40 protein-coding genes (2 of these 40 cut by a window edge) are annotated in these 57,671 nt (G+C 67.0%); 18 read left to right on the forward strand and 22 right to left on the reverse strand.

Annotated features, from left to right (window positions below; genetic code table 11):
• Positions 1-40 carry the start of a tetratricopeptide repeat protein gene (locus DAT35_RS49740; RefSeq protein WP_108076414.1) on the reverse strand. 3,845 nt of this gene lie to the left of the window's left edge, so the window shows 40 of its 3,885 coding nt (coding positions 1-40); the start codon lies at positions 38-40; the stop codon falls past the left edge of the window.
• A 310-nt stretch (positions 41-350) separates the two neighbouring features.
• Between DAT35_RS49740 and DAT35_RS49745 the strand changes: the two genes are divergently transcribed.
• The 11 genes from DAT35_RS49745 (at position 351) to DAT35_RS49795 (ending at position 11,652) form a co-directional block, all read left to right on the forward strand.
• Positions 351-2,219 carry a RiPP maturation radical SAM C-methyltransferase gene (locus DAT35_RS49745; RefSeq protein ID WP_158502208.1) on the forward strand — a complete coding sequence of 623 codons (1,869 nt, stop codon included), beginning with the start codon at positions 351-353 and terminating at the stop codon, positions 2,217-2,219.
• 19 nt (positions 2,220-2,238) lie between these two features.
• On the forward strand, positions 2,239-2,712 hold the full coding sequence (locus tag DAT35_RS60280) for a hypothetical protein (RefSeq protein WP_199243247.1): 474 nt from the start codon (positions 2,239-2,241) through the stop codon (positions 2,710-2,712).
• A gap of 378 nt (positions 2,713-3,090) precedes the next feature.
• Positions 3,091-4,239: a response regulator gene (locus DAT35_RS49755; RefSeq protein WP_108076416.1), complete on the forward strand. Its 1,149-nt coding sequence runs from the start codon at positions 3,091-3,093 to the stop codon at positions 4,237-4,239.
• A 24-nt stretch (positions 4,240-4,263) separates the two neighbouring features.
• Positions 4,264-4,641: a response regulator gene (locus DAT35_RS49760; RefSeq protein WP_108076417.1), complete on the forward strand. Its 378-nt coding sequence runs from the start codon at positions 4,264-4,266 to the stop codon at positions 4,639-4,641.
• A gap of 32 nt (positions 4,642-4,673) precedes the next feature.
• Positions 4,674-5,267, forward strand: coding sequence for a GAF domain-containing protein (locus tag DAT35_RS49765; protein WP_108076418.1), 594 nt, complete (start codon positions 4,674-4,676; stop codon positions 5,265-5,267).
• Positions 5,251-6,915: a chemotaxis protein CheA gene (locus DAT35_RS49770; RefSeq protein WP_108076419.1), complete on the forward strand. Its 1,665-nt coding sequence runs from the start codon at positions 5,251-5,253 to the stop codon at positions 6,913-6,915. The genes DAT35_RS49765 and DAT35_RS49770 overlap by 17 nt, the downstream gene beginning before the upstream one ends.
• Positions 6,916-6,967: 52 nt before the next feature.
• On the forward strand, positions 6,968-8,740 hold the full coding sequence (locus DAT35_RS49775) for a methyl-accepting chemotaxis protein (protein WP_108076421.1): 1,773 nt from the start codon (positions 6,968-6,970) through the stop codon (positions 8,738-8,740).
• A gap of 12 nt (positions 8,741-8,752) precedes the next feature.
• Positions 8,753-9,265, forward strand: a complete 513-nt coding sequence (locus DAT35_RS49780; RefSeq protein WP_108076422.1) for a chemotaxis protein CheW — start codon at positions 8,753-8,755, stop codon at positions 9,263-9,265.
• A 4-nt stretch (positions 9,266-9,269) separates the two neighbouring features.
• Positions 9,270-10,157: a protein-glutamate O-methyltransferase CheR gene (locus DAT35_RS49785; protein WP_108076425.1), complete on the forward strand. Its 888-nt coding sequence runs from the start codon at positions 9,270-9,272 to the stop codon at positions 10,155-10,157.
• A gap of 15 nt (positions 10,158-10,172) precedes the next feature.
• The gene (locus DAT35_RS49790; RefSeq protein WP_108076427.1) at positions 10,173-11,231 is read left to right on the forward strand and encodes a chemotaxis response regulator protein-glutamate methylesterase; all 1,059 of its coding nucleotides are present in this window, start codon (positions 10,173-10,175) and stop codon (positions 11,229-11,231) included.
• Positions 11,232-11,394: 163 nt separating this feature from the next.
• A complete protein-coding gene (locus tag DAT35_RS49795; RefSeq protein WP_146210206.1) occupies positions 11,395-11,652 on the forward strand; it encodes a hypothetical protein in 258 nt (85 codons plus the stop codon).
• Between the two features lie 195 nt (positions 11,653-11,847).
• On the opposite strand, the gene DAT35_RS49800 is transcribed toward DAT35_RS49795, so the two are convergent.
• The 4 genes from DAT35_RS49800 to DAT35_RS49815 all read right to left on the reverse strand — a co-directional run bounded on the left by DAT35_RS49800 (position 11,848) and on the right by DAT35_RS49815 (position 19,453).
• Positions 11,848-14,994, reverse strand: a complete 3,147-nt coding sequence (locus DAT35_RS49800; protein WP_108076430.1) for an efflux RND transporter permease subunit — start codon at positions 14,992-14,994, stop codon at positions 11,848-11,850.
• A gap of 18 nt (positions 14,995-15,012) precedes the next feature.
• Positions 15,013-16,182 carry an efflux RND transporter periplasmic adaptor subunit gene (locus tag DAT35_RS49805; RefSeq protein WP_108076432.1) on the reverse strand — a complete coding sequence of 390 codons (1,170 nt, stop codon included), beginning with the start codon at positions 16,180-16,182 and terminating at the stop codon, positions 15,013-15,015.
• A gap of 29 nt (positions 16,183-16,211) precedes the next feature.
• Complete coding sequence (locus DAT35_RS49810) at positions 16,212-17,567, reverse strand: TolC family protein (RefSeq protein WP_108076434.1); 1,356 nt, start codon at positions 17,565-17,567, stop codon at positions 16,212-16,214.
• Positions 17,568-18,532: 965 nt separating this feature from the next.
• Positions 18,533-19,453, reverse strand: a complete 921-nt coding sequence (locus tag DAT35_RS49815; RefSeq protein ID WP_146210207.1) for a hypothetical protein — start codon at positions 19,451-19,453, stop codon at positions 18,533-18,535.
• Positions 19,454-19,946: 493 nt separating this feature from the next.
• On the opposite strand from DAT35_RS49815, the gene DAT35_RS49820 reads away from it, so the two are divergent.
• Together DAT35_RS49820 and DAT35_RS49825 are read left to right on the forward strand one after the other, a co-directional pair.
• The gene (locus tag DAT35_RS49820) at positions 19,947-20,972 is read left to right on the forward strand and encodes a zinc-dependent alcohol dehydrogenase (RefSeq protein ID WP_108076530.1); all 1,026 of its coding nucleotides are present in this window, start codon (positions 19,947-19,949) and stop codon (positions 20,970-20,972) included.
• A 170-nt stretch (positions 20,973-21,142) separates the two neighbouring features.
• On the forward strand, positions 21,143-25,096 hold the full coding sequence (locus DAT35_RS49825; RefSeq protein WP_108076438.1) for a TIR domain-containing protein: 3,954 nt from the start codon (positions 21,143-21,145) through the stop codon (positions 25,094-25,096).
• A gap of 212 nt (positions 25,097-25,308) precedes the next feature.
• Here DAT35_RS49825 and DAT35_RS49830 read toward each other — a convergent pair whose 3' ends face one another.
• Complete coding sequence (locus DAT35_RS49830; RefSeq protein WP_108076440.1) at positions 25,309-25,884, reverse strand: cysteine hydrolase family protein; 576 nt, start codon at positions 25,882-25,884, stop codon at positions 25,309-25,311.
• A 116-nt stretch (positions 25,885-26,000) separates the two neighbouring features.
• On the opposite strand from DAT35_RS49830, the gene DAT35_RS49835 reads away from it, so the two are divergent.
• The gene (locus DAT35_RS49835; RefSeq protein ID WP_108076442.1) at positions 26,001-27,008 is read left to right on the forward strand and encodes a GlxA family transcriptional regulator; all 1,008 of its coding nucleotides are present in this window, start codon (positions 26,001-26,003) and stop codon (positions 27,006-27,008) included.
• 37 nt (positions 27,009-27,045) lie between these two features.
• On the opposite strand, the gene DAT35_RS49840 is transcribed toward DAT35_RS49835, so the two are convergent.
• Positions 27,046-28,416 carry an NAD(P)/FAD-dependent oxidoreductase gene (locus DAT35_RS49840; protein ID WP_108076444.1) on the reverse strand — a complete coding sequence of 457 codons (1,371 nt, stop codon included), beginning with the start codon at positions 28,414-28,416 and terminating at the stop codon, positions 27,046-27,048.
• 118 nt (positions 28,417-28,534) lie between these two features.
• On the opposite strand from DAT35_RS49840, the gene DAT35_RS49845 reads away from it, so the two are divergent.
• Positions 28,535-29,728 carry an LLM class flavin-dependent oxidoreductase gene (locus DAT35_RS49845; protein ID WP_108076446.1) on the forward strand — a complete coding sequence of 398 codons (1,194 nt, stop codon included), beginning with the start codon at positions 28,535-28,537 and terminating at the stop codon, positions 29,726-29,728.
• A 22-nt stretch (positions 29,729-29,750) separates the two neighbouring features.
• Here the strand turns inward: DAT35_RS49845 and DAT35_RS49850 are convergent, their stop codons facing one another.
• From DAT35_RS49850 to DAT35_RS49860, 3 genes are all read right to left on the reverse strand, one after another.
• The gene (locus tag DAT35_RS49850; RefSeq protein ID WP_108076447.1) at positions 29,751-30,785 is read right to left on the reverse strand and encodes a hypothetical protein; all 1,035 of its coding nucleotides are present in this window, start codon (positions 30,783-30,785) and stop codon (positions 29,751-29,753) included.
• A gap of 151 nt (positions 30,786-30,936) precedes the next feature.
• Positions 30,937-31,566: an ankyrin repeat domain-containing protein gene (locus DAT35_RS49855; RefSeq protein ID WP_108076448.1), complete on the reverse strand. Its 630-nt coding sequence runs from the start codon at positions 31,564-31,566 to the stop codon at positions 30,937-30,939.
• Between the two features lie 3 nt (positions 31,567-31,569).
• Positions 31,570-32,463, reverse strand: coding sequence for a hypothetical protein (locus DAT35_RS49860; protein WP_146210208.1), 894 nt, complete (start codon positions 32,461-32,463; stop codon positions 31,570-31,572).
• Between the two features lie 649 nt (positions 32,464-33,112).
• Between DAT35_RS49860 and DAT35_RS49865 the strand changes: the two genes are divergently transcribed.
• Positions 33,113-33,589 carry a hypothetical protein gene (locus tag DAT35_RS49865; protein WP_108076452.1) on the forward strand — a complete coding sequence of 159 codons (477 nt, stop codon included), beginning with the start codon at positions 33,113-33,115 and terminating at the stop codon, positions 33,587-33,589.
• Between the two features lie 68 nt (positions 33,590-33,657).
• Here the strand turns inward: DAT35_RS49865 and DAT35_RS49870 are convergent, their stop codons facing one another.
• From DAT35_RS49870 to DAT35_RS49880, 3 genes are read right to left on the reverse strand one after another with little or no spacing between them, the layout of a single operon-like run.
• Entirely contained in the window at positions 33,658-34,590 is a 933-nt protein-coding gene (locus tag DAT35_RS49870; protein ID WP_108076454.1) for a hypothetical protein, read from the reverse strand.
• 12 nt (positions 34,591-34,602) lie between these two features.
• The gene (locus DAT35_RS49875) at positions 34,603-35,637 is read right to left on the reverse strand and encodes a M48 family metallopeptidase (protein ID WP_108076456.1); all 1,035 of its coding nucleotides are present in this window, start codon (positions 35,635-35,637) and stop codon (positions 34,603-34,605) included.
• The gene (locus DAT35_RS49880) at positions 35,634-36,443 is read right to left on the reverse strand and encodes a hypothetical protein (protein WP_158502210.1); all 810 of its coding nucleotides are present in this window, start codon (positions 36,441-36,443) and stop codon (positions 35,634-35,636) included. The genes DAT35_RS49875 and DAT35_RS49880 overlap by 4 nt, the downstream gene beginning before the upstream one ends.
• Positions 36,444-36,752: 309 nt before the next feature.
• On the opposite strand from DAT35_RS49880, the gene DAT35_RS49885 reads away from it, so the two are divergent.
• Positions 36,753-37,679 (forward strand): NmrA family NAD(P)-binding protein, encoded by a 927-nt coding sequence (locus DAT35_RS49885; RefSeq protein WP_158502211.1) that lies wholly within the window; start codon positions 36,753-36,755, stop codon positions 37,677-37,679.
• A 73-nt stretch (positions 37,680-37,752) separates the two neighbouring features.
• Here DAT35_RS49885 and DAT35_RS49890 read toward each other — a convergent pair whose 3' ends face one another.
• From DAT35_RS49890 to purF, 4 genes are all read right to left on the reverse strand, one after another.
• Positions 37,753-40,752 (reverse strand): metallophosphoesterase, encoded by a 3,000-nt coding sequence (locus DAT35_RS49890; protein WP_108076460.1) that lies wholly within the window; start codon positions 40,750-40,752, stop codon positions 37,753-37,755.
• Between the two features lie 233 nt (positions 40,753-40,985).
• On the reverse strand, positions 40,986-42,344 hold the full coding sequence (locus DAT35_RS49895) for a sigma-54 dependent transcriptional regulator (RefSeq protein ID WP_108076462.1): 1,359 nt from the start codon (positions 42,342-42,344) through the stop codon (positions 40,986-40,988).
• Complete coding sequence (locus tag DAT35_RS49900) at positions 42,341-43,990, reverse strand: sensor histidine kinase (RefSeq protein ID WP_108076463.1); 1,650 nt, start codon at positions 43,988-43,990, stop codon at positions 42,341-42,343. Before DAT35_RS49900 ends, DAT35_RS49895 begins: the two co-directional genes overlap by 4 nt.
• A gap of 16 nt (positions 43,991-44,006) precedes the next feature.
• Entirely contained in the window at positions 44,007-45,401 is a 1,395-nt protein-coding gene (gene purF / locus DAT35_RS49905; protein WP_108076465.1) for an amidophosphoribosyltransferase, read from the reverse strand.
• A gap of 148 nt (positions 45,402-45,549) precedes the next feature.
• Here purF and DAT35_RS49910 point away from each other — a divergent pair, with 148 nt between their 5' ends.
• Entirely contained in the window at positions 45,550-46,854 is a 1,305-nt protein-coding gene (locus DAT35_RS49910; protein ID WP_108076468.1) for a neutral/alkaline non-lysosomal ceramidase N-terminal domain-containing protein, read from the forward strand.
• On the opposite strand, the gene DAT35_RS49915 is transcribed toward DAT35_RS49910, so the two are convergent.
• The 5 genes from DAT35_RS49915 to DAT35_RS49935 form a co-directional block, all read right to left on the reverse strand.
• Positions 46,844-47,470 (reverse strand): hypothetical protein, encoded by a 627-nt coding sequence (locus DAT35_RS49915; RefSeq protein WP_108076470.1) that lies wholly within the window; start codon positions 47,468-47,470, stop codon positions 46,844-46,846. The two genes, DAT35_RS49910 and DAT35_RS49915, sit on opposite strands and share 11 nt — an antisense overlap.
• Entirely contained in the window at positions 47,467-52,827 is a 5,361-nt protein-coding gene (locus DAT35_RS49920) for an RHS repeat-associated core domain-containing protein (protein ID WP_108076472.1), read from the reverse strand. The genes DAT35_RS49915 and DAT35_RS49920 overlap by 4 nt, the downstream gene beginning before the upstream one ends.
• Positions 52,828-53,238: 411 nt before the next feature.
• Positions 53,239-54,942 (reverse strand): O-antigen ligase family protein, encoded by a 1,704-nt coding sequence (locus DAT35_RS49925; RefSeq protein ID WP_158502212.1) that lies wholly within the window; start codon positions 54,940-54,942, stop codon positions 53,239-53,241.
• 131 nt (positions 54,943-55,073) lie between these two features.
• Positions 55,074-55,364 (reverse strand): ribosome assembly RNA-binding protein YhbY, encoded by a 291-nt coding sequence (gene yhbY / locus DAT35_RS49930; protein ID WP_108076476.1) that lies wholly within the window; start codon positions 55,362-55,364, stop codon positions 55,074-55,076.
• Positions 55,365-55,417: 53 nt separating this feature from the next.
• On the reverse strand, positions 55,418-57,671 hold the 3' portion of the coding sequence (locus tag DAT35_RS49935) for a DnaJ domain-containing protein (RefSeq protein ID WP_108076478.1). 464 nt of this gene lie beyond the right edge of the window; the window shows 2,254 of its 2,718 coding nt (coding positions 465-2,718); its start codon lies off the right edge, out of view; its stop codon occupies positions 55,418-55,420.

Raw genomic sequence — 57,671 nt, forward strand, 5'->3', positions numbered from 1 at the left:
AGCGGCCCACGAAGAGCCGCTCGCTGCCAGATTGGGTCATCGGAACCCTTCCGGACGCCGAGTCGCGGCGGATTGTGCCACACGCGCCATCCAGAGGAGTCCGCCAGGTCACTTCGGAGATGGGGAGCCAAATCCCTACACGGGGCGGGAACGGTCTGGGTGGAATTCCACTGCGGATGGACTGGAGAGGACTGGCCTCAACAGGTCATGCGCACGCGGAGTACGCACGCCCGCGCCCGTGCGCATCGAGTCGGTGGGGCCCCGGGCGTGAGCAGATGCTTGGGAGGAGATGCCATACGTATCGCCACGCATTGGCCGGCCCAGAAAGGCGCCCCTATGCTTCGCGGTCCATGAAGGTCGCCCTGGTCGTGATGCCACTAGCGGCGGTCCACCGCCCGAGCCTCGCCGCGGGGCTGCTGCAGGCCTCGCTGAAGGCGCGGGGCCTCGAGTGCCACACCAAATACTTCAACGTCACCCTCTGGAAGATGCTGGGGGCTGGCTCCTATCGCTTCTTCTGCCATGAGGCGCCCATGACGGCGCTGGCAGGGGAGTGGGCCTTCGCGCAGGCCTTCCACGGACGCCGCGAGGGCGCACGCGAGGCCTACGCGCGCGAGGTGCTGGATCACCCGGTGTGGGGAATGCCGCTCGCCCAGCGCGAGCACGTGTGGGCGCTGGAGGAGGTGGCGCCGGCGTTCCTGCGCGTCGCCTTCGAGTCCTGCGATTGGGGCCAGTACGACCTGGTGGGCTTCACCAGCACCTTCGAGCAGACGATGCCCTCGCTGTGCCTCGCGCGGATGATTCGCGAGCGCTACCCCCGGGTGAAGCTGGTGGCAGGCGGCGCCAACTTCGAGGCGGCCATGGGCCGGCAGTACATGGAGCGCTTCGGGTTCCTCGACTACGTGGCCACGGGCGAGGCGGATGTCTCCTTCCCCCAGCTCTGCGAGCACCTGCGGGATGGCCGTGAGGAGGTGCCCCCGGGCTTCCTCTACCGGGAGGGCGGGGCGGTGCGCGAGTCTCCCCGGCGCAAGGAGCCGGGCTACGCCAACCTCGACGGCCTGCCCACGCCGGACTACGAGGACTTCTTCCGCCTGGTGCGCACGAGCGCGCCCGAGCTGATGGCCGGGATGTGGCTGCCCCTGGAGGCCTCGCGGGGCTGCTGGTGGGGCGAGCACTCCCACTGCACCTTCTGCGGCCTCAATGGCGAGGCGATGACCTTCCGCCGCAAGAGCTGGCGGCGCGTGGTGGACGAGCTGGAGGAGGTGGGCCAGCGCCACGGAGCCGCGCCGGTGCAGTACGCCGACAACATCCTGGCGATGGACTACTTCAAGGAACTGCTCCCCCACTGGGCGGGCCAGCCCGAGCGCACGGAGAAGTTCTTCGAGATCAAATCCAATCTCAAACGCCGCCAGGTGCGTCTGCTGCGTGAGGCGGGCATCACCCGCGTGCAGGCCGGTGTGGAGACGCTGGCGGACGGGACGCTCAAGGTGATGCGCAAGGGTGTGTCGGGCGCGCAGAACGTGGCGCTGCTGCGCTGGTGCCAGGAGTTGGGCGTGGACTCGCTCTGGAACGTCATCTACGGCTTCCCCCGCGAGGACCCGGACGACTACGCGCGGACGCTCTCCCTGCTCCAGAAGCTGGCGCACCTGCGGCCACCGGACATCTGCTCGCCCATCCGCATGGACCGCTTCAGTCCCAACCACTCGGGCTGGCGGGAGCAGGGCTTCACCCGCATCTCGCCCATGCCCGCCTACCGGCACGTCTTCCCCTTCCCGGAGGAGACGCTCCACGAGCTGGCCTACTACTTCGACTACGAGCACCCGCGCTTCGACGAGGTGCTCACGCGGGGTGCGACGCTCCAGTCCTTCATCCTCCAGTGGCAGGAGCGCCACCGGCGGCGCGAGAACGGCGAGCTCTGCGTGAAGCCACATTGGCAGGGAGGCTTCGTCCTCGTCGACAGCCGCTTCAACGTCACACCCTCCAGCGAGCGTCTGGCCCAGGCCACGGTGTCGCTGCTGCTGGCGTGTGACGCACCCACCTCGCGCGAGCAGGCGCTGCGGATGGCGGCCGAGGACACCGGGGCTCCGGCTCCCGAGGCACTGGAGCGGGAGCTGGCCCGGCTGCTCGAACGGGGCATCATCGCCCACCTGGGCTCGCTGCTGGTGACACTGGCGATGCTTCCGGAAGGACTGAGGACCGAGCGGCTCGCGAGAGCCCACTGACAACGAAGAAGGAGGGGTGATGTCGAAGCAGATGAGATACCTGCTGACGGTCGACCCGGCGACGGGGGCGGCCGTGAAGTTGGAGCGCCTGGGTGAAGCGGGAGACCTGACCGAGGTGCCCCTGAGCACACTCGCGATAGCGCCCACGGCCGCGCAGGCCGCACCGCCCGCGCCCCAGTCGCTGGTCATCAACATCTACATGGGGGGCCCTCAGCAGGCGGCGCCGCTCTCCATTTCTCTACCGGGGCTCATCGGGCCTGGGGGACCCGGAGGACCCGCGCCGAATGTAATGCTCGCCGGACCCGGTGGACCCGGTGGACCTGCGCCGAGTGTGACGCTCGCTGGGCCCGGTGGACCCGGAGTGCCCGGAGGACCCGCGCCGAGTGTGACGCTCGCTGGACCTGGAGGGCCCGGAGGACCCGCGCCGGCTACGACACTCGCCGGACCCGGTGGCCCGGGGGGGCCTGGTGGTGGCGAGGGGAGCTCGCGGTAGGCTGTCCGTGTAGACCCAGACCCCACCACCGCGACCCGGAGGCTGCAGACGCTCCGCTCCTTGGTGTCCGGTCATACCGACCACATCGAGGAGCGGCCGCCCGGGCGAGCGCGTGCAGCGCCCACCTGGAGAACAGGGGCGGGCTCTTGCCGAGGATCGTCCCAATGCCAGACAGACGGGCCGTGCCCTGGATGGTATTGCTTCCTCGTATGTCTTTCTGTCGAGCGTCGGTGGTTTGACATCGAAAAGGAAGCCTGCCATCAGTCCGGCGGAATGTCGTGACTCCTTGGGGGAGCTGCCTCGGTCTGGGTGTGGACTCGGCGTAGACTCAGGGTGATTCCCTTCGGGCGAGGCCATGAATAGGGGCCGATACGGGCCATGAGCAGGAGCGGCGAAGTCATCCTCATCGAGGGCGCGAGTCCTTTCCGGATGCTGACCGTCCAGGCGATCCAGGCTGCGCGCTGTGAGTGCGTCGCCGTCAGTGATCTCGCCGAGGCGCGGGCCCAGGTGAGCAGGGCTCGTCCGGCCATGCTCGTGTTCGACTGCTCCTCCTTCATGCCGGCCGATGAGCGGACCCTCCTCCAGCTCCAGGAGTTGCGGCAGATAGCGGGGGCACCCCTCGTCCTCCTGGCCACCCTGGAGACGCCGACCGAGTTCATCGAGAGCCTCAGCCAGGTGGGAGCGGATGACTACCTGCTCAAGCCGCTGCGGTCCCACCAGCTCCAGTCGCGTCTCGAGGCGACGTCCGTCTCCACGCCCCTCACCTCCAGCCTCATCGGACGCCTGGGTCCCAAAACCGTCTCCCTCGTGCATGGGCGGCAGAGCTTCGCCCTGCGCACGGGAGAGCTGCTCGAGTACAGCGGCTACCACGTGCGCTACAGCTCGATCGACGATGAGCTCGCGCCGAGGGGCGAGCCGGGCATCGACCTGCACATCCTCTGCGCCGGGTCCCGCGAGGAGCTCACCCGGGTGTTCCAGAAACTCCTCTCCTTGGAGCCGCCTCGGGGGATACGTCTGGGGTCGCGCTGGTTCCTCATGTGCCCCGGGGGGCCCGGTCCGCTCGACCCGGCCCCCGGCGGGACGTTGGTGGCCGGCTTCGACATGGCCCAGGTCCATCCCGAGCACATCGTCCAGAAGGCCAACGCCTGGTTCTCCAAGGCCAGCAACTCCCTCCAGCCCGAGGCGCGGGTGCCCTTCTTCTGCCCCGTCGAGTACCGCGAGGCGGGCAACCTCTTCGGCAGTTGGAACTCCTGCTTCTCCTATGACCTCAGCCCCGGGGGCATCTTCCTGCGCACGCTCGTGCCGGCGCGTCCGGGGTCCGCCGTGGAGTTGAAGATCCACCTGACCACCCTGCGCACGGAGCTGCTGGGCTCGGGGGTGGTGGCCTGGGCCAATACCTATTCTCACCGGAAGGCCTTCTCCTGTCCGATTGGCATGGGAGTTCAATTTCTCGGGATGAGCCCCAAGGGCCTCGCACTGCTGCGCGAGGTGTGCGGGGTGGATCCCACCGTGCGCAAGCCGGATTGAGCGGCTCGCGCAACCTGGAGAACCGTGACGAAGACGCGAAAGAAGATCCTCCTCGTGGATGATTCGAACACCGTCCTCCTCATGCACCGGATGATGCTGAGTGGCGGCAGCTATGAGCTGTTGATCGCCCGCAATGGTGTGGAGGCAGTGGACCTGGCGCTCCGTGAGCGGCCCGATCTCATCTTCATGGATGTGATGATGCCGCAGATGGATGGCCTCCAGGCGTGCAAGCAGATCCGCGCGAACCCGGACATGAAATCCACGCCCATCATCATGGTCACCACCCGTGGCGAGCCGCACAACGTGCAGGCGGGCTACGAGAGCGGTTGCACCGAGTACATCACCAAGCCGTTCGACAAGAGCGAGCTGATGAAGAAGCTGCGCAACCACCTCGGCGAGTAGACGTCGGCATCCGCGAGACCCACGCCCACCACATGATCCGGAGCATCGAAAAGAATCTGGGAGAGCTGCGGTCGGAGAACGCGGCCCTGCGAATTCAGGTGGCCACCCTGAGAGCAGAGCTCTCCGACACGGAGGCGCAGATGACGAATCTGATCAACCTCTGCGTGGCCAGCCACCGGCTCCACGAGACCTGCGACCGGCGGGAACTGTTCGATGTCCTCCGGGAGATCATCAACAACATCGTTGGCTCCGAGGAACTGGGCATCTTCGAGCTCGATCGGGCGCGCTCGGCGTTGTCCCTGGTATACTCGATGGGCATCGAGCCGGAGAGATTCCAGTGCCTCTCCCTGGGCTCCGGTGTCATCGGCCACACGGCCCTCACCGGGGAACTCTTCATCGCGAGTGATGGCGCCAGGTCCCCGGCCGCCGGGAACGAGACGGGCCTGACCGCCTGCATCCCTCTTCGCTTCTGCAACCGCATCTGGGGCGTCATCGCCATCTTCGGAATGCTGCCGCAGAAGCCAGCGCTGAAAGATCAGGACCGGGAGCTCTTCGCTCTGCTGGAGAAGCAGGCCGGCCTCGTCCTGGCCACCTCCGAGACACACCCTGATGGAAATCGATCATGACGCGCTGCTGAAGGCCTTCCTCATCGAGTGCGATGAGCTCTTCTCCCTCATGGAAGAGGAGCTGGTGGGCCTGGAGCAGCAGCCGGCCCAGCCGGAGCGATTGCAGACCATCTTCCGCGCGGCGCATACCCTCAAGGGTAACGCCATGTGCCTGGATCTCCCCGCCTTCGTGGAGTTCGCTCACGGAGTCGAGGATCTCCTCGAACGCCTGCGCACGGAGGAGGTGGCCGTGTCGCAGGAGGTCGTGTCACTCCTGCTCTCGGCCGTGGATGCGATGCGGGAGCTGCGGAGCCAGTCCTCCGGCGGGCAGGTGGTGCTGACAGTCGAGCAGCAGAGCCTGATGCAGCTCATGAGCCGGTGGGCCCGGAAGGAGTCCGCGGACGGCGAACCGGCCGCCAGCGCGAAGGTCTCCTCCTCGAGCCCTCCCCCCGAACAGCCCGGCCGCAAGCTCCTGGCCGAGGAGGAGCGGGCCAGGAACCTCCGCGTGGGCATCAACAAGCTCGACCGGATGGTGGACCTCATCGGAGAGCTCTCCATCGCCCAGGGCGGCGTGACGGCCATGCTCGAGGGAGAGCGGTGGCGATCGCGCGAGGAGCTGCTCGAGGCGAACCGCGCGAGCGAGCGTCTCCTACGCGAGCTCCAGGAGCTGGTCATGAAGGTGCGGATGGTGCCGCTCGGCCCCACCTTCCGCAGCTACGCACGCACCGTTCGCGACCTGGCGACCGAACAGGACAAGCAGGTCGAGCTCGTCTTCGAGGGCGAGGACGTGGAGATGGACACCGCGGTGGTCGACAACGTGCGCGATCCGCTGATGCACATGATCCGCAACGCCATCGACCACGGCATCGAATCTCCCGCCGTCCGCAGGCAGCGGGGCAAGCCGGAGCTCGCGCAGCTCAAGCTCCGCGCCTCCCATGATTCCGGCAACATCCTCATCGAGGTCATTGATGACGGGGCGGGTCTGGACACGGCCCGGATCATCGAGCGCGCCCGCGCGCTCGGTCTCTCCCGGGAGCCCGAGACGCTCTCGGAAGGGGAGCTCTTCTCGCTGATCTTCGCGCCGGGCTTCTCCACCGCGCAGGAGGTGACCTCCACGTCCGGCCGGGGCGTGGGGATGGACGTGGTGCGCCGCAACGTGGAGGCCCTGCGGGGCAAGGTCACCGTCCAGAGCCGCGAGGGCCGCGGTGTCACGGTCACCCTCCGGCTCCCGCTCACGTTCGCCATCATCGATGGGTTCCTGGTGGGCGTTGGTTCGGAGACGTACGTCGTCCCGCTCGATGCCGTCCACGAGTGTGTCGAGCTGCCCGAGAGCGCGCGGGGACAGGCCGAGGATCGCGATGGCGTGCTGAATCTACGCGGCGAGCCCATTCCCTTCCTCCGGCTGCGCCACCTCTTCGCTCATGGCTCGAAGGCCCCGCCGCGCGAGAGCATGGTCATCGTCCAGTACCAGCAGGGCAAGGTGGGCCTGGTCGTGGACACCCTCCACGGTGAGAGCCAGACGGTCATCAAGCCTCTGGGGACCCTGTTCAAGGACCTCCCCTGCATCTCCGGCGCGAGCATCCTCGGCAACGGGCGGATCGCGCTGATCCTCGACGACGCCGCTCTCCTCCGAGAGGCCACCCGCTCGACGCCACCTGAAGTGCCGTGAAGCAGCCGCGTCTACAGGGGGCGCGGTCACTCAAGCAGTTGAGGAGAAGTGGATGTTGAAGAACATGAGGATTGCCACGCGCCTGTTCCTGGTGCTGGGCCTGTTGTCCGCGCTGCTTGTCGCGATCGGGATGTTCGGTCTCAGGGGGATGGAGACCACGAGCGCCGGGCTCGAGAGCGTCTATGTGAACCAGGTCGTCCCGCTCAAGCAGCTCAAGGAGGTCGCCGACCTCTACACGATGCAGGTGATTGATCCCGCCCACAAGGTCCGCAACGGGAACATGAGCTGGGCGGAGGCCCGCCGGATCCTGGATGATACCCCCCGCCTCATCGCGGAGAACTGGGAGGCCTACGCGAGCTCCAAGATGATCGACGAGGAGAAGCGGCTCTACACCCAGTCCAAGCCCGAGTTCTTGAAGGCCGATGCCGCGGTGGAGCGGCTCCGGCAGATCCTCAAGGCCGAGAACCAGGAAGCGCTCACGAAGTTCGTCGTGGAGGAGATGTATCCCGCGATCGAACCGGTGACCCATGTGCTGGACCAGCTCGTCGATATCCAGCTCGAGGTCGCGGAGAAGGAGTACCAGGAGGCGGCGCGGCTCTATGAGTCGACGCGCAACACGACCCTCATGGTGATCGTCCTGGGCGTCGTGCTGGCCATCTTCTATGGCGTCTTCACCATCCGGAGCATCACGCGCCCGTTGGGGGTCGCCGTGGATGCGGCCCGCAAGGTCTCCGAGGGGAATGTCACCTTGAAGCTCGACGGGGAGACCTCCACGGATGAGCCCGGACAGCTCCTCAGTGCCATGCGCGACATGCTCCGCACGCAGCGGGAGATCGCGACCGTCGCGGACAAGATCGCCTCGGGGGACCTCACCGTCAACGTCAAGCCCCGCTCGGAGGAGGACGCGCTCGGCCTGGCGTTCTCGTCCATGGTCGAGAAGCTCTACCGCACCATCAGCGAGGTGCGCGCCGCGGCCAACGCCCTGGCCTCCGCGTCCGCGCAGGTCTCCGCGACCTCCCAGAGCCTCTCCCAGGGTACGAGCGAGCAGGCGGCTTCCGTGGAGGAGACCACCTCCAGCCTGGAGCAGATGAGCGCCACCATCACCCAGAACGCCGAGAACAGCCAGCAGATGGAGCAGATGGCCGTGAAGGGCGCCCGGGATGCCGAGGAGAGTGGCAAGGCGGTGGTCGGCACCGTGGATGCGATGAAGTCCATCACCGCGAAGGTGTCCATCATCGAGGACATCGCCTACCAGACGAACCTGCTGGCGTTGAACGCCGCCATCGAAGCGGCCCGGGCCGGAGAGCACGGCAAGGGCTTCGCCGTGGTGGCCATGGAGATCCGCAAGCTGGCCGAGCGCAGCCAAGCGGCCGCCAATGAGATCAGCGAGCGGGCCACGGAGAGCCTCAAGACGGCCGATCGCTCGGGGAACCTGCTCAACGAGCTCGTTCCCTCCATCCGCAAGACGGCGGAGCTCGTCCAGGAGGTGGCGGCGGCCTCGCGCGAACAGTCCTCCGGCGTCTCGCAGATCAGCAAGGCCATGAGCCAGGTGGATCAGGTCACCCAGCGCAATGCGTCCGCCTCCGAGGAGCTCTCCTCCACCGCCGAGGAGATGGCCTCGCAAGCCGAGTCCCTGCAGCAGTTGGTGGGCTTCTTCCGCGTGGGCAACGAGGGCAATGGCTCTCGTGCTCAGGGCTTCGTGCGGCATGCCGCCGCCCAGCCCCCGCGCAATGTCATGGCACAAGGCGTCGCGCCCTTCGTCCCGAAGCGCCAGGGCGCGGGTTCCGCTGAAACCAGAACCGAGCAGGACTTCGAGCAGTTCTAGCCGAGGCCGACCATGAACACCGGCTCATCCACTTCCGAGCAGAAGCAGTACCTGACGTTCCATGTCAGTGGTGAGGAGTTCGCCATCGGCGTCCTCCAGGTGAAGGAGATCATCCCGTACGAGCAGCCCACCCGCGTTCCAGGGATGCCGCATTTCGTCCGGGGGGTCATCAACCTGCGGGGCAGTGTGGTCCCCGTCATCGACCTGGCGCTGCGGCTGGGCATGCCCGACAGCGGAGTCCACAAGCGTGCCTGCATCGTCATCGCGGAGGTGAAGGCAGAGGGGGAGCGGCTCGTCATGGGCGTGAAGGTCGACTCGGTCGATCAGGTGCTCGCGCTCGCGCCCCAGGACATCGAGCCTCCTCCCGCCTTCGGCACCCAGGTCCGCGCGGATTACCTGGTGGGGCTCGGGAAGCTGGGCCAGCGCTTCGCCCTGCTGCTGGACCTGGACCGCGTACTCGTCGTGCAGGAGCTCATGGGAGCGCTCGAGGGCGTGGAGCAGCCCGCGCGGACTCCGGGCGGGTGAGACGATGCTCGGCGATCGGGAGTTCTCCCTCTTCCAGGAGCTCATCTACCGCCATGCGGGCATCCATCTCTCGGATGCCAAGAAGGCGCTCCTGGAGGGGCGGCTCACCCGGCGTCTCCGCGAGCTGGGTCTCAGGAGCTTCACGGACTACTACCGGTACGTGACGCAGGAGGAGCACGAGGAGGAGCGGGTGCGGATGCTCGACTGCATCAGCACGAATGAGACCCGCTTCTTCCGCGAGCCCTCCCACTTCCGGCTGCTCGAGGAACAGGTGATTCCGCGGTGGCTCGCGCAGGCCTCCGCGGGACGGCGGGACAAGCGGCTCCGCGTCTGGAGCGCGGGATGCTCGACGGGGGAGGAGCCCTACTCCCTGGCCATGTTGTTGCTCGACCACTGTTCCCCCTCACAGGGGTGGGAGATTGAAATCGTGGCGACGGACCTCTCCTCCCGCGTCCTGGAGCAGGCCCGCGCGGGACTCTGGCCCATCCAGAGGGCCGAGGAGATTCCGAAGTGCTACCTCGAGGCCTTCATGCTCAAGGGGGTCCGCTCCCAGGCGGGGCTGATGAAGGCCGGCGCCGCGCTCCGCTCCGTGGTCAGGTTCCACCGTCTCAACCTCAATGACGAGGCCTATCCGGTCAGCGGCTCTTTCGAGCTCATCTTCTGCCGGAACGTCCTCATCTACTTCGACACCCGGTCCAAGGCGGCGACGTTGAAGAAGCTGTTGCGCTACCTCACCCCCGAGGGACTGTTCTTCCTCGGACATGCGGAGAGCCTCAGTGGTTTCACCGACGAGGTACGCGGTATCCATCCCACTGTCTACGCTCGTCGTCAGGCTCAGAGCGTGTATGCCCCTCCCGAGGGCACGAAGCGTGTGGGTTCCCCCGTCGGGTAGCTGGAGGAGAACAGCATGACTTTACCTGCCGAAGAGCGGCCCCTGCATGTGCTGGTGGTGGATGACTCCGCGGTGGTCCGGGAGGCGCTCACGGCGGTGCTCCGGAGCGGAGGCATGAGCGTGGCCACGGCCGCGGATCCGCTCATCGCCCAGGAGAAGATCAAACGGGAGCGGCCGGATGTCATCGTGCTGGACCTGGAGATGCCTCGGATGGATGGCCTGAGCTTCCTGCGCAAGCTCCGGGCCGAGGATCCCATCCCGGTGGTCATCTGCTCGGGACTCACCGGCCACTACGCGGAGGCGGCCATCCTGGCGCTCGAGGAAGGCGCCAGCGAGGTGGTGACCAAGCCGAAGCTGGGGGTGCGCGACTTCCTGCACGAGTCGGCCATCCGCATCATCGACGCGGTTCGCGCCGCGGCGGGGACGCGCTGGCGGACCGCGCGGCCCCGTCCCGTCGCGAAGCCCCTCGGGCCGGTGCCTCGGCCCGCGCTGCGCATCACCTCCGACAAGGTGGTGGCCCTGGGTGCGTCCACGGGAGGAACGGAGGCCCTCCGCTTCCTCCTGGAGGCCATGCCCCCGGATGCGCCGGGCATGGTCATCGTCCAGCACATGCCGGAGGGATTCACGGCGGCGTTCGCCAAGAGGCTCCACGGCCTCTGCCGCATCGAGGTGAAGGAAGCCGCCAATGGTGACCGGGTGAACGAGGGCCGGGCACTCATCGCGCCTGGCAATCGCCACCTCGTCCTGGTGCGCAGCGGGGCGCATTACGCGGTCGAGGTGATGGATGGACCTCTCGTGTCCAGGCATCGGCCCAGCGTGGATGTGCTCTTCCGCTCCGTGTCACAGGCGGCGGGTCCCAATGCGCTCGGTGTCCTGATGACCGGGATGGGGGATGATGGGGCCGACGGCCTGCTGGCCATGAAGCAGTCAGGCGCCATGACCTTCGCGCAGGACGAGGCGAGCTGCGTCGTCTTTGGCATGCCCAGGGCGGCCATCGTCCGGGGGGCCGTGCATCAGGTGCTCCCCCTGACCCGCATTCCGCAGGCGATCCTCACGAGCGCTCGCGAGGCGTGAGGCGCCGCGCCCGGTGCGCTGCTCCCTTCCTGTTCCCCGGTTGAAGAGCGGGGGAGGGAGCGAGGGCTCCCTGCGAGGGAATGGCTGGATTCCCATCCTCCACGCGGAGGCGAGCGGGAGGGCCCGGCCGCCTCTGTTCTCTCACGACATCGAGGAGCGAGCGATGGCGCAGCGGATGGATGTACGGGTGGGCATGGAGGTGAAGAGCAGGGACGGGCACCGGCTGGGCAGGGTCATCGGCCTGGTGGAGGATGCCTTCGTCGTGGAGAAGGGCGTGTTCTACGCCAGGGACTACCGGGTCCCCTTCCGCTCCGTGGAGGCGATCAAGGGTGATGACATCTTCCTCTCGGTGGACAAGGACCAGTTGCAGAAGGCCAGCCTGGGCGAGGTCCTGGAAGCGTCCGACCTGATAAACCTTTGAACGGACTCCGGCTTCGTCGAGCTGAACGCCCCATCGGTGTATCCGGGCCGGATACCGAGTGAGGACCGGGATGAGGGGAGGGGTAAGACCCTCACCCGGTCCTCTCCCAGAGGGAGAAAGAGCGCACGGCACGCGCCCCTCTCGACCTCTGCCCTCGCCCCATGAAGGACGAGGGGGTGGTTGCTCACGACAACTTCACGAGCCGGTCTTGCGGAGCTTCTCCGCGGACGGCACGGCCTTCAGCAGGCGCACGGGCATCTTGCCCACGAGCTGCTCGGTGTACTGGGTGAACAGGCGGTACATCACCGGCAGCAGCACCAGCGTCAGCGCGCACGCGGAAATGGTGCCCGCCACGATGACCACCGCCAGCGGCTTCTGCGTCTCCGAGCCGATGCCATGGCTCATACACGCCGGCACCAGGCCCAGCGCTGCCAGTGCCGCCGTCATCAGCACCGGCCGCAGCCGCTCCTGGGCTCCGCGCTCGATGGCCTCGTCCAGGGGCTCGCCCGCCGCGCGCCGCTCGGCGATGGCCGACATCACCAGCACGCCGTTGAGCGCCGCCTGTCCGATGAGCGCGATGAAGCCCACCGCCGCCGACACCGAGATGGGCATGTCCGCGATGTACAGGCCGAACACGCCTCCCATGAGAGCGAAGGGCACGTTGAGCAGCGTGATGACCGCGCGGCCGAACGAGTCGAAGGCCTTGAACAGCAGGATGAGCGTCAGGATGAGCGCCACCGGCAGCACCGTCAGCAGCCGGTTCATCGCCCGCTCCTTGTTCTCGAACTCGCCGCCCCACTCGATGGAGGTACCCGCCGGGCTGGGGGCCTTCTCCTGCACCGCCGCGCGAGCGTCATTGACGAACGAGCCCAGGTCTCGCCCGCGCACGTTCATGCGGATGCCGATGTAGCGCCGGCCGTTCTCGCGGTTGATGGAGGCGCGGCCGAAGCCCGTCTCCACGCGCGCCAGCGCTTCCAGGGGCACCGTGGCGCCGCCCTCCACCGGCACGCGCAGCTTGGCCAGCTTCTCCACGTCGTCACGGCTGGACAGCGGCAGGCGCATCACCACGTCGAAGCGCCGCTCACCCTCCCAGAACTCGCTCACCGGACGGCCGCCCACCGCCGTCTGGAAGACGTGCTGGAAGTCGCCCAGCGACATGCCATAGCGCGCCAGCGCCACGCGGTTCGGCGTCACCTTGATGTCCGGCACCTCGCCGCTCTTCACGATGCCCAGGTCCGCCACGCCCGGCACGTCGGCGATGACGTTCTTCACCTTCTCCGCCTGGTCCTGCAGCACCTTCAGGTCATCCCCGTAGAGCTTCACCGCCACCTGGCCGAACTGGCCGCTGATGCTCTCGTTGACGTTGTCGCTGATGGGCTGGCTGAAGTTCACCTCGATGCCCGGCACCTCGTCGATGCTCTTCTGCAGCACGGCGATGACCGAGGCCAGGTCCGGCGTCTCCTTCGGCCACTGCTCGGGTGGCTTGAGCTTCACGAAGAACTCGAGGTTGTTGGTGAGCGTGGCGTCCGTGCCGTCCTCGGGGCGGCCGAGCTGGCTCATGATGGCGTCCACCTGCGGCGCCTGGCGGATGAGCTGGGTGATGCGCGGCACCAGCTTGCGGCCCTCGGACAGCGAGACGTTGGAGGGCAGGGTGAACGTCATGTAGAGGCCGCCCTCGTTGAGCTGGGGGAGGAACTCGCTGCCCATGCGCGGCAGCATCCACCCGGCGATGAGCAGGCCCACCGTGGCCAGCCCGATGACCAGGTAGGGCTTCTTCAAGGAGAAGCGCAGCACGGGCCCGTAGGCCTTCGCCGCCGCGCGCAGCACCGGCGACTCCTTGTGCTGCATCGGCTTGCGGTACACGAGCGAGGCCAGCACCGGCACGAGCGTCACCGAGAAGATGAGCGCTCCCATCAGCGCGCTCACCACCGTGTTGGCCATGGGGGCGAAGATTCGTCCCTCCACCCGCTGCAGCATGAAGATGGGCAGGTAGGCCGCGATGATGATGAGTAGCGAGAACACCGTGGGCCGCACCACCGCCTGCGTGGCCTTCTTGATGCGCTCCATGGGCGTCTCCGGCTCCTGGCCGTGGTGGCCGTGGCTGGACATGCGCGCCAGGATGCTCTCGATGATGACCACGCCTCCGTCCACGATGACGCCGAAGTCCACCGCGCCCATGGACAGCAGGTTGGCCGACATGCCTCGCAGCTTCAGGTAGATGAACGAGGTGAGCAGCGACAGCGGTATCAGCGAACCCACCACCAGCGCCGCCCTCAGGTCCAACAGGAAGACGAAGAGCACCAGCGTCACCAGGATGGCGCCCTCCAGCAGGTTGTGGCCCACCGTCTTGAGGGTGGTGTTCACCAGGTCCGTGCGGTCATAGAAGGGGGAGATCTCCGCCCCGTCCGGCACCAGCCGCGCGTTGATGCTCCCGATGGCGTCTCGCACCCGGGACAGCACCACCGACGGGTTCTCCCCGCGGCGCATCAGCACGATGCCCTCCACCACGTCGTTGTCACCCTCGCGGCTCACCACGCCCTGGCGCGGTGCCCAGCCCTCCGTCACCTCCGCCACGTCCTTGATGAAGACGGGCGTGCCCTCGTGCGTGGCCACGCGCACGTCGCGGATGTCGTCCAGCGTGTGGAACAGGCCCTCGCTGCGGATGACGAACTGCTCACTGCCGCGCTCCAGCGTGCCGCCGCTCGCGTTGAGCGAGCCGTCCTTGAGCGCGTTCTCCAGGTCCTCCAGCGTCAGGCCGAAGGCCGCCAGGTGCGTGGGGTCCGGCTGGACGTGGATCTCCTTCAGCAGGCCGCCGTAGCTCACCACGTCCGCCACGCCGTCCACGCGCAAGAGGCCCGGCCGCACCACCCAGTCCTGCAGCGTGCGCAGCTTCATCGGGTCGCCCTTCGCGCCCTTGAGGCTGTAGCGGTAGATTTCGCCAATCGGCGTGGCCAGGGGCCCCAGCTCCGGCGTCACGCCCTCGGGCAGCTCCGCGTCGCGCAGGCGCTCGAGCACCTGCTGGCGAGCGAAGAGCGCGTCCACCCCGTCATTGAAGGTGAGTGTGACGAAGGACAGGCCGAACAGGGACAGGTTGCGCAGGCGTCCCAGTCCCGGCGTCCCGTTGAGGGCCCGCTCCAGCGGGAGGCCGATCTGCCGCTCCACCTCTTCAGAGGGCTGGCCAGGGTAGAGGGTGATGACGTTCACCTGGGTGTCGGTGGGGTCCGGGAACGCCTCCACCGTCAAATCCCGGAACGACATCCATCCCCAGATGGCCGCGAGGATCGTCAGGAAGATGACCGCCGCGCGGTTCTTGAGACTGAATTCGACGAGCTTCTCGAACATGAGCGTGTCCTCGTGGGCCTAGTTGGCCAGCTCGATTGTGTTCTCCAGGAGCAGCGCACCGCGGGCGACGAAGCGGCTGCCCACCTCCAGCCCGTTGCGCACCTCCACCTCTCCGTCGCGGCGGCGGCCCGTCGTCACCGCCACGCGCTCCAGCCGGCCCGCATCGCGCGCCACGAAGACGACCGAGCGCGCTCCATCCGTGACCACCGCGCTGGCTGGCACGCGCACCCGCTTCACCCCGGCGAGCGTCTCGGGCGTCACTTCGATGAAGGCGTTGGGCCTCAGCGCCCGGTCCTCGTTGGCCACCCGGATGCGCACCTCCACCGTGCGCCGCTGCGGATCCACCACCTCGGAGATGCGCTCCACCTTGCCCGTCCGCTGCACTCCGCCGGACTGCGTGCGCACGATGGCCGTCTGGCCCTCCTGCAGGTCCGCGGCGTCCGCCTCCTGCACGTCCGCGATGACCAGCACCTCGCCCAGGTCGGAGATGCGCCCGAGCGGCTTGTCCCGATCCGGCGTCACCTCCTGGCTCGCCGTCACGTCCAGGTCCACCACCGTGCCCGCCCGCGGCGCCGTCACCCAGAAGAGGTTGTCGCCCTCGGCGGACACCGACAGGCTGGACTTCTTGGCCTTGGCGGCCTCCAGGGCCAGCTTCGCCTGGCGCAGCTCGGCCTCGGCGGCCAGCAGGTCCTTCTCCGGCGCGGCCTGCAGGCCCACCAGCTCGCGCAGCCGCTCCGCCACGCGCTGCTTGTCCGCTACCTCCGTCTCGGCGCTCTTCGCCTCCCGGTCCAGGTCCGCGTAGGCGCCGGAGCGCACGGAGAAGAGCCGGTCTCCCGCCTTCACCCGGTCTCCGATGCGCACACGCACCTGGTCCACACGGCCGGCCAGCGGCGAGCCCACCGAGGCGGTGCGGCGCTCGTCCAGGTCCACGCGGCCCGGCGCTGGCAGCGGCGCGAGCGCCGGGGCCTCGGCGGCCACCGCGAGCTCGATGTACTGCCACTGCGGTCCCTCGGGTGGCAGGTGCACGCTCTCGCCCTTCACGACAGGGTCGGTGGCGGGAGCGGGCTCGGCCTCGGCCGGCGTGGGACGCCCGAGCACCAGGCCCGCGGTGAGGGCGGCGCCCAGGCCGAGGCCCGCGGCGGCGAACCAGAGGGGGCGGCGGGGAGAACGAGAGGAAGAATCAGTCATGGTAGGGGTCTCCGGAGAAGGGAAGAAGGTCAGAAGTGCTCGCTCAGCTCGGTGGGGGCCTTGGGGCCGGTGGCGCGCACGCGCTCCATCGACACCGAGAGGCGGAAGGCGGCGAGGTCCAGGTCGGCGGCGTCCATCAGGAGCTGGCCGTAGGTGCGGCGGGCGAAGAGCAGATCCAGCATCGAGGCACCGCCGGCCTTCACCGCCGCCTCGAGCCGCTGCACCAGGCTGGAGGCCTGCGGCAACGTCTGGGTGTGCACCCGCTCGCGCCGGGCCTCCACCGCCTGACGCTGGGCGGAGAGGGACGTCATGTCGCGCTCGGCCTGGGCGGTGAGCTGGAGACGGGCGCGCTCGGCGGCCTCGGCCGTGGCGCTCGCGGCCAGCGCGTCGGCCTGGCCGTGGTCGAAGAAGGGCAGGGGGACGGTGAGGGTGAAGCCCAGCGAGTTCAGCTGGTTGCCGGAGACGACGAATTGGTCGCGCAGGTAGCCGGCGCGCAGGGTGGGGTCTGGAATCCAGCGCCGCCGGGCGAGCTTCAAGGCGGAGCGGGCACTGTGCTGCTGCGCCTCCAGAGAGCGCAGGTCCGGCCGCTGTTGCACGTCGGCCTCCGGGAGCGGACGCGACAGGCGCGTGGCGAGGAACTGGGACGCCGCCTCCCGGTTGCCGAAGGGCGTGCAGGCGAGGCCCACCGTCTGCGAGCACGTGAGCAGTACCTCGGCCAGGTGGTTGCGCTCCTCGGCGAGCTGGCCCTGGAGCTGAGCCTCCTCCAGAGCGGAGCGGTCCGCGTCCAGGCCCGCGGTCTCACCGCGCTGCGCACGGGCGCGCTGCAGCTCCGTCAGCCGCGAGGCGTCGTCGGCCAGCTTCTCCAGCTCGGCCACACGCACCTCGGCGGTGGCGACCTCGGCCGCGCGCTCCAGCACGTCATAGGTGCGCGTGCGCAGGTTCGCCTGCACGTCGAGCGCCGTGGAGGCCAGGGCCGCGCGGGCCGAATCCTTGCGAGGGCCGCGCTTGCCCAGTTCGAACTGCTCGGAGATGCCCACGCCGTAGTTGGGCACCTCCGTCCAGCGGTTGAGGCCCGGCGGGTTGGTGGGGCCCAGCGGAACGGTGTTGAGGCCGAGGTCCAACTCGGGATTGGGCATCAGTCCGGCCCGTACGAGGTCCGAGCGCGAGGAGGCCACGCGGGCCCGGGCGGAGGCGAACTCGGGCGAGCGCTCCCACAGCAGCGCGGCCACGCCGTCCTCGTCCGGCAGCGAGGCCAGGGAAAGGGAGGCGGGCGAAGAGGCGGGCGCCGGAGCGGCCGGAGCAGGGGAGGAAGGCGAGGGCTGGGCGGGAGCGGCGGTGGCTCCGAGCAGCAGGCAGGCGACGAGCAGCGATGGAACACGACGCAAGGAAGAGGCTCCCGGTGGGGTTCGGGAGGTCCTCTCTGGCAAGCGGTGTGCCCGCTTTATTCCAAGTGATTCCGAGGGGTTGGGCCCTCGTCCCACTTCAAGGAAATTGAAGTGCCGGGCCGGACTTCAAAATCCTTTCATTGAAGATTCTTCAAGTGACCGCGGGATTCTCCAGGGCTTGGACGCTGAGGTGAAGGGCGGACTCGGAGGAACGCGTTCACAGCCGGGCTGTCCGCTCAGTCTTCATGCTGCCCTCTGCGGAGCATGTCGATCGTGGACCAGGCAGCTCGATATCCTCGTGGGCTGATCCAGGGGGCGTGTGACGGGCTTCACTTCTCACTTGTGAGCCCCGTCACAACACGGACCCGAGGGACTCGGCAGAGTGCGTGGCACCAAGAGCCACATGGCACTTGGTGACCCCCAACCAGCCAGAGCCATGAACGGTTACCGAGCGGGATCCACTGCCTGCCCTGTAAAGGGTTTAGAGGTCCCGGTCTGCCCGGACAGTTGCGATTCACGGGGAACGTCTTCTCCAGAGACCGACGTTCCGCCCCGGGTCTGCTGCTTCGTCAGATCCGTGCGTTCCTTCAAGTGCGCCTGGAGAGACTGTCAGCGCGCTGTTCTGCTCTGCTCTCGTTGCGACCGCGGCAACCGGTACTGCTCATCCGGGTGCGCTGAGAGGGCGCGGCGGGCGAGCCTGCGGGCCGCGGGTCTCCGGTATCAGCGCAGTCGTCGAGGCCGTTTCAAGCATGCGGCCCGCCAGGCCCGGTACCGTGCCCGGTGCCACGCGCGGAAGAAAGTGACGCATCACTCTCCCCAGGCGCCGCACTTCCTCGGCGAGCTCCAGGTATGGATGGGGCGGCTCCAATGATGCGCGTCCATTGGAGCCGTGGTGCCGCGGGCATCGAGCCTACGAAGAGGAGCCAGCCAGCCCACCTGGCTCGACGACCCGGTCCCTCATGGCCTCACGGGAGGAGTTTGCAGCTACCCGACGCGGCGCAATAGTAGCCACTCGCGCAGCTGTCCTCTCCACTCACGCAGCCACCATGACCGTTGCAGGTGTCGCCCCGGGTGCAGCCGCGGCCGTCGCTGCAGGACACGCCCTCATCCGCGGGCGCGTAGTAGCAGCTGCCGTTGACGCAGGTGCCCACCGACGAGTAGCACTGGCCCTGAGGCGACTTGCATTCCATCGGGGCGCCGACACAGGCGCCGCTGCCGTTGCAGACGTCGTTCACCGTACAGGAGTTCCCGTCATTACAAGCCGTGCCGGCGGGCGTCATGTTGCGGACACAGCCCTCCCGGGTCCAGACGCCTTTCGGCGTGCAGCCGTCCGACGATGCAGGGCAAATATCGAATTGGGGCTCGATGTTCAGCGCGAACGTGCCTGCATTGTTCCTCGGCGTCTGATAGCTGTCGACGATGATGCGGAGCACCTCCCCCTTGGTGAAGGATAGGGTGAGCGACGAGGTGAGGTCGGTATCGGAGACGTCGTTGTTGCACCCCTTGAGCGCTCCCAATGTGCCGTTGGAGTTGAACGTGTAGATGTGCAGGACGCTGTCGAGCGGATAGTTCGTCCAGATTTTATAGGTGCCATCCGCCGGCACGGTCCACTTGAAGGACAAATCCGGACCCCCAGGGCCGTCCGAGCAATCCGCGGGCGGGGTGAACTCGTTGGCGGCGTTGTAGGTGTTGCCGTTCACGATGGGCGTCCCGATCTGATTGTAGAGGTCGACCCAGAGCGCCTGCCGCGTCTGGCCCAGCGTGGGCTGCTCCTCGCTGGTCTTCGCGGGGTTGGGCTCCATCTCGCTGACGCCACAAGCGGCGGAAGCGATCACTCCAGAAACCGCCAGCAATCCAATGCACTGCTTGCCGAAAGAAAGTCTCAAGTCAAACCCCAATAGATGAAGACCGGAACTGGTCAGGGTAGGCGGGACATAAAGGATGGGCTGTGACCGGGGTGTGACGGCACGGGCTGCGTTGGCGCCCGGAAGCGCGAACGCCAGCGGTGGTGCTCGGGGTGGCTGTGTCTCCCGTTGCCTCCTGGGCACGGCCCGGGTGGCACCTGTCAGACACCCTGACATAAGGTTTACCGCTGGACTGAAAACCAGAGCGCGGCACCAGGGCATACAGTCGTCACAGGGGGGAGCAGCCAATGATGGCGAGCTCACCGCGAGCATCGCGCTCCAGGCCGGGACCGGTCCGGCCGCCCAGCAGCAAGTCGTCGACCAGCGATGCAGCTTCTGCGAAGGTTCCTCGCGGCCTCGGTACCTCACGCAGATTCTGCGTCTCCGGAGGATGTCGCTGGCCCTGTCTCCCTGTTTCGCTGCCTTGGCCTGAGGCTTGCTGAAGGGGCTCCCCGAACCGAACAAGGGGAGCTCCATGCAGCGCACCATGAAGGCCGCAGTCGTCCGGAACTTTGGTCAGCCGCTTTCGATTGAAGAGCTGCCTACGCCCACGCCGGGTCCGGGCCAGGTGCTCGTCAAGGTTGTCGCGAGCGGTGTCTGTCACACGGATCTGCACGCGGCGCAGGGCGACTGGCCGGTCAAGCCAGCGCTGCCCTTCGTCCCTGGACATGAGGGAGCGGGCTACGTGGCCGCGCTGGGTCCCGGCGTCACCTCGCTGAAGGAGGGGGATCGGGTCGGCGTCCCCTGGCTCCACAGCGCGTGCGGCACGTGCGAGCACTGCATCACGGGTTGGGAGACACTCTGCGGCTCACAGAAGAACACGGGCTACTCGGTCAACGGAGGCTTCGCCGAGTACGTGCTCGCCCAGGCCTCTCACGTGGGGCGCATCCCCGACTCCGTGAGCTTCGCTGATGCCGCGCCGATCCTCTGTGCGGGCGTCACCACCTACAAGGGCCTCAAGGAGACCGAGGTGCGTCCTGGCCAGTGGGTCGTCATCTCCGGCATCGGAGGGCTCGGGCACATGGCGGTGCAGTACGCCAAGGCCATGGGCATGCGCGTGGCCGCCGTGGATCTCGGCGAGGAGAAGCTGGCCCTCGCCCGCTCGCTGGGGGCGGAGATCGCGCTGGACGCGCGCAAGGACCCGGCCACAGAGCTTCAGCGCCTCATCGGTGGTGCCCACGGCGTGCTCGTGACCGCGGTGTCGAACGAGGCCTTCCGGCAGTCCATTGGGATGCTGCGTCCTCATGGCACCTGCGCCCTGGTGGGCCTGCCTCCCGGTGACTTCGCCACGCCCATCTTCGAGGTCGTCCTCAAGCGCCTCACGATCCGAGGTTCCATCGTCGGCACGCGCATGGATCTGCAGGAGTCGTTGGATCTGGCGGCGAGCGGCCGGGTGCGGTCGACGAGCGAGCGCCAGCCCCTCACGGCCATCGACGACGTGTTCGAGCGCATGCGCCGAGGCGCCATCAACGGCCGTGTCGTCCTCTCGATTGGAGACTGACCCCCAGCAGCGACCCTGGGCCGGATGGAAGGATAGGCAGCTCGCTTGCCGAGGAGGCAGGATCCAGGCTCCCGTGCCGACCAGGGTGGCTGTGCACGGGACACTCCAACCACCGTTATGGAGAACGGAGGCGCGCGGGCCTTCTGGCTCGGAGCGGAGGGTGGTCAGGGATGGCCGTCTGGAGAGCACACCAACACCTCACTCGGAGGGGCGCGGGGCGCTCGGTCGCGGGCCGGGCCGGCAGGTCCCGAGACATCATCGACTTCCAGTCGGAATTGGAACGGCATGAGGCCCTGCTCGGGCGAGAAGACGTCCTGGCTGAGCTGGCGCTCCTGCTGGGAGGGCCCTCGCGCGGGTGGGTGCTGGTCAAGGGGTCCCCGGGAATGGGCAAGAGCGCGCTGCTGGCCGAGTGGCTGAAGCGACGCGAGGCGGCGGGGCCTCCGGAGCCGCACCACTTCCTGCGGCGAGGCGTGGAGGACTGGGACCGACCCGAGATGGTGAAGCGCAACCTGGCGGCGCAGGTGGAGGCGCTCTACCCAGAGTTGGCGGACCCGGACGCTCGGCCCGAGTCACGCTTGCGCGAGATGCTCCAGCGGGTGTCGCGTGAGGTGCTGGTGCCACGCCACGAGCGGCTGGTGCTGGTGGTGGACGGGCTCGACGAGGCCGAGGTGGAGGCGGACGGCTCCAACCCACTGCCACGTTTCCTGCCGCACGCGTTGCCGCACGGGGTGATGGTGCTGTGTGCCTCCAGGCCCACGTACCCGCACCTGAGCTGGCTGGAGGCGCGAGAGGGCGTGCGCACCCTCGATCTGGATGCCGAGCGGTGGGCAGGTTCGAACCAGGAGGTGGTGCGCCAATACTGGAAGCGGGAGGCTTCCCGCTTCGTGCCGCCGCTGGTGCCCGCCTTCGTGGACGAGGCGGTGCGGCGCGCCGAAGGCAACATCCTCTACTCGGTGAAGCTGGCGGAGTGGTTGCAAGAGCGGCCCGTGGAGAAGCGGAGGGCCGAGCTGCTGCCGCGAGGTCTGGAGGCGCTGCTGGAGGAGAGCTGGGAGCGCATCCAGGCGCTGCCCGGTGAGGTCCGCGGCGTGGTGCTCGAGGGGTTGGGCGTGGTGGCGGTGGCTCGCGAGGCATTGCCGCTACCGGTCCTCGGGGCGGTGGCGGGGTGGAAGGATTCACGGGACGGCGAGCATTTCCTGCATGCGGCGCGGCCGTTCCTGCTCGAGGAGCCAGGGCGCACGAGCCTGGAGCGGGCCTGGCGACCCTTCCACGAGTCCTTCCGGAGCTTCCTCCTGACGAAGCTTGGGGGGAGCAGGGAGGACTGGGAGCGGGCAGAGCACTGGCGCATGGCGGAGGAGCTTTGCCAATGGCCAGTGGCATCCGATGGGGACTTCCGACGGAGCTATGCCTTGCGCCATGGCGTGACGCATTGGCTGAAAGCGGGAATGTGGGCGCGGGCACGCGGGCTCTACACGGATCTGGGCTACCTGGAGGCGAAGTGTGAGTTGTCGGGCGTGTCCGCCGTCGAAGTGGACTTGCGGAGTGCGGCGGAGGAGGAGCGAGGAGCCGACCCGGAGTGTCCGCAGGTGCTCCATCGAGCTATTCAGGCCGAGTCACACTGGTTGAGGAAGGATCCGAAGGCGCTGACGCTGCTCGTCTACAACCGGCTGCGCTGCGCGGGGTGGACGGCGGAGCGGATTGAAGAGGCTTTGTGTTTTCCAAACGGGTTGCCCGCGCTCCGCCTGCGACATCCCGTGAGGATAGGGGGAAATGAGCGCACCCTGGAGGGGCACGCAGGTGGGGTGAATGGCTGCGCGGTAACACCGGACGGGAAGCGTGTGGTGTCGGCGTCCGGAGACGGGACGCTGAAGGTGTGGGAGGTGGAGACGGGACGGGAGCTGGCCACGCTCAAGGGGCACGCAGGTGGGGTGAATGGCTGCGCGGTGACACCGGACGGGAGGTGCGTGGTGTCGGCGTCCAGGGACAAGACGCTGAAGGTGTGGGAGGTGGAGACGGGGCGGGAGCTGGCCACCCTGGTAGGTCACAAGGATTCGGTGAATGGCTGCGCGGTGACGCCGGATGGGAGGCGCGTGGTGTCGGCGTCCGGAGACTGGACGCTGAAGGTGTGGGACGTGGAGACGGGGCGGGAATTGGCCACCCTGAAAGATCACGATTGGTCGGTGAATGGCTGCGCGGTGACGCCGGATGGGAGGCGCGTGGTGTCAGCGTCTGGAGACTGGACGCTGAAGATATGGGAGGTGGAGACGGGGCGGAAGCTTGCCTCCCTGGGAGGGCACAAGGGTTCGGTGAATGGCTGCGCGGTGACAGCGGATGGCAGGCGCGTGGTGTCGACGTCCGGAGACAAGACACTGAAGGTGTGGGAGGTGGAGACGGGGCGGGAGCTGGCCACGCTCAGGGGGCATGGTCGGACGGTGAATGGTTGTGCGGTGACAGCGGACGGCAGTCGCGTGGTGTCGGCTTCCGAAGACAAGACACTGAAGGTGTGGGAGGTGGAGACGGGGCGGGAGCTGGCCACGCTCAGGGGCCATGGTTGGGCGGTGAATGGTTGCGCAGTGACGGTGGACGGCAGGCGCGTGGTGTCGGCGTCCGGAGACTGGACGCTGAAGGTGTGGGAACTGGAGACAGGGCGGGTGCGGGCCACTCTCGGGGGCCATGACGGACCGGTGAATGGCTGCGCGGTGACAGCGGATGGGAGGCGCGTGGTGTCGGCGTCCGGAGACAAGACGCTGAAGGTGTGGGAGGTGGAGACGGGGCGGGAACTGGTCACTCTGGTGGGCCACGGGGACAGTGTGAATGGATGCGCGGTGACACCGGACGGGAAGCGCGTGGTGTCGGCGTCCGGAGATTGGACGCTGAAGGTGTGGGAAGTGGAGACGGGACGGCAACTGGCCACGCTCTGGGGCCATCGTTTGCCGGTGAATGGCTGCGCGGTGACGGCGGACGGCAGGCTCGTGGTGTCGGCGTCCGCGGATAGCTTGCTGAAGGTGTGGGCGGTGGAGACGGGGCGGGAACTGGCCACCCTGGAGAACCTCGGGCCGGGGGCTGAGATCGACTTCGCGGCGTCGTCGGATGAGAAGCTCCACGACAGGTGGTCGGAGACGCGCATGGCGTCAGCGCACTGGGACGACACTCGGAAGGTGTGGGGCCGGGACCCTGCGCAGGCCCACCCGGACGATGTGAATGGCTGCGCGGTGACACCGGACGGCAGGCTCGTGGTGTCGGCGTCCTTGGACAAGACCCTGAAGGTGTGGGAGGTGAAGACGGGGCGGAAGCTGGCCACCCTGGTAGGCCATGGGGAGAGTGTGAATGGCTGCGCGGTGACACCGGATGGCAGGCGCGTGGTGTCGGCTTCCGACGACAAGACGCTGAAGGTGTGGAGGGTGGAGACGGGGCGGGAACTGGCCACCCTGGAGGGCCACGGGGACAGTGTGAATGGCTGCGCGGTGACAGCGGACGGCAGGCGCGTGGTGTCGGCGTCCTGGGACAAGACGCTGAGGGTGTGGGACCTCGACTCGGGTCAATGCCTTCACACGCTCTACGGTATCGGTGGCTTTTGTTCGGTGGCCTCCACGTCTGGCGTCATCTGCGCGGGAGACGCGATTGGAAACGTCTGGATTCTCGAAATAGAATCCTCCGAGTCCGTGCGCCCACGCGTCACACCTTCGGCGCGAGATTCCGTCTTCATCAGCTACAGCAAGAAGGACGAGAAGTGGCTTGAACGTCTTGAGACACATCTCACGCCGCTCGTCCGGAGCGGTGTCATCAAGCTCTGGAACGACACCCACATCCAGCCTGGAGCGGAGTGGCGGACAGAGATTGAGATCGCACTGATGCGCTCCAAAGTGGCGGTCTTGTTGGTGTCCGCCGATTTCCTGGCATCGGACTTCATCGCTCGACACGAGCTGCCGCCCTTGTTGAGCGCGGCCGAGAATGAGGGATTGAAGATTTTATGGGTGCCGATCAGTGCGTCCCTCGTCGAGAGCACGGAGCTCGGGCGATACCAGTCAGTGCTCAACCCACGGAGGCCGCTGAATGGGCTCACGAGTGCCCAGGCGGAGACTGCTCTGGTGAAGGTCTGCACGGAGATCGTGAAGGCCCTGAAGTAGGCCCCGCCGAAAGTGTCAGGCGACTCGTAGGGGCGAGGCATCGGAACGAGTCCTTTGACACCATCCACGACACCTTCCACGGCCATGGAACGGCTGCCTACGGGTCTACCAGCGTAACCCCGCCGTATCGGCGGCGAGCGCCGTGTCCCAGTCCCTGGAGGTGAACCTGCAGCCCTTCTGCAAGCTGTAGTGCCTCGCACCTCCTACTCGACTCACGCCTGTTGAGCTGATGGACGGGAGGCGCTGGCCAGGAACTCGTCAGTCGAGAGGGTCTTGGCATAGGCGAAGCTGAGTGCCGCCATGAAGGCCGCATGGACCTGAGCGGCCGGTACGCGCACGCCGCCGAATTCCAGATCGCGGGTGGCGCAGGCATCGTGGATCAGGGTGCATCCGTAGCCCAGATCGTTCGCCGCCCGCACCCCTCCATCGATGCACATGTGGCTCATGGCGCCGCAGATGACGAGCTCATCGACTCCGTGGCGGTCGAGGAGCTCCTCCAGCGCGGTCTCGCGGAAGGAGTTGATGTGGTGCTTCACCACCACGGACTCGGCCGCCACGGGGGCCACCTTCTTGTGGATCGCGGCCCCATCCGAGCCGGGAGCGAAGAAGGGGGCGTCGGCGCTCTGGGCTTCGTGGCGGACATGGACGACCAGCTCACCGCTGGTCCGCGCGGCGGCGATCAGCCGGGCGGCATTGTCGGCGGCGGCGTTGATGCCGCTGAGTGGCCATTTGCCGTCCGGGAAATAGTCGTTCTGGAGGTCAATGATGATGAGGGCTCGCTTGCTCATGATGTCTTCCTTTCGATCCGGGCAGTCGGGGTTGACTCACTGATGGACGGACTGTAGAGCGGCCCCCGTCTGGCCGGAATTGGCGGAACTGACAGAATCAGGGGTAGAACTGACAAATGGCGTCGAAGCGCGTTCTGGCAGGAGTCGGGCTGCTCATCTACCCCGGGGCGCAGATGTCGGCGGTGCACGGATTGACGGACATGTTTCGCACCGCCAACCGTCTGGCAGCCGAGAAGGGCCTTTCGGATGTGCCAGCCCTGCGCGTCAGCCATTGGCAGCTCGGTGGCAACGGACTGGCGGTGGAGCGGGTGTTCGACACCCACGGACAGGGCAGGGAGTGCCTGGCCGTGCTGATCGTGCCGCCAAGTCTGGATGATGAGCCGTTTGCGGGGCGGGCGGCGACACTGGCCCGCTGGATCGCCGCTCAGCATGCGACCGGCACCATCCTTTGCTCCATCTGTGCTGGTGCCTTCCTGCTGGCGGAGACCGGACTGCTGGACGGCCGGTGGGCTACGACCCATTGGGCCCTGGCGGAAAGGCTGGCCGAGCAGTTCCCCGCCATCCGGCTGGATGCGGACAAGCTGCTCATCGAAGATGGTGACATCATCACGGCGGGCGGCGTGATGGCGTGGGTCGATCTCGGGCTGAGGCTGGTGGACCGGCTGCTCAGCCCGAGCATCATGCTGGCGACCGCCCGTTTCTTGCTGGTCGATCCGTCCGGACGGGAGCAGCGCTTCTACAGCAACTTCGCGCCGAAGCTTCACCATGGCGATGCAGCCATCCTGAAGGTGCAGCATTGGTTGCAGGCGCATGGGTCGGAAAGGCTGACATTGCCGATGATGGCGGCGAAGGCCGTGCTGGGCGAGCGCACCTTCCTGCGCCGTTTCCAGAAGGCGACCGGCCTGAATCCCACCGCGTATGTCCAGCATCTGCGTGTCGGCAAGGCGCGGGAGATGCTGGAAACCACGAACCTGCCCCTCGAGCAGGTGGCGTGGCGGGTTGGCTACGAGGATCCCGGCGCCTTCCGCAAGGTCTTCCTCAAGCTGATGGGCTTGTCTCCCGGCGACTACCGGCGTCGGTTCAGCATCAGCCGGCCAGTCGGCCGCAGGCCTCGAGGAAGGTGAGCCGCCGAAGGCGTCTGGGCCCAGCCTTCGATACCCTTCAAGCCGCTTTGCGCTTGGGGTCACCGGAGGATGGGGATGCGGAGGCTTCCGGGGCGGAGGGGCGTGAGGTGAGGACCCGCCAGAGGATCCAGGGAGCAAAGAGGGCGGAGGGCGGCTTGACCATGTCCTTCACTTCGAGGAAGACGCGGTCGACCTCGGGGTCGTGCCTCGCTACGGCGAGCAGCCGCTGGACGTACTTGCCTGCCCAGAGCATCGCGGCCGGGCGGTTGCCCTCCACCTGCGGGTAGCCGAGATCTCCACTGGTGGCCAACTGCCAGGGAGTATCCACCACCTTCGACAGGCGCTTCTGGAAGCGCCGCGAAAGGCCCTGTCCATCCCCCTCACGCAGGCAGGCGCGCAACTCCAGCGCCTCGAGCGCCGCGGTCGTCATTCCCTGCCCATAAATGGGATTGAAGCTACACGCGGCATCGCCGAGCACCACATAGCCTTCTGGGAAGCGGGGCATGCGCTCATAATGACGGCGCAGGTAGCCGGCATACTTGAAGACGGAGACCTGGGTGAGCGGCTCCGCGTGCTGGAGAGCATCCGCCATGTCGGGCACGGGCAGGCTGCGTGCGAAGGCATCGAACCCCTCCGGGTCCGCCTGCGGGTGGTCTCCGAAGTAGCCCCAGAGCGTGACCATCCACCGTCCGCCCTCTATCGGCGTGACGACGCCATTGCGCAACAACGGTGGCGCGGTCGTCACCGTGAGCGCCTTCCAGTCCGGTGGCTCCGCCGGCATCCGATAGGCACGGCTGGCATAGGCCAGGTCCACCTGGAGGGTCGAGACTTCGGGGGCGCCGTAGCCGAGTGACTCGAGCCACTTCGGTGCCCGGGTGCCACGACCGCTCGCATCCACCACGAGGTCGGCCTCGAGCTGTTCCTCCTGCCCGCCGCGTTGCACGCGGACTCCTCGTACGTACGCATGGTCCGGACTGCTCACCAATCCTTCCACGCTCGCTTGCTCCAATACCCGCACATTGGGCAGCCGCCGCACGCGCTCACGCACGTGGTGCTCGACGAAGGGCCGGCTCATGCAGAACATGGGGGAGCCGCTCTCATAGCGCGGCTTCCAGAAGCCAAACTGCAGGGTACGGAAGTCTCGCGTCTGGTCCAACCGCGTCGCGCCTGCTGCCTCTACGTCCGCGAGGAAGCCGGGGAAGAGCTCGTCGAGTGCCTGTGCGCCCCGAGTGAGCAGGACGTGGACGTGACGGGCCTGAGGTACACCCTTGCGATCCTCGGGCCCATCCGGGAGCAGGTCACGCTCGACGAGTGTCACCTGCGCCGCATGGTCGGCCAGCACCCGGGCGGCCAGTAGCCCCGCCATGCTCCCCCCGATGACCACTGCATGTTTGTACCGCACTGTCATGTCTCGACCTCTGCGTCTTCATCGGAAGCGGAATGCCCCTGCCTCGATCATAGGCGGAATCGAAGTTTCCTGTGCCCGCGCGAGATCGTCCTAAGCTTCCGAGTGGAGGGCAGGAACCATGAGACTGGATGTCTTCTCGGAGATGCAGCACCCGAAGGAACTGTGGCGGGACGCGGGGCACGAGCAACGGCTGATCCAGGAGACCTTGGAGCAGGCGAGGCTGGCCGATGAGCTGGGCTATGGGGTGTGGTGGCAGGTGGAGCACCACGCGGCCGGGGAGTTCAGCTACAGCTCGGCGCCCGAGGTGATGCTGACGGCGATCGCCATGAGCACGAAGAACCTACACGTGGGCCACTCGTCGGTGCTGGCTCCCTCGCGGTTCAACCACCCCATCCGCATCGCCGAGCGCGCGGCCTTCATCGACCAGCTGAGCCAGGGGCGCTTCCAACTGGGCCTGGCGCGGAGCACCATCCCCGAGTGGCGCACCTTCAACATCAACCCGGACTCGACGCGGGGGCAGATGCAGCAGGCCTTCGAGATGATTCCGAAGATGTGGACCCGGGAGTCGTTCTCCTGGGAGAGCCCTGACTTCCAGATCAAGAACGTCAACATCGTGCCCAAGCCGTACCGTCGGCCGCACCCGCCGCTGTGGCAGGCGTGCTCCAGCCCGGCCTCGTTCGAGCAGGCGGGGCGCAACGGGGTGGGGGCGCTGGGGGTGACGCTGTGGGCCTCGATGGAGGAGGTGGCGGAGATGATCCACCTCTACCGGGAGGCCCTGCGCACCCGGTGCGAACCGGTGGGGGAGTTCGTGAATGAGCAGGTGGCCTTCTTCACCTTCGTGCATTGCGCGGACAGCGAGCAGGAGGCGATGGAGAACGGCGCGGCGAAAGCGGCGGCCTGGTACACGAGCAACTCCTTCACCTTCTTCGAGGCGAAGGATCAATTCGTCAAGACGGCCGCCGAGCTCGAGGCATTGGCGAAGGACCCGGCTGGTGGAGGGCTGACAGGCCAGTACGTGCGAAAGAAGGACCCGAACGCGCCGCAGTCCCGGACCCAGCGGTTGCTCGGCCGGGTGATGACGGGCGAGGCCGTCCCGGACCAGGAGGTCTGGGAGGTGCTGAGCGAGCAGGAGTCGCTGATCGTCGGCACGAAGGACCAGGTACGCCGGAGGATGAAGCGCTACGAGGCGCTCGGCATCGACGCGCTGATGTCCTTCCACCAGGTCGGTGCCCTCCGGCATGAGCAGGTCATGAAGAGCCTGCGCCTCACAGGGGAGCTGATTCCGGAGTTCCACCTCCCCAAGGTGCCATAGCCGGGAAGCCTACCCCCCTGTGTCAGGGTAGTTGACCGCCTGGAGGTGGCGGACGGCTGCGCTCCAGGCGCAGGATCGCCACCTCTCCGTCGAACCCTCCTTCTCCCAGGCGCGAGAGATGGAGCGCCTCGGGCCCCGCGTGCAAGACGAGATCGTCCGCGTCCAGGAGCCCGCTCGCGTTCGCATCCGAGTAGAAGACCCCCACGTGCTGGAACTGCTTTTCACCGGGGTACCGCACGGCAAGCAGATCGCCCGGCCGGACGCCCTCGCCAATGGACACCGCTCGCTCCGGCGCGCCCTGGCGGAGCTGGACCGTGGCCGCTCTGGGAAGCTCCTTCACCAGCGCGGCCACGTTGAAGTCGCGCTCGAGTGGCTTGCCCATCCAGCGGGCGCGCGCGGCCATGAGCACGTCCGCGCAGTCCACGCCGATGTAGTGGTAGCTCTGGTGCGGAACGGAGCCGAATAGGCCCGGGACATTGAAGAAGGAGGTCACGTAGCCCAGGTACCCCTCGCCGTCGCGGATGGAGATCCGGAACACCTTGGGCGAGAGACCTCGGTGATCGCTCCGTTCGAGGCCCGGAGAGCTCGAGGTGACGCCGCCTTCCTCCACCTCGGCCTGAAACCAGAAGGTGCCCACGTCTTCCAGGTAGTGGTTCGCCCTGGCCGGATGCGGCTCCAGCTCCTCACCCCGGATGACTCTCCCGGAGGCGTCGAGTGGGCTGATCTCCCAGCGGCCGCGGAGGCTCCGGAGCTCTTCGCGGAGATACGGAATCTTCGCCCAACCCACCCACGCGTACGGGGAGGGCTCCCAGGGGTGGTTGGCGTTCTTGTAGTCGCGCGAGATGTCCGCGTAGATGCGGTACCAGCGAATGGTGGCGCCTGGGCGGGGAGCCACGCGCAGGGCGATGGCTTCTCCCTTGAGCGGCGAGATGGACGCCCCGCGCATCCACTGCCCTGAACCCACGCGGGCCTCGATCGAAAGGTCTCCAGCCTGGGACGAGAGGGCGGCCAGCAGGGTCGCCGAGAAGAGCAGCGCTCGCGGTAGCATGGACTGCATGGTACCTCGCCGGGTGGGTGGAAATGCCACGCTGGCCACCTTGGTGCTGACGACTCGTGGGGCGCGAGGCGTCGGAACGAGTCCTTCGACACCTTCCCCGCGCGCAGACCACATAAAGTGCGGGAGAGCCCGTAATCGGGGCAGGCTCACTCTACGGGTTGCGGCCCTTCGCGCCTCCGAGCAGCTCGAATGCGGTGTCCCATCGCTGGGAATTGGACTCATCGCGCGGCGGCAGGCGTTCGCGGGTAGGCCTGCGGGAATCGTCCGGGGCTTCTGGATCCGCGCCCGCGTCGAGAAGCAACTTCATCATCGGGATATCCAACTGCCATATCGCAATCCCGAGCGCGGTGAATCCGAGCAGCCCGCCCCAGTCGTTGATCGTCCTAGTGGCCCCTGCGGCCAGGAGGAGCGAGGCCATGTCCAGATTGCCATCCTCCGCGGACGACCGCAGCGGCGTGATTCCGTCGCTGCTGCGCACGTTGGGCTCGGCCCCCGCCTTTACGAGCGCATCGGCTGCTGCCAGTTCGTTTTCGCAGACCGCCACCAACAAGGGAGTCCTGTCCCGCTCGACGTCCCACGCGTTGACATCCGCGCCATGCTTGAGGAGCGCCAAGATGACGTCGAGTTTGCCTCCATCGGCGAGTTCGTAGATGGCCACATGAAGCGGACGCAATCCTGGAGGCTCCGACTGCGGCTCGTTCGGATCGGCCCCCTCGGCCAGCAATGCCTTGATCCGGGCCGTATCGTGCTGCTTGATTGCTGTGAAGAGTTCTTTCGACATGACTCACAGCTCCGACATCGGATGACCCGGGGCGCAATTCTTCGCTTCGAGAGCCTTAGCTGCCGCAAGGCCCTTTTCGAGTTCTGTCATGGCTGTGTTGTGGCCCGAGTCGGGCTTGCCTCCAAAGCATTCTTTCTGAATCTCCCACCGCGTCTCCAGAACTTTCTTCATGGCTTCAAGACGCAGCCGGATCTTGGAACACGGCACCTTGTCCAGCTTCTTTTCACTCTTCGTGTTGTGCTCCTTCGGATTGTAGCGAGGGATCTCCCTGAGGAGCTGATCCTTCTTCGCTTCAAGCTTGTCGAGCAGGCTGTTCTTGCAGGTCTGACCCGGGTAGAGGGGAACCCGCTCGTACTCCTCCTCGCTAGAATAGTTCTTGCCCGTCGCCGGATTGATTCGGGTCCGCCAATGGGGGGGAGCTGCGACCGTCGCAACCAGTTCCGAATCAAAGTCCGGCACCACCTCCTCGGCATCCTGTGGCACAAGCTCCTCCATGAGCCGTCGCGACTCCTCCGCCACCTCCCGCAGACGGGCCTCGTACTCCCCTTGAGCGTCCACCCACTCCGGACGACGGTCGATCTCCGGACCGGCGGTGCTGGAGGGATAGAGCAGGACGAGGAGCGCGAGTAACGGGCCCACCCGGGGGAGGACTTCAACCAACGTCCTGGCGCGTCCAGCCTGCGCGACCCCCTCCGCCCCCCTCGACACCTCGGCGGCTTGCCCGCTCGTCTTAGCGGCTCTGGAGAAGCGCTCAAAAGCTCGTTCCGCTGCGGTGAGCCTTCCGTCCAACGCTTCCCATTGACGCGGCTCCAGGTCCGTGCGCGCTCGAAAGAGCAGTGCCCTGGCCTGGTCCAGGTCCGCCTTTCTAATCTGTGACTGTTGCTGCACCGGGTCCATCGGCGCGGATACGAGCCGGATGCTCGGGCCCGAGGGACGAGTCGGGACGAAGGCGTGATGCCGTGGCATCGACAGCGGGGCGGGCGCGCTGGCGCAGGCTGAGGCAAAGAGCAAAAGTGCGATGCACGCTCGGAAACGCATGGCTACGTCCTCAAACAAAATCAGAACCTAAAGGGTCCTGGTGGGGCTGTTCGGAGTCTGTATGCGCAATCTGACAGTGAGGGGTCCCAGGGTGTGCCGGAGCGCGGAACCTGGCGCGGGAGGGCACCAGCGACGCGGGGCTTGGGCTCGGTCGGGTACTCCAAGGGACGACGCAGCGTCATAGGAACCTGGGCAGTGGGCGCGGCGCGGTCCAGCAAGGGCGCGGAGCAAGTCGCGGAAGCACAGCCGAAGGTGTCAGACGACTTGTAGGTCGCGAGGCGTCGGAACGAGTCCTTTGAGACCTTCCACTCTTCCACTGCATGTGTCCAAGGACCGCGAACTACTTGCCAATCTTCTGAAGAAGTTCGACCGCAGTGGCGTGAGGGTGGGGCTCTACCTGATCTGGTGAGTACCCTGATGGCACGGACGAAAAGGTGGTGCTGGATGCCCCCGGGCGGGTGTCAAAGCGTTTATCCTTTGAATCAGTGCAAGAGGGCTTCGGGAGGGGATGATGAAGTCGAAGTTATTTCGTGTTGCCGGTTGGCTCGTCGCGGCGCTCACCGTCGCCGCGCTTCTCTGGGACATACTGCTCCCGGAGCAACCAGGCGGAACAGAGGCCGCTCAAGCCGGCTTCCGCATCGGGTTTGTCATCGGCTCCATCCTCCGAACTCTCATCTTCGGCTTCGCCGCACTTGCGCTGCTGCGGGCTGGCGAGCATGCCAGCAATTCCTCTGATAAGTCCTGGGAGCGCAAAGAGCTCGAGGCAATCGTCGCGTCAAGGAGAGCGGAGATCCCGGCCACTGCCCCCCAGCGTGCGTCCGAGTACGAGGCCCTCAGCGACCGCGATCTGGTGGAGGTTTACGGACGTATTGATGCGCACGCGCATCTCGAGCGCTTTCGTGCCCTGCTCTGGGCCATGTCTCAGAGGGTGGCCGCAGCCCCAGCTCCTCTCGAGGCCCCGAGGAAGGCGCCAGAGATTTTGTAGAGGTCTGAGCTTCCGGCCCCGATTGAAGTGTTCCCGACGGGATTCGAACTCGTCGGGGAGCTCGGGCGTTAGCGGCCCGTGAGGCTCGCCGTGTCGAGCTTGGCCGTGTTGCTCAGACAGGCCTCCGGCGAGTCGGAGACGCCGAGGTCGATGCGCCGAGACTGGTTGGCACGTGTGAGGCTTTGCAGGCGGAGCTCACAGTGGGCGGGCTCGGTGAAGCGGTCGTGGTGGAGGGAGTAGAAGGTGCCGGGCTCGCGTGGCAGCACGCCCACCTGGTCGAGAAGGGTGTCCTTGGCTCCGGCCGTCCAGTCGAGGTCCGCGAGCAGCTGGGCCTTCAGCTTGCCGTCGAGGCTCCACACGCACACGTCCGTCCTGCCGTCCTTGCCCGCGTGCGCCTCACCGTAGGTGATGAGGCGGTCTCCCGAGAAGCGTGCGTTCGTGCCCGACACGCACGGCAGCTCGGGCAGCGGCGTCTTGCGCTTGGTGTCGATGTCCACCAGTCCGATGAATTTCTGGTAGCGGCCGTTCTTGCGCTCGTTCTGGTCGAAGAAGAGGACGGGCTTGGAGGGATGTGCCTCGAAGCCGATCACGTGCTGATAGAGCCCGTGGCGCTTACCGTTGCGCGAGACGTCGAGCACGTCCGAGAAGTCGCTCGCGCACCCGAACGTGTAATAGGTGAGTGTGTATGGGCTGGGGAGCTTCACCACCCGCTCGTTCTCCTTCAGCCAGCCGTTGATGTTCATCTGCTCGCCTGTGGAGAGCGCGTAGAGCTCCGACGGCGTGCCCTCGCGCTTGACGCGTTGGACGGGTGTCTCGCCTGGGATGAAGTTCTCCGGCTGGCACGGGGCTGGCTCGGCGGGCTTCGGCTGCGCGGCGGGCAGGCGGGCCGGGACGGATTGGAGCTCGGCCCAGGAGGCATCCTTCGGCTCGGCCGCGGAGGCGGTGCTGGTCATCAGCAGCAGGCCGAGGGTCAGAGAGCGGTGGGCGGAGGTGTGGCTCATGGGGCTCTTCGTTCAGGCCGCGATCGGGCGCTTGGCGCGCTCGTAGTGTCCGGCGAGGATTTCCAGGTAGTTGCCGTGCTCCACCCACTCCAGCAGGTGCATCACCCGCCAGGCGACGAACGGGTGGCTGTTGTCCATGGTCATCAGTGTCGCGAGCAGGCCGTCGAACCAGTTGTCCTCTTCCAGCTTCGCGAGCGTGCGCGCCTGTCGGATGAAAGGGGCCAGCTGCATCTTCGTGCGCCGAGTGACGCCCGGCCGGTGGCCTCCCGCGAGCTTCATCAGCACGTTGAGCGAGGCACCCAGGTCCCGGCAGGCCAGCAGCCCGGCGCGGTCCGCCGTCAGCTCCGAGCAGCGCATCCATTTATAGAGCGCCTTCTGTAGGGGGAAGCTCAGCACCTGTCCCACGGTGCCCAGCAGGTGGGTGCCGCTGGCCATCACCAGCGCCACCGTCCGGTAGAGGCCATGTTCCGCGTGCATGTGGCCCAGCTCGTGCCCCATCACGGTGAGCACCTCCGTGTCGTTGAGCTGGTCCAGCAGGCCCGCGTAGACCGTGATGGACGGTTCCTCGCTGCCGTACGTGGCCGCGTTGGCATGCGGAGACTCGGAGAGGAACAGCGTGGGCTTCTGGGTCAGATCCAGGCTGCGCCGGGACTGCTCCAGCAGGGCCACCAGCTCGGGGAACTGGTCCTCTCCGCAGAGCACGGCGCTGGAGAGGTTCAACAGTCGCAGGGTTCGCTCGCCGAGCTGGGACATCAACCAACGGATCAGCGCGGGGAAGCCGGGGATGCCCTTGAGGGCCGCCAACGCCGTGCGGTCCAACGCGTGCTCGTAGGCGCTCGAGGCGATGCCGGAGAGGGGCTCCTGGGGCGCGAGGAACAGCGGCTTGCCGCATGCTCCGCATTCGCACTGGTTGGGCTCGAGGATGGCCCGGGGCACCTGGACCCGGTTGCGCCGGCCGCAGTGGCGGCACTCCAGCACCTTCGCGGGCACCTGCTTCGCATCCGGCCAGAGGGCCGCGAGCAGCTCGGTATGGGACTCGTTCTTCATGACTTCCTCCCGGAGGCCCGGCGCCGTGCCGGCGTGGCTTCTCCCGTGCTCTTCCTGCTCGGGCTCTTCTTCTTCGCGGGCCGCCGCACCCGGGCCTCCACCACGTCTTCCTGCTCCGACTCCTCGCGCTCCGCCTCGGTGGCGAGGAGCTCGCGGCGCTTGCCCAGGTCGCGGATGCACCGCTCGCCCACGCGGGTGGTGAGGACCTTGTTCATCGACGAGCCCACCGCGATGCCCACCAGCGGCAGGGCCCGCACCAGTCCCTTGGACAGCTGCAGGAGCGCGAGCTTCGTCATCACGCCCACCAGCATCTTGGAGACCTCGCGCGGCGCGTACTTCCAGATGGCGACGCCCTCGGCCTTCGCCATGTCCAGCAGGATGTTCTCCCCGCTGCGGGCGTCGTAGGTGCTCACCGAGGCGAGCAGGAACGCGAGCTGCCGCTCCTCGTCCTTGCGGATGTCGAAGCCATGGAGGTGGCTGAGCACGAGCGCCATCTCCACCTCGTACTTGAGGAGGAAGCCCATGTCCGCGAGCGCTCCGCCCAGGGCCGCCACCAGGGTGCCAGCGCCGGGAAGCAGCGCGGGAGCGGCGGCCAGGCCTCCGGCAACGGCCGCTTTGTTGGAGAAGGAGCGCACCACCTCCGTGGCCGCGGCATGGCGTGCCATCTCCAGGTTGTCGCGCTTGTTCTCCAGGGCCCGCCGCAGGTGCCGCTCGGCGAGGGCGATGAGGCTGTCCGTATCCGAGAGGATGCGCTCGACGGCGGTGAGGAGCTTGCGTCCCTGGCTCTGGTCCTCGACTTCCTTCATGGGTCCCCCCTCGGAGGTGGAACGAACACAGGACGCCGGGGCGGCGCCCGATGCCTGGACGCTTGCGAAGCGCCGCATCCCTGTCAAGCCGGGGGGCCTCCGATTGAGCGCGGTGCCGCTCTCGGAGCGGACATCCGAGGCCTCGTACTGCTTCCTGCCCGGTGGCTGTCGGGCTGGCCCTCGCGGGGATGGACCCATGCAGGTGCCCGCCAGAAGCCGGGAGGGGACACACATTGGTGGCTGATACGCGGGGCACTGCCGAAGCGAAGGGCCCAGGCCCGGCCTCCGGTGAGTGGCGAGGAGAGTCCTATGTACGTGGTGACTGGCGCATCGGGACATACGGGGTCCGTGGTGGCTCGGACGCTGCTGGAGCGGGGCGAGCGGGTCCGGGTCCTCCTTCGTGACGAGGCCAAGGCCGAGCCGTGGCGGAGATGGGGCGCCGAGGTCGTGCTGGCGGATCTGCGCGATGTCGCCTCGCTGTCCCTGTCCATGGTGGGAGCGCAGGGGGCCTATCTGATGGTGCCTCCGCCCGTGCCTTCGAGCGTCGGGGTGTTGGAGGCGTGCTGGACGGTGGTGGATGCGATGCGGCGGGCGGTGGACGAGAGCGGGCTGCCGCACTTCGTGCTGCTCTCCTCGGTGGGGGCGCAGCATTCCAATGGGACGGGCCTCGTGAAGACGCTGAACCTGGCGGAGCGCGAGCTGGGCTCGCTGGGAAGGCCGATGACGATCGTCCGCTCGGCGTACTTCATGGAGAACTGGGGCGCGGGGTTGTCCTCGGTGGTGAGCTCGGGCCTGCTGCCGAGCTTTCTCGGTCCATCGGACCGCGAGGTGCACATGGTGGCGACGCGGGACGTCGGGGAGACCGCGGCCGGGATGCTGCGCGAGCCCACGCTCGGCCGGCGCCTGGTGGAGCTGACGGGACCGGAGGACTACAGCCCCAGCGATGTGGCGGCTACGTTGCGGCGGTTGCTCGGACGGCCGGTGAGCGTGGAGGAGCACATGCCCGCGGCCCAGATTCCGATGCTCATGGACATGGGATTCTCGGAGGAGCTGGCGAACCTCCTGGCGGAGCTCAACGACGCCACCAACCGGGGCCGGCTCACCTTCGAGCAATCCGGCCTCGTGGTGCGCGGCTGGACGACCCTGGAGGAAGTGCTCGCGGGGATGCTGCGGGCCATGGGGGCCCTGCCGCACAAGGAAGCCGGTGCCGCGGTCGGTACGACTCCCTCATCGTAGGCGAGAGTTTCCAACTTGCTGGGGCAGGCTGGCTTTAATTTCGCAAGTCAGTGCCTCTGGTTCGCGCCGACAGTCATTCAGTCGTACTAGAATGCTGCAGCTTGAGCTTCTTCGCCTGCTGCATCTGTTGATCCGCCAGTATCTTGATCTCGACGGCGGAATTGCTTGAGGTGCGTCGCATTCGCTCTTGCACTGTTCGCCGGAGCATCGATTCCAAGGTGACCACGTTCACGGAGCTAAACGAGACGGAATTGATGTACCGAATAGTCAGCCAGAACTCTAACATGCCGACTACCGTGTTGCTGGAGGTCTCCTCCAGCAATTTGTCGACCAATGAGTGTGTGCCCTCTCCGCCCAGCTCGCTGTACCAGATCAGAAGCAGGATGCGCCGGATTTCGTCCTGCTCTGCCATGAACGTTTCCCGGAGCGTCGATGCGAGGTGGCGAGCTCCGCCTGTATTGGCGACGAGATGCCCGATGATGAGAAGCATGGTCGCACTTATAATGCCCGACAGTTCTTTTTTACTGCTCTTCCAGCCAGGGGCGACCGCATCCATTATCGCGGAGGTGAGTTGCTCGTCTCGGATGAATTCTCCCAGCAGCATGGTGGACAAGTCTACTGCCGCCTTCGTGGCCGAGAGCTTCGAATCCTTACTAAGCCACATACTGCTGCGGAGAACGCCAACTGCGGAAACGAACTGGTAGATGCTTTGGCCGAGGGCTTCAAGCCCCTCCTTACCGTGGCGCACACGATGGAGTCGGGTGCCCGCCCGCGCGGACTCTGCCTCCGATAGGACGACGCCCATCTCGTCAACAGAGAGTGCGCCAGCCTTAGCCCGGCTGACCGCCTCCTCTGGACTGTTTTCGGGCATGAGATGGGTGAGGTCCGCTAGATCGTCGATGCGGAACGGTCTGGCTCCTTCAGGGAGGTGTTCCTTGGTGAGCGCCAAGCACCGCTCCACCAGCTTCGGTTGGTCCACCATCTCCGCGAGGAAAACGAGCGCGCCTCCGAGTCGGATAAGGCTATCACCATCGAGTTGTTCGACATCGGACCACATCGTCTCACGCAGGTGCTCGGCATAGAAGAACTCTTGCAATACGAAAAATGCGAAGGAGAGTTCGTCACCATCCATGATGAGGAGTTGGCTAGCGATTAGCTCCTTGAGCAACTCACGCGGCTCGGCTTCGATGGCGCAGGCCCGAATCTCTGTATTGATGAGGTCCAAGGCTTCTATGAAGGTGAGAACATTCTTGCGCCCATCCATCATCTTTGCCGAGAGAGTACGGAGCAGGCGGGCTCGGATCTTGGGCCGTTCTCCCGATGCGATCTCGAAGACGCCCAGGCGAAGATCGACGTAGGTCTTCAGCAGGCCTACGAGGTTGGTGATGTCACCTGCTAGCGACCGGTTGGTAAGCTCGGCCAATATCAGAATCACCCACGGCCATCGTGGGAGTTCTGCCTCAATGAGAGTGTTCAGCGAGGCCTCGAGTTTCTGTCCAACGGCCTCTCCTGGGGACCTCCCGAATCGGGTGAGCTCATCGCGAACTCGTGTGACTGGAAGGGGGTTCAGTGTCGAGCGGACCCATGTCCCGGGAATTTCTTCCTCGGTCGGAAGCATGATGGGAGGGCCAACCGCGATCACGCGGAGGGATGGGCAATTGTTGCGCCAGCCATTGATAATTCCCCACTCTGGACGATTCGACTCTACTAGCGCGTTATCGATCAAAAGGGCCACGGAGCCCCCGAGCATCTTGTCGGCTTGGTTCTTCGGCTTGTTCAGCCGTTCGGAAATCAGGGTCACAAGCCCGCGGCGTTCGGCTTTGTCGGCAATCTCTGAGAAGTCTAGCCGTATGGCCACACAACCTGAGACACTCAGCTTCGCGCCGATGTAATCGAGCAGCGTCGTTTTTCCGGAATGCGGCTTACCTGCAATGATATGGGACTTGTTGTCCTTGAGGATGTCCTGGAGCTGGAGTGTGCGCTCGCGCTTACCGGATGGCGCGAGCAGATGTGGTTCGATGAAGCGATGCTCGATATCGCGGGACGCAATAGATGTGCTGGGCGGAAGATGCCGGAGTAGACGCGATTGGTACTCAGTCCGGAGATCCTGTGATGCCCGGGTGCGCAAGGTCAGCGCTTTGTCATCCAAACCAGAGCGGTTGGGCAATGTCCCCTTCCAGGTGCCGCTCGGGGGCGCGAATTCAGGGCTCGCGTGATACGTACCGCGCCGGTCGTCCCATCGATAGGATGTCACCGCGAGTTGCCGAGTGACCGACGAAATTTCGTAGATGAGGAATCCAGTCTGGGCCTTCGCGGCCAACAGGGCGGGAGCCTGGAAAGAGTAACACTCACCGTGCGGAGAGGACAAGCGGATCCCCTCGTCCTCGTGCAGGTGTCCCATGCAGTACATGTCGAAGCGAGCAGACATCCGCTCCCGCACGCGTACTCCGTCGTCGTCTGCGAGCCAGCTCAGCGGATGATGCCAGAGTGCAACTCGGACTGGCGCGCTACTGATCTGACTGTACTGCTCATCAACCTGGGCGCGCGTGATGACCAGCTTGTTACGATCCTGGTCGCCGGATGACGTCCAGGCGCTGTTCAGGCAGCAGACTCCGATGGTCTCGCTACCGACTTGCAGCAGACTTGCGGCGTGCTGGAGGTTGTTCCGCTGGACGAATTCGTCGTACGCATTCAGCCGATCAAAGGGGAGTTTGCGATCCTCTTCGTTGCGCCAGAGTTCATCAGCAGCATCGGCAGTCGAGACGGCATTCCGAATGCCTGGTTCCGTGAGCTTCCTAATCCGGCTGCGATCTACGTCGTGATTGCCCGGAACGATGTAGAACCGCTGCGACTGAAGTGCGAATGCTTCAAGGATGGGTTCCACCACTCGTCGGTGGAACAGCTCGAACTGGCCTGCTTGGCCAGAGTATGTGGCATCTCCGGTGAAGAAGACGGCGTCGATGCGCGATTCCTTCGCGCAAACTCCGAGCATCGCCTCGACTCGATCCCTTACCGAGGCTGTGTTTCCGGAGGAGATGTGGATATCGCTGAAGTGGAGGATGCGAATACTCATGCTGCTGCTATCTCCCTAGAACGGTCCGTGACTGAGGGGCCAGAGTAGGTAAGTTGAATACTTCTCACATTGAGGAATATTCCGGTGGTGCGGAGCCGAGCTGCCGATGACGCGGCTTCACTACCACGTACCGGGGATCCGAGAGGGCTTGGCTTGAAGGCTATGGTGTGGAAACTGCGGAACCTGACGCACATTCGGCTCCAAATCGGCCGACTTGTGACGCCAACGCGCCTCTAATCCTCGCCGAGCCGCTTGAGGAATGTGGGGTAGGAGAGGCCGAGCACCCTGGCCGCCTCCATGCGCCGGCCGCCCAGGCGCTCCAGGGCCCAGCGGGTATAGGCGCGCTCCACCTCCTCCAATGCGCGAGGCGGGCCGGAGAGCACGAAGGACTCCGCGTCCACCGTGGGTGTCACCGCGGCGACCGTGGGCTTCACGCCCTCCAGCACGTCCAGCTCCAGCTCCGGGCCGGGCTCCATCACCAGCGCGCGCTCGAGCAGGTTGCGCAGCTCGCGCACGTTGCCCGGGAAGGCGTAGGCCTGCAGCCGCTCCCGGGCGCGCGGGCCGAGCGTGGTGGCCCTCCGGCCCAGCTCCCGGCGCAGGTCGGCGAGGATTCCCTGGGCCAGGGGGAGGATGTCCTCTCGCCGCTCGCGCAGCGGTGGAATGTCGATGCGGAAGACGCTCAGGCGGAACCAGAGGTCCTCGCGGAACTCCCCCCGGCTCATGAGGGCCGGTAGATCTCGATTCGTGGCGGCGACAATCCGCGCGCTGCTCGACTGCTCGGTGGTGCCGCCCAGGCGCCGGAAGCGGCCCGAGTCCAGGAAGGTGAGCAGCTTGGCCTGCAGGCCCGGGGGCAGCTCGCCCACCTCGTCGAGGAAGAGCGTGCCTCCGTTGGCGACCTCCACCAGTCCGCGGCGGGCCGTGCGCGCGTCGGTGAAGGCGCCCTTCTCGTGGCCGAACAGCTCGCTCTCCACCGTCTGCTCGGGCAGGGCCGCGCAGTTGACGTGGACGAAGGGCGCGCCATCTCCCCCCGAGGACTGCTCATGCAGGTGCCGCGCGAGCATCTCCTTGCCCACGCCCGTCTCTCCCAGCAGCAGCACGGCGCTGCGCGGCGAGGCGGCGATGCGCTCCAGCGCGGCCAGCACCCGCTGCATCGCGGCCGAGGCCGGTGCGACGAGCCGGCGCCGTCCGGAGAGCTCGGCCTCGGCGGCGGCCAGCCGGTCCTGCAGGCGGCCCGTGTCTAGCGCCCGGCGCACGCGCAGCACCAGGTCGGCCAGCTCCACCGGCTTGGCCACGTAGTCCGCGGCCCCCGCCCGCACCGCGTCCACCGCGCTGGCGATGTCCCCGTGCGCCGTCACCATCACCACCACCGCGCCGGGGGCCTGGGCCTTCAGCTCGGACAGGAAGATGAGCCCGTCTCCGTCCGGCAGCCGCCGGTCCAGCACCACCAGGGCGGGCGTGAGCTTGCCGAGCGCGGCACGGGCCTCGTGCAGCGAGCGCGCCAGGGTGACGGCATAGCCCTCGCGCTGCAGGGCCGCCGCGCCCATCGAGGAGAAGGCCCGGTCATCATCGACGAAGAGAAGGGGAGCGCTCATGCCGTCTGCTCCTGGGAGTCGTGGACGTTCCGCGGGGGCTGGGCGGGCAGGTGGAGGGTGAAGCGGCTGCCGCCGGGGATGCGTTCGAAGGTGAGTCGTCCGCCCTGCTGCTCCACCGCGCGCCGGGTCATGGACAGCCCCAGCCCCACGCCCTTGGACTTGGTGGTGACGAAGGGTTCGAAGAGCCGGTCCTCGAAGCCCGGGGGTGGTCCGCCCGCATTGTCCTCCACCTCCACCACCGCCTTGTCGCCCTCCTGGCGCACGCTCACGCGCACCTCGGGCGAGTCCACCTTCCCCAGGTCCTTGGCCGCCACGGCCGCCTCCATGGCGTTGCGCACCAGGTTGTCCAGCGCGGTGGCCAGCAGCAGCGGGTCTCCCGTCAGGAGCAATTCCTCGGGCAGGTGGGCCTCCACGCGCACCTCCTCGGCTTCCGGCAGCACGCGCAGTCCCTCGAGCACCTCGCGCACCAGGTGCGGCAGGTCCATGGGCAGGCACTGCACCCGCGCGGGCTTGCCGAAGTGCAGCAGCGAGGTGGCCAGGTGCGCCAGCCTGTCTATCTGTCCGCGCAGCGTGCGCACCGCGAGCCCCTGCTCCTCCGTCTGCGAGAGCATTCCCGTGGCCACCTTGAGGCCGTTGAGCGAGTTCTTCACCTCGTGGGCGATGAGGCCGGCCGCCGAGCCGAGCGCGGCCATCGTCTCCTTCTCCGCCGCGCGCCGCTCCATCTCCAGGAAGAGGCGGTAGACGCGCCGCCAGTGCAGGCCGAAGAGGAGCAGCGTGCCCACCTGCAGCACGGCGAGCACGAGCAATTGCGCCAGCAGCCGGCTGCGGATGGCCGCGAGGGTGCTCGTCTCATCCGTGGCGAGCACCAGCCGCAGCTCCGTCCCGGGCACGGGCGTGGCCCAGGCGAACACCTGGCCATGGCCCGTCTCCAGCTCGCGGCCTCCCTGGGCGAGCATCTCCTCCACCATCGAGGCGAAGCCCGGCGCCGTGCTCCAGGCAGGAGGGGCGCTGGGGAGGAAGAGGTCTCCATTGCGGTTGAGCACCAGCAGGGTCAGGTGCTCGCTCGTGGGCCGTGCGCCGGGGAGGTCCGCGCCCGCGTCGAGCAGGCCCGCGAGCATGCCCACCGTGCGGCCCTTGCGCACCACGGGCACGGCGACGACGAAGGTGGAGGAGCCCGGGGCGAGTGCGTCCACGGTGGGCGCCTGCTGGGCGAGGACGCGTTGGAACCAGGGGCGCTCCAGCAGCGCGGGGCCCGCGAGCAGCTCGTGGGGCTCGCTCCAGCGCGGCCGGCCCGCCGCATCCACCAGGACGATGCCCTGGCGGAAGAGGCCCGCCTCGGGGGCGGTGAGGTCCTGCATGTCCTCGGTGGCCTTCTCTTCCTGCAGGTCGGGGCCCACTCCCGCGGCCACGCGCGCCAGCTCGGACTTGAGCAGCTTCAGGTGCAGGCCGAGCGCCTCGGCGTATACCCGGGACTCGCGGGCGATGCGCGCCCGGAACTGGCCGCGCACCTCGTGCACGTCACTGCGGTAGGAGAGCAACGGTCCGGCCACGGCCACCAGGCCGAGCAGCACGATGCCGGCGAGCACGGAGCGGGTGAACTGCCGCTCCGCGCGGAGGAACTCGGGATGGGAGGAAGGGCCCGCCATCGCCGAAGGGGCCGCCTCAGGCGCTGGCGAGCTTCGGGGTGGACTCCGCCGCCGAGGCGCCTGGGTTGAGGTTGCCCGTCAGGTACTGGCCGGAGAAGCAGGCCGTGCAGAAGGTGGTGCGCTCCCTGTCTCCCACCGCGGTGCCCAGGCCCTCCAGGGAGATGTAGCCCAGCGAGTCCGCCGTCACGTAGCGGGCAATCTCGTCCACGCTGTGGCTGGAGGCGATGAGCTCCTGCCGGCTCGGCGTGTCGATGCCGTAGAAGCACGGCCACTGCGTGGGCGGTGAGGAGATGCGCAGGTGCACCTCCACCGCTCCGGCGGCCTTGAGCATCTTCACGATTTTACGGCTGGTGGTGCCTCGCACGATGGAGTCGTCCACCACCACCACGCGCTTGCCCTTGAGCACCTGGCGCACCGCGGACAGCTTCAGCTTCACGCCGAAGTGGCGGATGGACTGCTGCGGCTCGATGAAGGTGCGGCCCACGTAGTGGCTGCGGATGAGGCCCACGTCGTACGGAATGCCGCTCTGCTGGGCGTAGCCGATGGCCGCCGGCACTCCCGAGTCCGGCACGGCGATGACCAGGTCCGCTCCGGGCGCTGGCTGCTCCTTCGCCAGCTGCCGGCCCAGCTCCTTGCGCACCTCGTACACGCTCGTGCCGAACAGCACCGAGTCCGGCTTGGCGAAGTACACGTGCTCGAAGATGCACCGGCCCAGCCGCGTGGGCGGGAAGGGGTGGCTCGAGTGCAGGCCCGTCTCGTCGATGACCACCATCTCCCCGGCCTCGAGCTCGCGGATGAACTCCGCCTCGATGAGGTCCAACGCGGTGGTCTCGCTGGCCAGCACCCAGCTGTTCTTCAGCATGCCGAGCACCAGCGGGCGGAAGCCGAACGGATCCCTCACCGCCACCAGCTTCGTGTCGGTGAGGAAGAGGGTGCTGTAGGCCCCCTGCACCTTGGAGAGCGCCTCGATGACCTTCTTCTCGAAGGTGGGCTGCTTGGAGCGGGCGATGAGGTGGATGATGACCTCGGTGTCCGCGTCCGACTGGAAGATGGCGCCGTCGGACTCGAGCGAGGTGCGCAGCTCCTGGGCGTTGACGAGGTTGCCGTTGTGGGCCACGGCCAGGTGGCCCCCCGCGTACTCCACCGAGAGCGGCTGGGCGTTCTTGAGCTGGCTGCCGCCCGCCGTGGAGTAGCGCACGTGGCCGATGGCCGAGGCGCCCGGCAGCTTGTCGAGCACCGGCGCGGTGAAGATGTCCGCCACGAGGCCCATCTCGCGGTGGGCCCGCAGGCTATGGCCGTCCGAGGCGACGATGCCCGCCGACTCCTGCCCGCGATGTTGCAGCGCATGCAGGCCGAGGTACGTCAGGTTGGAAGCCTCTGGGTTGCCGACGATTCCGAAGATCCCACACATGGCGCGGTGCCTTACCCCCTTCGGGTTCCGAACGGAACTGGAGAACGGTTGCCTTGTTCATCGGTATTCCACGGACTGATGCCTCTGAGGGGCAGGCGGGCGTCCAGGCCCCCGGAATTCCTTGGTTGGAGGTAGGCTTCCACCCCGCATGTCCTCCCGATGGCGGCGCCTGCTGCGCTCCCTGCTTCCCCTGGCGCTCCTGACCATCGGGTCGGCGTACGCGCTGGCATCCTGGAATTGGTGTGGGCGATGGCCCGAGCGGGCGCCCGTGGTGCTCGGGAAGGTGAGCGCCGAGGGCCCCTTGAGGGCCGGGGCGGCGAGAGTGGCCCTGGCGCCTCCGTATCCGGTGGTGGTGGCGGGCTACAGGCCTCCTCGCCCCGAGGCCAGCCAGGCGGACCCGGTGCCGCAGGCTCGTGCCGTGGTGCTGGGCGCGGGGGACGTGAAGGTGGGGCTGGTGTCCCTGGAGCTGCTGCTGGTGCCGGATGAGCTGGTGGCCGCGGTGCGCGAGCGGACCGCGGACCTGGGCCTCCAGGACGTGGTGGTGGTGGCCACGCACGCGCACTCGTCGTTTGGGGGTTATGACCCGCGCATGGTGTCGCAGATTGCCGGGACCGGGCGCTTCCGGAAGGCGGCGTTGGAGGCGGCGGTGGCCGGAGCCACGGAGGCGCTGCGACAGGCCGCGGCTCGGCTCACCGATGTCACCTTGGAGGTGGGCGAGGCGAAGGACTCCGTGCTGGTGCGCTCCCGGGCGGGCGGCGAGATTCCGGATGGGACACTCACCCGCGCGGTGCTGCGGGGAGCCGAGGGGCGGGTGGCGGAGCTGCTGGTCTTCGCCGCGCACCCGACGGTGGTGCCGAGGGACAGGGCCTTCGTGGACCCGGACTGGCCGGGGCGGTTGAGCGTGCTGCGCGAGGAGCAGGGTGGGGTGGTGATGGTGTTGCAGGGCGCGGGGGGCAACGTCTCGGTGTCCTACGGCGAGGGCGAGGGGGTGGTGCGGGCGCTGTCCTTCGCACGAGCGGTGTCGGGGTTGGCCGAGCGCGCGGTGCCGGCTCCGGTGGGGAGCTCGAGGCTGGCCTTCACGCGGGTGGAGGTGGCGTTGCCGAGGCCGGACTCCTCACGGCTGGTGCCGGCGTTCTCGAGGGCGGCAGGGGACAACTTCCTGTGCGCGTCGTCCTCGCGCACGGCGGAGGTGGGGGCGCTGATGCTCGGGCCGCTGGAGCTGGTGCTGATGCCGGGCGAGCCCACGGTGGGGTCGGGCGCGGTGCTGGTGCGGCGCACGGGCGCCTCGGGGGTGCTGGGGCTGGCGGACGGTTACGTGGGCTACGTGGAGACGCCTGAGAAGATCCAGGAGGGCGCGGGCGAGGCCCATCGCCAGTACTTCGGCCCCACGCTGCTGGAGCGGCTGGGCGCGGGAGCCGAGATGGCCGCCCGCGCCGCGGGTTTCACTCCTTGAGGGCCGCTGGCGGATATCCCGCGCATTCGCAGGCCACGGGGACACCACAGACTTGATGGGTCTTTCCGAATTCTATCGAGGCGAAGACGTGACGCGAGCTTTCGCGGGTGAGCTCAAAGCCCTTCAATACGCAGCGACCGTACTCGGGGGGCTGTACCGACGTGGCGGATTCACAACCTCCGTTCTCGATTTCGATGAGTTTGGGACCCAACCGACTCTTCGTGGGCTCGGGGGCCTGGTTCTCGAGGCGAGTGAGCTCTTCGGATGTGTAGGACCTGCCTTCCTCGTATGGCCAGTGCTCCGCCCGTTCCGGCTCGCAGGAATGGGCGGGGAGGGCCTGGGTACAATCGCACGAGACCTCCTGGGCGCAGATACGCTCGCTCTGACCGCAGCGCAGGGTGTGGAACGAGTACAGGAGGTCCGCGGATTTTTTGCGCATCCGCTTCTCGAAGACCCTGCATAGCCCGGGCCTGATAGCGGCGACCTGGACATTGCAGAATGTGTACTGTTCCTGCTCGGTGCTGGTGTTCTCCGTCTGCTCCGGAAGGTTCTTTCCGGTGCAAGCCACCAGCAGACTCATGACCAGCCCACAGATGATTTCGTGCTGTGCTTTCATGGATAGGGATAGGAGGGGTACCATTTTTCTGGGAATGCGGAATCCATGATTTCACATTTGCTTGCGCAGGTGGCCTTCTTGTCTGTCCATTCCTCCAAGCGGCGGAATGCCTTCCTGTTGTTGGGCTTCATGTGTGCCCAGGAGTCGCCATTCCCGACGGAGTATTTCACGGCGTGAACGAACTCATGAGAAACCATGTGCAGGAGGGTTGGCTTGCGCACGACATAGGCCTCCGAGGCGCTGCTCATGTTTCCGGGTTGGATGCTGATGACCACCGTGGGGGGGCCGAGCTTCAGGCCTTCGAGTGGCGCGGTCTTGGCGGCAACTCCGGGGCTCAGGCGGGTCGTGTTCTTCAAGATGAAGAGGGTCCCGGAATCACGCATGCGGTTCCACATTTTCTCCCCGCATGAGGTCTTCCTGAATTCGTCAATTGCGGCCTTGGAACCATCGTCGAGCTGCTCGTAACCCACGATGGCGAGCCCGTCGGCATCCGTGAAGAAGAGCGGATTGTTGGCCGCGTACCCATAAAACGGGATGCCCTTCTCCTGAGCGGCGCTCCAGCCCACGAACTCCGGATCCATCAACAGGGGCTCTGGCTGCAGATATCTGCCGAGGCGGGCGTCATAGGTGCGGTACCCGTTTTCGAACAGGTCGGCCTCGGGTTCGTTGAAGGCGCCGCGGCGTGTAGAGGCGGAGGCCGTGAGGGGGCGCTGGCCAGGGAGGTTGAGATTGGCAGGGATACCTGGAGCCGAATGGGTATGCAGCCCCGAAACGCTGAATCCCCACTTTTGTTCCGTCAAGTTGCAGCCTTGGCCCCAGATCCCCACTTCTACATCTCCCGAAAGGGCAGGGGTCCATTCGGTGGAGAGGGTGCTGTTGCCTGCGGGCCTCGTCCAGAGTACGTCGCCGGTTCCACTGCGGCGCACCTCGAGCGCATCGCACGAGGCCACCTCCATCTGGATTTTCAGATGGGTATTGGGTGGCAGTGAGAGGGAGACCCTGTTCCCGGCTGCGGGATATGGGTGGGCGGACGCGTACCCCGTCATGGATGAGTCGTGCGCCCCACCCCAGGTGGGCTCGGCTTCCTTCAGGACGAAGGATGAACTGCCCGCACAAGTCCCCTGCTCCAACTGGACTTGGAGGTGCTGAGCCGGGAGTGTCTCCGTCCAGAAGCTCGTGGGCTGGGCGGACCCCAGGCGTTTCAGAAGGTTTCCGTCCGCGTCCCTCACGACCACGCTGTCGCAAGAGGCCAGGGAGAAGCTCTCGAAATGCAGACGGCCGGCCGAGGCTCCGGGGAGCTCCACTTGAGCCGTCGTGCTGCCCGTACGCGTCAATGTCAGCTCGAGCGTCCGGCGCGGGGCGGCTTGAGTCTTGCGCTCACCGAAGGGTGAATAATCATAACCGCGGACGACATGTCCCTCGTCATCCGCTTCCATCAGCAGCTCGCCGAGGTGGCCGCCAAACAGGTACCGCACGCCCTGGTAGGTGGTGGTTCCGTCCTGGGCCTCCATGGAGAGGAGCATGGCCACGGGCTGACCGGCTACGTACACGTACTCCGAGACAGGCCGCGGGTACTGGGCGGTGAGGCTGGCGGCACCCGCCTCCATGAGGAGGAAACCATTGTCATCCACCCAATAATCAGTCACCAGGCCATTGAGGGGCCATACCTCTCGCACGCGCTGGTGCCGGAAATTGAAGTCCTGACGGCTGTACTGTCCACCGGGGCCCACCACGGCGGCCACCTGTTCCTTGGCGTCGTAGCAGAGTGCCTGAAGCCGACCATCCGTGTTCTTCTGCGTCACCTGTCCGCCTGCCGTATAGGAGGCATACTTCTGAGAGGAACTGGTGCCGGATGACATGTTGAACTCGGTCGCATCCGTCAGCCGGAAGGTCGTCGAATTGATGTTGTAGTTTTCGAACGAGACGATTGTTTCGGAAGGGGGGGCCGTTGCCGTCATGGTGCTCGTCCTGTCACCATTCGTCCCGTAGCCGAACTGCTTTCGAAGGCCTTCGTGGGTGCTCAAGACCAAGCTGCCGGTGCCTTCATTGTATTCGAATTCCTTCGTCCAGGCGGGCTCGTTCTCCTCGATGCGCCTGGGGTTGCCACGTCCGTCCAACCGTGGCTCGAGGGTGCCATTCACCTCTTCACCGAAGGTGCGGCGGCGTATCACGGGGCCAGTTTCTCCCTGTGTCACCGTCCACTCACGTGGGCTGCCATCCAGCCAGCGGGTCAGGCGCCACGTGAGGCTATTTCCCGCCGAGTACCCGACGAAGGCGCCTGCCTCCCAGGTGAGCGCGGTGGCTAGCGGCACGGTTGTCGTGCCCACCACCAGCTTCACTGCGGAGGGCACGTGCATGTGAGGCTGGCCGGCAGCCGGGTACTCGAACCGGACGGTGGCTCCGCTGGGGTAGCGCATGGCTGAGAGGTGGCCGTTGTCGTCGTACTCCCAGCGAACCGTTCTGGCGCATGTGGCGCCGGGGGCCCGCCTCGCCTCGAAGCGCAGTCTGCCCCCATGTGTATAGCCGAACCAGGTCGTTCCCGAGGTTTCAGTCACGGCCGTGAGTTGGCCGATGCCATTGCTCGCGCCCAACGCGTTACCCGTCGCGCAGTCGAGCACGGCGGTCGCCGCATCGGTGTCGTAGGTATAAGTCTCGGAGCCGTCCGGGCTGGTAAGGCCCGTCAGTCGGCCGCTGCCATCGTACGTATAGGTCAACACCTGTCCGGTGGGCAGGCGCTCCTGCACACGGTTGCCGGCGACGTCATAGACGTAACGGCGCGTGCCGAGGGTGGTGCTCGTCACCTCGACGAGATTGCCGAAATCGTCATAGCGGTAGATGAGCCGTGGGTACGTGGTTGTGTACTGCGGATCATACACCTCATACACCTCGGTGAGGTTGTCGTGCGCGTCATACAGGAAGTTCTGCGGCGTGGCGCTAGGACCCTCGACTCGGGAGAGGCGCTGCAGGTTGTCGTACAGGTATTTTGTCGGTGACCCGAGGTTCCTGCCATCGTCATGGGTGTCGAGGCCCGATGTAGTGCTCACGATGGAGCCGTGCTCGTCGAAGGTGGTGAGGCGCACGGCTGCGTGCACCTGCTCCTCGGTCTCCACGCGCAGGTGGCGTATCTCCGCACGCCGGCCCTGGTTGTCATAGCCATAGGTGGTGGTTCGAACCAGGTTGCCCTCGCGGAGGTAGCTCTCGCGCAGCAGCCGGCCGAAGTCGTCGTCCGTGTCTCCCCATTCGTAGCGGACCTCCTCGTCGAAGACGGCGGGAGTTCCCGACGCGACGTGCGTCTGCCCCACGGAGACCAACCGCCCGAGGGTGTTGTAGCTGTAGAGCAGCCGGTCGCCTCTCGGCAGCTTCACCTCCAGCAGCCGGCCCCCATTGGAATAGGTGTATCGGGTGGACTGCGCATCGCCTGGCATCCATACCGTCAGGGAGCGGCCAACAGCATCATAGGTGTAGAGCACCACCTGGCCGTAGCCGTCCACCACTCTTCGGGGCTGGCCCCTGTCGTTGTAGTCGGAGTACTCAGCCACCACCTGCGAGCCCTGGCGCACCTTCTTCAGTCGGCCCGCCTCGTTTGTCGGTCCCTGCACGTCGTAGTACTCGAAAGTGGTGGTGTCATCCACGTCGGTACGGGGCCCATCCACGCTTGAGAGGAGCCCATCGGGGCCGTATGTGTAGCGAACCACCTCCGCACGCGTGGCCCAGGTGCCATTGAGGTCGACCACGGTGCGGCCCACGCGCACGCGCTGGTGCATCAGCGGCGTGAGGGCGGAGGCCGGCGTGTTGTAGGCCGTGGGGGTCTGGCAGGCGGCGGTTCCACAATTCGGATCGACCGCGGAGGCGGGCGACGTGTAGTCATACACGGTGTAGGTGGCGAAGCCAGAAGGAGCGGATGCATCGACGCTGGCCCGGGAGGTGTAGGCCAGCCGGTTGGAGTTGGCCACGTAACCCCGCACCAGTTCGTGGCGGGCCTCCTCGGGCGTGGGGTTGTTGCAGTCCGAGAGGCCGGGTAGGATCGAGGTCTGCCGGCCGAGGGCATCACGCAGGTATCGTGTGTAGTAGCCGTCATAATCCCTCTCGCAGGTGGGCGCGAGGATGCCCGTGGCGGGGACCATCATCTCCTTCATCCGCGTCACGTCGCAGCTGCCATATTGGGGCATGCACACGGTCTTCAGTTTTCCGCCTTCCCAGGTGATGCGCAGGTTTTCCTGGGAGGAATTCACCTCGGTATAGCGTTCCAGGCTGCTGCTGCTGTATAGCCCATCACGGAAGGTGTAGCGGCCCTCGGGTGTTTCGTGCTTCCGCACGCGAGAGGGTGCTAAGCGGAGTTGCTGATAGGCGAAGGATTCCACCAGGGCCCCATCGCCATCCTGCGCCAACGTCAGCAGTTTCACCGATTGGCCGGGGTGGCGCGGAAAGAAGTGGGTGAATCCGTACGTGTAGGTTTCCTGCCGGTTGTCGGCCTGGGTGGCCTTCGTCAAGTATCCCGTGGCGTCGTAGTCATATTGCACCAGCACCAGGGTCCCCGCGGCATCCCATGAGACGGAGGCCAGCCGAGGGGAGCCTGCATAGCTGGTGGTGTGGTAGCGCAGCCACATCTTGTGGCCGAAGAGAAAGTCCACACGGCACAGGCTACCGGCCGGGCGCGTCGCCTCGGCCGGGCACGCCGCATCCTCGCTGGTGTACACGAGGTGCACCTCACCACCATCTGCGGCGCGCAGGTGCGTGAGGCGCCCGCTGGGGTCAAATACCTCGGAACTGGCGTCGAACTTCTCCAAGACCCAACGTTGGGTGAGGGAGTCGTAGAAGAGGCGGCGTCCCGGCATGCGGCCCGCGTAGCTTCCGTCCGGCTGCCGGGTGAAGTTCTCCGTACCGGTGTCGGCCTTGCGGTACGTCACCTGCGCGGGTGTGGGCGTGCCGTCCAATACCAGCCGGGCGCCATAGGTGTCGGTCCATCCCGGACCGAGGCGGCCGATTTCGTTTCGTCCCCCGTTGGATTGAGCCCAGTGCGTGGAATAGGTACGCTCGAAGAGGATGCCTGGCCCGCTCGGAGAGGGGATGTCCGCATCCGACCTCTCCAGCCAGGCGAAGCCGCTCAGCATGTCGACGGGACGGCCGATGTTTCGCTCCTCGGCCTCGTCACCACATTCGGCACAGCGGCAGGGCCCACACCCTTCGTCCGTGGCTTCTCCATCACAGCATGCGGCCACGTCGGCGAGGCGACCTCCAGCCGTCACATTGGAGTCTGGGATGGCATCGAAGGGACTGCACAGCTGCTGGGCTGTCGCGGTGGAGGGGAGCAGCGAGAGGGTGCCCAGGCACAGGAAGAGGGCGGAGAGAGTCTTCATGGTGTCTAGTTTCTCGTCTTAGGCACGCAGTAACCCAGCAGTCCAGCGCCCGTGTGGCGCCACTCGCACTCCATGCCCGAGGGACAGGGTTGGCTGTCGCTACAGGCATTGACGCAAACCCTGCCGGAGTGCCGTTTGAGGCACAGTCCCGAGGCGCAGTCCGCGGAGGTGTTGCAGGTGCCAGTATTGGACGCGTTGCAAGCGGCCACGCCCGTGAGGCCTGCTTGGGCTGTGACGGTGCCGTCTTCCGAGCTCCCCGTCTTGAAGCCTCCCTCCGGTGCTCCGTCGAGACAGGCGCTGAATATGAAAAAACAGGCAGCTATCGAAATGAGCCGGGTAGCCCTCTTGGTCCTCATAGGGGGTGCACTCTTGGCCAGGAGGAGTTCGAAAGTCAAAATTTAGTTGTGTATCCTAACCGCCTTCGGTCGTGGTGAGTTCCTGTGCAATCTGTCGTGAGAGTTGCTCAAGGCGTTCGAGCTCTGGTTGGGAGAGGGTGGGGGGGAGCCGCGTCCATTCCAGCCGGGCCGCCTCGGCTGCCTGTTGCAGCAGGGTAGTGTGTTCGGGCCCCGTGCTGAGTCGGGCAAGCCCCAGGAGTGCCCAGGGATCATCAGGAAGGAGTTGTAGATTTCGTGCATAGGCCTTGCGAGCTGCGTCGGTATTGCCCTGGTGCGTTTCGCACTCTCCCAGAAGAGAGAGGAGGCGGGTCGAGCGGGGCGCATGGCGCAGGCCCTCACGTGCGGCGCCGGTGCAGCGGCGCGAGTCGCCGGCCTGTTGTGCCAGTTGCGCGGTACGCGCGTACGCGGTGGCATCTCGCGTGTCCGCCGCAGCCGCCTGGAGCCTCTCGTAGGCACTGCGCAGGCTTCCCTGTCGTGCCGCCTCCTCCGCTTGGCGCCACGCTCGCGAGGCCCGCCATTGCGGCAAGTCTACCCATACCAGCGTGGCGGCGAGTGTGAGGAACGCTCCCCTCCCCACGAGGGAGGGGATGTGTACGGCCCCTTTGGCGCCGCGTCGGCCCAGCAATCCAGCGGTACAGGTGGTGAGCACCAGTGTGGGGATCGCCACGAACGTCAGCGATACCAGCGAAGAGAGTCCGAGACAGCCGAGCGCGGCCAGAAGGGCGATGGTGCGCACGCTGGCGTGGCGCGGTCTCTTGAAGAGGAGCGCTGCTGCGAGCAGTCCTCCCAGGGCCAATCCAGGTACTCCCCCTTCCACGGCGAGGCGCAATGGCTCGTTGTGTGGTTCCTCGATCTGCTGACCTGCGCTGAAGGCCCTGTCTTTCGTCACCGTCCGATGGAAGGCGGCATAGGTGGGTGCGAAACCACCGGGCCCTACGCCCAGGACAGGATGGGCCTTCACCATTTCCAATGTGTTGCGCCAGGTGTCGAGCCGGCCCGCAAGCTCCAGGTGGGCCAGTGCTGACAACGAATCCGAGTAGGGTGTTGGCGAGCGCCAGGCCAGCCGGGGCCCCGGTGTCAGCAGTAGGGCCAGCAAGACAGCCAGAGCCGTCGTGGCTCCTACCCGCAGCCGCTCACGAGTTGCCAGTCGGCTGCAGACCCACGCCAGTGCCAGGAATCCCACCGCCCAGCCCGTGCGAGAGCGGGTGGAGATGAGAAATGCCACCTGTATTCCTAGCAGGACGAGGGTGAAGGGCCGCCACCGTCCGGTGAGGAATACCACGGTGAGAACCACCGATGCCGCCACGTACTCTCCAGCCACGGCACGGCTGACGAAGAGTCCCGAGGGACGTGTCGCTTGGGCCAGCCCCGGTATATCCACCCACTGCTGGAGGAGGCCTAGCGCGGCTCCCAGCGCGGCGGCTGCGATGAGGGGTTTTAGAAACACCTGGCGCGGAATCCGGCCTCCCGTCACGGCGCAGAACAGGGCAAGGGCCGCTGTTTCGTCCAGCAAGCGCGGGAGCCCAAGCCAGCCTGTGTCGCTTGCCGTCCACGCCAATGCCTGCCACAGAGTCAGGATGCCGGCCAGAAGGGTTGCCCATCCTGCGCGTAGCCGTGGCGTGGCATGCAGCAAGCACAGAATGGCCAGCGCATGCAATGCCAGACGCTTGGGGAGGACGGCCGCGCTCTGGGTCCAGGGCGTTTGTACCGCGACCGCCAACACAACGGCCGTTCCCACTAATGCGACCCATGCGCGGTTGCTCCACGGTTGTTTCGGCACCGCGCAAGGCTGGAGGACGCATGCGAGGACGTCAACGTCCTCCTACGTCTTGATGGCCGTGAGGGCGCTGCTCACAGGTCCTCGAACTCCGAGTCCTCGTCCCGCTTCTTGAAGAGCAGGGCGGTGCGGCCCAGGAGTTGGGCCAGTTCGGCGCCCGTGCCCTCGGCCAGCTTCTGCGCGGCCTCCTGGCGGGTCTCCGGGCCCTCGTTGATCTTCACCTTGATGAGCTCGTGGTCGTGGAGCGCCTGCTCCACGGCGGCGATGACGCCCTCGGTGACGCCCGACTGGCCCACGATGACCACCGGTTCCAGGTGGTGTCCCAGCGCACGGAGCTGGCGGCGCTGTTTTCCGGTCAACGGCAAGGTACTTCTCCTCGTCTGGGGGAGCGCAGTCCGCGCTCCCGGGGTGGCGCACCCTACTTCTTTTGCTGCGCCATGCGGATCTCCCGCTGCGCATCAATGTGATTTGGCTGCACCTCCACCGTCTTCTGGAAGTGCTTCAGCGCGCCACTGTTGTCTCCGCACAGCTTGGCGATGACGCCCAGGAAGTAGTGTCCGGCGGCGACCTTTTCGTTCTTCTTCAGGCACAGCTGGATGTCGCGGTAGGCCTCGTTGAAGCCCACCTTCTTGTCCTCGAAGGTGAAGAAGCGGGCGTAGCCGCGCCAGGCGTAGAACTCGGGCTCCTCGGAGTTGAGCTGGATGGCCTCGTCGAGCAGCTTCGCCGCGTCGGCGAACTTCCGGGCCTTGATGTAGTGGCCGGCCTTGCGGAAGAGGTCCTCGCTCTTGAGGATGGCCTCCACGTCGACCTGGGCCTCTTGGCTGCCGCCGCTCTTGAGATCCTCGATGTACGTGGCGCGGCTCTTGTCGTCCGAGAGCGTGCGGTAGGCGTCACCGATATAGGCGAAGATGTCGGCCTTGAGCTTCTCCATCTCCGGAGGCGCGCCGGGAGGCAGCGTGTCCGGGTGGTACTGCTTGGCCAGCTTGAAGTAGGCGATCTTCACCGCCGGGCCGTTGGTGTCCGCTCCCAGGCCCAGGCGCTCGAAGTGGTTCTGCTCCTTCATCTTCTCGGCCAGCTCCCGGAGCGCGGGAATCTCGGCGGCGCCCGGAGCGGAGCCGGAAGCAGCGGGAGCCGGGGCGGGAGCGGCGGGCTTCGCCGTGGCCGCGGCGGCAGCGGGGGCCGGGGCGGGAGCGGCGGGTTTCGCGGCGGCCGGAGCAGCGGGGGCCGCCGGGCGTGGTGCCTGGGCCGAGGTGGAGGCAGGAGGCGCGGCGGGTTTCGCGGCGGCCTGCGGTGCGGCAGCGGCCTGCGGAGCGGCGGGTTTCGCGGTGGCCTGGGGCACGGCACCGGCCTGGGCGACACCGGGCTGGGTCACCGGACGGGCCGCGGCGGTCTGGGGAGTGGCACCGGCCTGGGCGACACCGGGCTGGGTCACCGCGCGGGCCGCGGCGGGAGGAGGCGAGGCCGGTTTCGCGGCGGCCTGAGGCGTGGCCTGGGCGGCGGTGGTCTGGGCTCCGGCGCGCACGGCCGCGAAGGACACCCCGTCGAGCTCCTTGAGGAGGAACGCGAGCCGCAGCAGGTGGTCGGCGTCCTGGGGGACATCGGTGAGGAGCTGGCCGAGCGAGCGCGCCCCGTCGATGAGGGCGAGCGCGCGCACCTCATGGGGAGTGAGCCGCAGGTCACCCGTGGCCACGCGTCCGGTGGACTTCATCATCGGCAGGCCCAGCACGGGCTGGAGCCGGCGCCGGAGGTCCGCGCTGGGGATGCGGCGCACGAGGTCGCTCAGCACCGCCCACTTGTTGCCCAGGGGCATGGCCTTGGCGGCGATCAGGTCCTTCGCCTCGAAGGTGAAGGAGCCGGACTCGGCGCGAAGACCCTTGAGGAGGATGGCCTGGGCGCGGTGCGCGAGCTGGGTGAAGGCGGAGGCGGGCTGGAGGAGTCCCAGTCCGAAGAGGGCCGCGAGCAGCTCGCCGCCGAAGCGGCCCCGGGCGGCCTCGGCCTGCTGGAGCTGCTCGGGCGTGACGAGCTTCGCCTGGTGGAGCCAGGTGCCGAGCGCGTCCTCGGGGTGAGAGGAGTCGATGAACTCGGGGTTGCCCTTGCGGAAGTGGACGCTGACGGTGCAGTCGGCCAGGGTGAGCGAGAGCAGTCCGGTGTGGTTGCCGGCGGCGATGAGGCCGTAGAGGCGCACGGGCGAGTGCGTCTCGAGCTGTCCGCTGGCGGGAGGCGTGTCCTCAGGCCCCGGAGCCGGGGCCGGAGCGGGGGAGGCCGCCGGGGCCGGAGCAGCCACCGTGCGCACGGCGGCAGGTGTTCCAGGGGCTGCGGTCGTCGCGGGACCGGAAGCGGAGGGCGGCGCGCCAGGGGCTGGAGCCCCGGGAGCGGTGGGGCGCGCGGCGGCAGCGGGGGCCGTGGGGCGCTGGGCGGCCGTGGCGGGTGTCCCGGGCATTCCGGGCCCGGGCGTCATGGTGGGAGGTGGGCGGGCGGCGCCAGCGGGAGCGCCTGGAGGCACGGCACCCGGAGGTGGTGCGGCGGGCCGGGCAACCGGGCCTGCGGCGGGAGCACCGGGCCGGGCGACGGCACCAGGGCCGGCCACGGGGACCCCTGCTCCTGGTACGGGAGGCCGCGTGACGGCGGGGCCCGCGACGGGAACACCCGCCCCCGGAACAGGAGGCCGGGCG

The sequence above is a fragment of the Vitiosangium sp. GDMCC 1.1324 genome (assembly GCF_003044305.1).
In the GTDB taxonomy this organism is placed as follows: Bacteria; Myxococcota; Myxococcia; order Myxococcales; family Myxococcaceae; genus Archangium.

Excerpts from the sequence above, each read along its gene's own strand:
- DAT35_RS49745 (WP_158502208.1), top strand. The coding sequence starts at position 351 with ATGAAGGTCGCCCTGGTCGTGATGCCACTAGCGGCGGTCCACCGCCCG.
- DAT35_RS60280 (WP_199243247.1), top strand. The coding sequence starts at position 2,239 with ATGTCGAAGCAGATGAGATACCTGCTGACGGTCGACCCGGCGACGGGG.
- DAT35_RS49755 (WP_108076416.1), top strand. The coding sequence starts at position 3,091 with ATGAGCAGGAGCGGCGAAGTCATCCTCATCGAGGGCGCGAGTCCTTTC.
- DAT35_RS49765 (WP_108076418.1), top strand. The coding sequence starts at position 4,674 with ATGATCCGGAGCATCGAAAAGAATCTGGGAGAGCTGCGGTCGGAGAAC.
- DAT35_RS49770 (WP_108076419.1), top strand. The coding sequence starts at position 5,251 with ATGGAAATCGATCATGACGCGCTGCTGAAGGCCTTCCTCATCGAGTGC.
- DAT35_RS49775 (WP_108076421.1), top strand. The coding sequence starts at position 6,968 with ATGTTGAAGAACATGAGGATTGCCACGCGCCTGTTCCTGGTGCTGGGC.
- DAT35_RS49780 (WP_108076422.1), top strand. The coding sequence starts at position 8,753 with ATGAACACCGGCTCATCCACTTCCGAGCAGAAGCAGTACCTGACGTTC.
- DAT35_RS49785 (WP_108076425.1), top strand. The coding sequence starts at position 9,270 with ATGCTCGGCGATCGGGAGTTCTCCCTCTTCCAGGAGCTCATCTACCGC.
- DAT35_RS49790 (WP_108076427.1), top strand. The coding sequence starts at position 10,173 with ATGACTTTACCTGCCGAAGAGCGGCCCCTGCATGTGCTGGTGGTGGAT.
- DAT35_RS49795 (WP_146210206.1), top strand. The coding sequence starts at position 11,395 with ATGGCGCAGCGGATGGATGTACGGGTGGGCATGGAGGTGAAGAGCAGG.
- DAT35_RS49800 (WP_108076430.1), bottom strand. The coding sequence starts at position 14,994 with ATGTTCGAGAAGCTCGTCGAATTCAGTCTCAAGAACCGCGCGGCGGTC.
- DAT35_RS49805 (WP_108076432.1), bottom strand. The coding sequence starts at position 16,182 with ATGACTGATTCTTCCTCTCGTTCTCCCCGCCGCCCCCTCTGGTTCGCC.
- DAT35_RS49820 (WP_108076530.1), top strand. The coding sequence starts at position 19,947 with ATGCAGCGCACCATGAAGGCCGCAGTCGTCCGGAACTTTGGTCAGCCG.
- DAT35_RS49825 (WP_108076438.1), top strand. The coding sequence starts at position 21,143 with ATGGCCGTCTGGAGAGCACACCAACACCTCACTCGGAGGGGCGCGGGG.
- DAT35_RS49830 (WP_108076440.1), bottom strand. The coding sequence starts at position 25,884 with ATGAGCAAGCGAGCCCTCATCATCATTGACCTCCAGAACGACTATTTC.
- DAT35_RS49835 (WP_108076442.1), top strand. The coding sequence starts at position 26,001 with ATGGCGTCGAAGCGCGTTCTGGCAGGAGTCGGGCTGCTCATCTACCCC.
- DAT35_RS49840 (WP_108076444.1), bottom strand. The coding sequence starts at position 28,416 with ATGACAGTGCGGTACAAACATGCAGTGGTCATCGGGGGGAGCATGGCG.
- DAT35_RS49845 (WP_108076446.1), top strand. The coding sequence starts at position 28,535 with ATGAGACTGGATGTCTTCTCGGAGATGCAGCACCCGAAGGAACTGTGG.
- DAT35_RS49850 (WP_108076447.1), bottom strand. The coding sequence starts at position 30,785 with ATGCAGTCCATGCTACCGCGAGCGCTGCTCTTCTCGGCGACCCTGCTG.
- DAT35_RS49855 (WP_108076448.1), bottom strand. The coding sequence starts at position 31,566 with ATGTCGAAAGAACTCTTCACAGCAATCAAGCAGCACGATACGGCCCGG.
- DAT35_RS49860 (WP_146210208.1), bottom strand. The coding sequence starts at position 32,463 with ATGGACCCGGTGCAGCAACAGTCACAGATTAGAAAGGCGGACCTGGAC.
- DAT35_RS49865 (WP_108076452.1), top strand. The coding sequence starts at position 33,113 with ATGATGAAGTCGAAGTTATTTCGTGTTGCCGGTTGGCTCGTCGCGGCG.
- DAT35_RS49870 (WP_108076454.1), bottom strand. The coding sequence starts at position 34,590 with ATGAGCCACACCTCCGCCCACCGCTCTCTGACCCTCGGCCTGCTGCTG.
- DAT35_RS49875 (WP_108076456.1), bottom strand. The coding sequence starts at position 35,637 with ATGAAGAACGAGTCCCATACCGAGCTGCTCGCGGCCCTCTGGCCGGAT.
- DAT35_RS49880 (WP_158502210.1), bottom strand. The coding sequence starts at position 36,443 with ATGAAGGAAGTCGAGGACCAGAGCCAGGGACGCAAGCTCCTCACCGCC.
- DAT35_RS49885 (WP_158502211.1), top strand. The coding sequence starts at position 36,753 with ATGTACGTGGTGACTGGCGCATCGGGACATACGGGGTCCGTGGTGGCT.
- DAT35_RS49890 (WP_108076460.1), bottom strand. The coding sequence starts at position 40,752 with ATGAGTATTCGCATCCTCCACTTCAGCGATATCCACATCTCCTCCGGA.
- DAT35_RS49895 (WP_108076462.1), bottom strand. The coding sequence starts at position 42,344 with ATGAGCGCTCCCCTTCTCTTCGTCGATGATGACCGGGCCTTCTCCTCG.
- DAT35_RS49900 (WP_108076463.1), bottom strand. The coding sequence starts at position 43,990 with ATGGCGGGCCCTTCCTCCCATCCCGAGTTCCTCCGCGCGGAGCGGCAG.
- purF (WP_108076465.1), bottom strand. The coding sequence starts at position 45,401 with ATGTGTGGGATCTTCGGAATCGTCGGCAACCCAGAGGCTTCCAACCTG.
- DAT35_RS49910 (WP_108076468.1), top strand. The coding sequence starts at position 45,550 with ATGTCCTCCCGATGGCGGCGCCTGCTGCGCTCCCTGCTTCCCCTGGCG.
- DAT35_RS49915 (WP_108076470.1), bottom strand. The coding sequence starts at position 47,470 with ATGAAAGCACAGCACGAAATCATCTGTGGGCTGGTCATGAGTCTGCTG.
- DAT35_RS49920 (WP_108076472.1), bottom strand. The coding sequence starts at position 52,827 with ATGAAGACTCTCTCCGCCCTCTTCCTGTGCCTGGGCACCCTCTCGCTG.